The sequence below is a fragment of the Bacillus sp. JJ664 genome (assembly GCF_036962205.1).
GTDB lineage: Bacteria > Bacillota > Bacilli > Bacillales > Bacillaceae_G > Gottfriedia.
Genome location: NZ_JBALMS010000008.1, coordinates 1 through 41,122, shown reverse-complemented (window position 1 = coordinate 41,122; position 41,122 = coordinate 1). Strand labels below are relative to the sequence as shown.

The following is a 41,122-nucleotide window of genomic DNA, read 5'->3' as shown; positions in this document are numbered from 1 at the left end:
CACTGTATTAATACAGAGTGGAAAACAGAAACATCAAAATAATAAGGAGTGTTGACAATGAGTAGAGAAGAGCGTAAAAACATGGTTCGATTTTTAGAGCAAGCGAGAGGGCTTTCATCTGAGGATTTAGTATTTATGACAGATGCAGATTTAGAACATATTTATAACTCAACTTACACATATATGTTACACCACGCGGAATAATAAATATTCATACAAAAACTAGGTAGTTCCTGCATTAGGATCTACCTAGTTTTATTTAAGTTAATATAATAGCCTCTTATTTAACAATAAACTTCTTTGTTAATGCCGTAAGTGAAAGTGCAACTGTATTTAACTGCTGACTATTATTAAAGGTTAATTGCATTCGTTTCATTTGCTCATCTGAAGTATTCAACATCTCTTCAGCACTTGCTAATGTTTGTTGTGAAATTGAACCGAAATGTAATGTTGTTTCTTCCATTAAGGGAATTGTGTCTTTTAATTTTGATAGTTCCATATGCATTTTTTCAATTTTATAGTTAATATCAGTAATTGTCGTTAATAAAGAATTAAATGCTAATCGAGATGTTTCAACTGTTTCTGTACTATTTTCCGTATCAATTGCAAGCAGATTAAATTCCTTTGTTGCATTTGACATCATATTGTTCATATTTGTTACTGATTCGGCAATATCCTCAGTAGCAGTTGAACATTGGCTAGCGAGATTTTGAACCTCACGTGCTACAACAGCAAAACCTTTACCAGCATCCCCTGCTCTCGCTGCTTCAATCGATGCATTTAAAGCTAATAACTTCGTTTGATCTGCAATGGAACGAATCCAAGTTACCACTTTTGTAATTTGCGAACTATACCCAGAAACCTCATGAATCGTGCTGGCTACTTGCTTACACTTTTGTTGAATTTGTTGGAATGATTTTAATAATTCAGCTACATTTTCTTCGCCTTTTATTGCTGAATGGTTCATATTCTTAGATGCATCCATTACTTTTTCCATTGTTTGTAGCACACTAGAAGATTCGTCTTTCATATGAAGAAACATATTGCTATTATTAGTCGAACTAGCTGCAGTTTCTTCCGCTCCCATTTTTACAATATTCATTGTCTCTAAAGAAGCCTTCGTATATTGAAATGAATGCTTTGCTGTATGTTGTAGCTCTTTACTAGTAGTTACTAAAGAAACTGTTGTAGCATCTATATTCGAAAGCATTTGACGCATTTGTTCAATCATACTTTTAAAGCTTTTTGTTAATGAAACGATTTCGGGAATATTTGAATGAGTATCAACTTCAATGGTTAAATCTCCTGTTCGAACGACCCTCATTACATCCCTTAATTTTTCTAATGGCTTTATAATACTTCTTACTGCAAAGTATGTCATAACGATTGTAGCAAAAATACTAATCAAAATTGACAACATAAAGATTTTTTTCATATCATCTAACATCCACATAAACGAACGATCATCAATTACAACTGCATAATATCCCTTTAGCTCACTAATTTTTTCGAACGCATAAGTATAAGAAACATCATGAAAATTTGTTTGGCCTACACCATGTTGACTTTTTTGAATCTCTTTCTTTGCTTCATCAAGTATTTTCACGTCGCTATGTAAATTAGCTTTGTATGGCTTCACTTCTTTCGTTTCTTCTGATACAAAAAACGCTGATGCTTTTAATCCATCTTGAGATAAATTAGCCATTTGATTCTTTACAACATTATTAATGGCCTTCTCAAATCCCTTCTCGTCCCCAATGTATCTATATTGAAGGCTTTGAGAGATTTCTTTCATAATAGAAGCTTCTCGCTCAATTCTGCTATTCATCGTTGAAATAGTTGTTTCTTTGGCTTTTTGATAAGAAATCAAAGATACGACAGACATAGATAAAGTGATTAATACAACAGTAAATAAGACTAAACGAGACTGAAGTGTAAATCGCTCTATAAGCTTCTTTTTACGACTACTTCCTTCTTCTATTTTTGTAATTGGTTCTTTTTCTTTTTTCACAATTATTTTTCTAAAATAACTAAGCATTTTTTCTTTTATTTTACGATTATCTTTTTTGTTTTGGTCTCGTTGAATGAATCTCACTATAGTGTTTTTTACTGCGTCATTTTTCACCATTTCACACCACATTTCCTAATTTTATTACATAAATTCCTAATTTTAAGTATAATTTGACAATGTTTACCTTATTTAAATACAGTGTAAAGTTAATGTGAATTTCAAAAAAAAAATGTCCCTATATATAGGAACATTTTTTACTGGTTTTACTAAAATAGTTAGCTTTATACGAACCAATTTAATTAGAATAAACAGGCTCAAAACGATATCCTTTTCCTTTTATTGTTCTTATATATTTAGGAAAATTCGGGAGTTCTTCAATTTTAGATCGTAAACCATGGATATAAATATCAATCAGCCTTTTATTTTTATATACCGAAATGACCTCCATCAATTCTTCTCTAGTCACAATACGCCCTGCTTTTTTCACTAAATAGATTAAGATCGCAAATTCTCTAGCATTTATGTCGACTCTATTTTTACTTCTATATACTTCTTCTCGATTTACATAAATAGAAATGTTTCCAACATGTATAATAGTTTCTTTCTCTTCTACTTTATCTTGATAGCTCCTACGCATAATGGCTTTAATTCTAGCTGACAAATCTCTAGGATGTATTGGATATTTAACATATTCATCTGCACCTGCCTCCATGCAAATTGCCGCTTCGAAAGTATCATATTGTTCTACTAATAATATAATTGGAACATTTGTGATCCGACGGATTCTTAAGATAATCGGTATAAATTCATCTAACACACGGCTTTTCTTTAAAATAAGACATCCCTTTAAAAACCCTAAATGTACCTCTTCTTTAAACTCTTTATATGGATAGGTACTTATTTTATACAGGTCAAATTGGTTACTTTGCAAAAGCGCACTTTCAATTTCATTTTTTTCCTGAACGATGACAACCTGCTCCACGCTTTTTCAACCCCTATTATTTTTTTGGAATAAACTATAATTTCATTTTTAAAGTCATTGTAATGAATTCTTTTATAAAAAGGGGGACATTCATTATACATTTACAAATTCTTTACGTTCAGTTAAAAGCTAGTTAACTTTTGTGGAATATAGTAGGAAATGTAAGAAATAACAAACAACCACTTTTAGGGGGAAAACTTAAAATGAAATTGATCAAAAAACCTTTACTAGTATTATCAGCAGCAGCTCTTCTTTCATTAGCAGCTTGTGGAAATACAGATAAAACTGAAAGCACTTCAGGCAAAAAATTATCTGGAGATATCTTAATCGATGGTTCGTCAACAGTTGCTCCGATCATGGAAGCAGTATCTGAAGAATATACAGCAGCTCAACCAGATGTACATGCTTCAGTTGGTATCAGTGGTACTGGTGGAGGATTTGAGAAATTTACAAAAGGTGAAACTGACTTAAGTAATGCATCTCGTCCAATTAAAGATGAAGAAGCTGCAATTGCAAAGGGAAATAATATTGAATATATCCAATTAGAATTAGCTTACGATGGTTTATCAGTAGTAGTAAGTAAGGATAATGATTTCGTAGATAAATTAACTGTAGAAGAGTTAGCTAAGATGTGGGCAGTAGATTCAAAAGTAAAAACATGGAACGATGTAAACCCTGCTTGGCCAAAAGAAGAAATTAAATTCTTTAGCCCAGGTACTGAATCAGGAACGTTTGACTACTTTAAAGAAGCAATCTTAGACAAAGGTGATGTTCGTAAAGATACTCAAATGTCAGAAGATGATAACGTTCTTGTTACTGGCGTTGCTGGTGAGAAAAATGCAATTGGATTCTTCGGTCATGCTTACTATGAAGAAAACAAAGATAAATTAAAAGTTGTACCAGTTGTAAATCCTGAAACTGGTGAAGCTGTTGAACCAACTGAAGAAACAATTAAAGACGGTTCTTATGCACCACTTTCTCGTGAGATCTTCACATATGTAAATAAAAAATCTTTAGAGCGTGCAGAAGTAATTGATTACCTAAAATTCGCTAACGAAAACGTACCAACATTAGCTGAAGAAGTTGGTTATGTACCTTTAGAAGATGAAAAATATGAAGATAACCTTAAAAAGTTAGACGAAGTTGCAAAAAAATAATTAAATTTTAACTGAATTTAAGAGAGGTAAGGACCCGGATGAAGCCTTACCTCTTTCAATCTTGAAATTAGGGGGTTTTAAAAATGTTAGAAACAAAAAAGATTTCGCCTGTTCAACAAGCGATTGCTGCAAATAAAAAGAAAAAAGTTTCAATGGATACAATTTTAGAAAAATTAATGCCAAAGCTATTCTTAGTTTGTGCACTTGTCGCGATCTTTACTACATTTGGTATTGTTTTTACCTTACTTGCAGAAACAATTCACTTCTTTGAAAAAGTATCGATCGTTGAATTTTTAACAAGTACAGAATGGCATCCAACATTATCTGATCCAGATTATGGAATTTTACCACTTATATCAGGTACTTTATTAACGTCACTTATTGCAACGATTGTCGCTGTACCAATTGGTTTAACGTCAGCTATTTATTTAAGTGAATATGCTTCAGATAAAACACGCCGTACAATTAAACCAATTCTTGAGGTATTAGCAGGCGTACCAACTATTGTTTATGGTTTCTTTGCATTAACTTTTGTTACACCAATCTTAAAAGAAATCATTCCAACGTTAGGTATTTACAATGCTTTAAGTCCAGGTCTAGTAATCGGTATTATGATTATCCCTATGATTACCTCTTTATCTGAGGATGCAATGAGTGCTGTTCCAAATTCACTACGTGAAGGCGCATATGGCTTAGGTTCAACAAAGCTTGAAGTTTCTTTAAAAGTTGTCTTACCTGCAGCCATGTCAGGTGTAATCGCATCTTTTGTACTTGGTATTTCTCGTGCAATTGGTGAAACAATGATCGTATCAGTAGCTGGTGGTGCAAATCCAATCCTTTCATTCGACCCTACACAAGCTGTACAAACTATGACAGCTTTTATCGCTCAAGTGAGTCAAGGTGATGTAGGTTACGGTTCGATTGGTTACTACAGTATTTACGCAGTAGGTACAACATTATTCGTCTTTACACTAGTGATGAACGTAATTGCTCATTTTATCTCGAAACGTTTTAAAGAGGAGGTATAATCATGAATTTCATAGATCACAATAAAGTTTCTGCTAAAATTGGTAACCGATTAGTAAAAAATAAAATAAGCTCACAATTATTCTTTTTATCTACTATGTTTGGCTTATTCGTATTAGCAGTTTTACTATACAGAATTGGTAGCCAAGGATTTTCATTTATAACACCGGATTTCTTCACAAACTTTGCTTCTCGTATACCTGAAAGAGCAGGTATTAAAGCTGCACTTTATGGAACGATGTGGTTAATGGCAGTCGTCATTCCAGTTTCATTAATTTTAGGTGTGGGAACGGCGATTTATTTAGAAGAATATGCAAAGAAAAACTTTTTAACTCGTTTTATCCAATTAAATATTTCAAATTTAGCTGGTGTGCCATCTATCGTATTCGGTTTATTAGGATTAACAGTTTTTGTTCGTTTATTTGGATTTGAACGCAGTATCTTAGCTGGTGGATTAACAATGTCACTTGTCATTCTTCCTGTTATTGTTGTTTCTTCACAAGAAGCGATTCGTTCGGTACCTAACCAATTACGTGAAGCTTCGTTTGCATTAGGTAGTACAAAATGGAAAACGATATATCGCATTGTCTTCCCAACTGCATTACCTGGTATTTTAACTGGAAGTATATTAGCATTCTCACGTGCAATTGGTGAAACTGCACCGCTATTAGTTATTGGAGCCCTTTCTTATGTTGCATTCGTACCAACTGATATCTTCTCAGGATTCACAGTTATGCCAATTCAAATTTACAACTGGACTTCACGTCCACAAGAAGCATTCCAACTAGTTGCGGCTGCAGGAATCATCGTCCTACTTGTTATGCTAATTGTTATGAATGGTGTCGCTGTATGGATTCGTAATAAATTCCAAAATAGATTCTAAATTTGCTTCCCCAGCAATTTATAAATAAATAAAAACTCGGAGTCCATTAACTGATTCCGAGTTTTTTTATTAACCTAAGTCTACAATCGTTTTTCCATTAACGATTCGTTCACGAATTTGTTCACAAAGTTCACTAACTCTCTGTGAATGTTCTTCTTTGCCTTCATATTTCATTTTTAATACATAATATAAAACATGATCTCTGCACTTTAAAAATGCAGGAATTCGATTATACCACTCTTCTTCTAAAACAAATTCAGTTTCATAGCCCTGTCTAAGAATCGCTAATTGTTTTTTAGCGTAAGCAGAATTTTCTTCATAAGACTTTTTGCTTCCCCAAGCAGTATAGTAAAGGACAATCGCGATATCTGAAATAAAATAATTATATTGTAAATCATCAAAGTCGAAAGCAGTAATTTCTCCTTCATCATTTACAAAGAAATTATGAAAGTGTAAATCACTATGGATTAATCCATACGAATTTGAATGTCTTGGATATTGACTCATTTCTTCTAATAGCGCTTTTGTATGTGGACCTAATTCTTCATGATTTAGCATCACTTGAAGATACGCTTCTTCATCCCATGATTCTCTTGCATTTGTAACTGGATAATTTACAGTTAAGGCATGTAATTTACCAAGAGTTTTCCCTAATTTAAACATTAAATCGTCATTCCAAACGTTAGGGTTTGTTCGATCAACTAATTTACCATCAGCCCATTCAAACAATGATGCATAAAAGCTAGTTCCATCACTAGCAACATGCTCTTCTACTAATTTCCCACTTAAAGATAATAAAGAACCCGCTGCATTTGCACCATTTTCTCTTACATATTTTAAAAAGGTAAGTTCAGCTTCAATTTCATCTTTTTGGCGATGTGAGGAGTGAGTTAATCGCAATACCCTAGCTACTCCATCTTTTGTATGACCTTTAAAAATATAGTTTTCAAAATCACCAACTGGCTTCTCATCTACTTCGATTCCGAAGCCTGATGCAGCATTATGTAATATTTCTTTCGTAAAAACTCTTTCTACAGTATGTTCCATTGTTCAAACCTCCAAAAAACCTACTTTATGACTACTATAATTAGTTCTAAATAATTAGCCATTTTCCCTTCATTTTTTCTCTATTAAAAAGAACGTTGATTTACGCTTCAGGATGCTCACTTTTCGTGGGGCTAAGCTTGAGCCTCGGGTCCACAGGATGTAGGTCTTGCAAGCGTTATGACAGGACGTCGTGCTTTTAGCATGCCTACCTTGTTTGCCCTGCGGGGTCTCAACCTTCCCGTTACTCCCACAGGATTCGAGCACCTTACGCTTCAATCAACTTCTCTTTTAGTCCTTTTTTCTTCAAAAAACAGACAATAGGCTTTTACTTTTTTAAAATATCTCTCTTTCTTTTCCTTCAAATTCTTTTCGATATTCATTAGGCGTCATGCCTACCATTTTTTTGAATATTTTCCGAAAGTATTTATCGTCCTGGTATCCAATTTCTCCTGCTATTTCATATATTTTTAAGCGAGGAAATTTGAGTAATTCTTTTGCTTTATTCATTCTAATTCGTACGATATAATCTGATAAATTTTCACCGTAAATTTGTTTAAACTTACGCGAAATATATTCTCTACTTAAGTAAAATTTCTCAGAAAACTCTTGTAGAGAGACTTCTTCTGAGTAATGATTTTGTATATAGTAAGCAATTTCTTCTATTGTGTTTTGTTCTTTGGCTGGTTGTCTTGATTGATATAAAAGAGAACTAACCCTTTCTCTTTGAGCTAGTAGGAAATCTTTTAGTTCGAAATGTCCTCGAATATTCCAATAAGCATCAATACTAATTTTATGTAATGTTTGGATTGAATTTTTTGTTACCCATCTATTTATAAATAACTCGAATTCCTGATGCCAATTTTCTAATTGAGCATATGAGAAATAATTGAATTCCTTCAAATGATCCACGATCCGATTTATGATTTCATCAAAAAATGAAATATCGCTTTTCTCCATCATTTTATCTAGTAATTTTAATAATTCAATTGCATTTAATCCTTTTTGTTCCTGAATGTTACCTTTTAAATATACAGGACATTCAATCATTTCAAGTAAATTGTACTCATGAATAATCTGCTTTGCTTCTAAATAAGCATCCTGCAATGTTTCTACTTCATACTGTCCACTGCTTGAAATATGAAATGGAAAAGGAACAACAGTCACTAAAATGTCTGATAGCTGTTTATTGAATTGTTCAACGCGTTCCCCCCAATAAATAATACAGATTTCTTGATTAGCGTGAATATTTCTAAATGCAATACCAACATTCTTATTTTGAAGAATTTCATTTACAACATTTAAAATAGCAAAATAGCACAGTTCTTCAGACCATATACCGATAAATGCTTTTAAGTTTCTTAATTTAATGACGGACACATGTACAGACGTAATTGCTGATTTCTCAGCACCCGTTAGTAACTTTCCATCGTACTCATTTCCAAAAATAGCATTACTTAACTGTTGGTCTCGATAAAAAGGTAATATTTCATCCAATTTCCTTGTATGTTTGATTGATTCTCTACGTTGCTGGTCTTCTTTTTTCCATTCTTCAACGACTTTACTAATCGTCTCATTTAATGTGTCTGGATCGATTGGCTTTAATAAATAATCCGAAGCTCCATTTTGAATTGCTTCCCTCATAAATTGATAGTCTTCATATCCAGTTACGACAATGATTTTACTCGTAAATTTTTCTGACTTAATCCACTTTAACAATTCTCTTCCATCTAACTCAGGCATCATCATATCTGTAAAGATGATTTGCGGACGCTCACTTATGATAATGTCTTTAGCAATTCTTCCATTTTCAGCTTCGAATATTTCAGTTATGTTTATTTCATCCCAATTCGCTAATAATTTGATCCCTTCTCTTACATGGGTTTCATCATCAATAATTAACACTTTCATTTTCTATTGCTCCTCTATCTACATGTAGTGGCAAATAAATTGTGACAATGAAGTGCTCATGCTGTTTACTCTCAATAAAAAACTTGCCTTTTTCGCCGTAATATAATTGGATGCGGTCATTAATATTCTTTAATCCGATACTTTCCTTTTGAGATTTCTCCTGATTCATTAGTGAAAATTGAATCTTTTCTAATTTTTTTTGATCTACACCAACACCGTTATCAATTAACTTTATGCACATCATGTCATGATCTAATTGACGAATCGAAATTTCTAGCTTTCCAAACTTTTGTTTCCGTTCAAAACCGTGCTTAAAATAATTTTCTACAAGTGGTTGTAACGTCATTTTCGGCATGCTCGTAAAATATAAATGTTCATCAATAGTCAAATTATATTCAAACTTCCCGTCATACCTTTCATTTTGTAGAGCTAGATAATCTTTAATATGATTAATTTCATCTACTACACTGACAAAATCCTCATTATTTCTCATACTATATCGCATAATTTTTGAAAGAGATGTTAAAAGCTTATATACTTTTTTTCCATCATTTTTCAAAGATAAAGTACCAATTGACTGCAATGAGTTGTATAAAAAATGTGGATTTATTTGTGACTGTAGTACTTTAAGCTGATTCGTTTTATTTTCTATTTGAAGTTTATATTCCTTTATGTATAAATCATTTATCTTCTCAATCATTGAAGTAAAGTGTTGACCTAGCTTTCCAAATTCATCATCACCAAGTGAATCAAAAGAAACAGCTAACTCTCCTTCTTCAATACGTTTTATGTTCCGAATAAGTGTATGTATTGGATTTGTAAATTTGACTGAAACGAGAATCGTAAGTACCGTTACAAAAAGGACGGAAATAGCGCCAATTGTTATATTTATGATTAAAATTTTATTGGCATCTTGGTAAAGATTCGTATATGGGATACTCTTGATGATTGTCCATGTTTTTCCGCTTGCTTTAACTTGATCTGATACATAGACTCCTTTGAAATGCTTGTTCTTACCTTCAAAGTCATATTGACCTTTCTCAACTTTCGTATTATTTATTTCCTTATACCAAGAATTGGTTAACTTTTCCCCAATTCGTTTTTCATTTGAGGAATAGAATACATTTCCTTCTTCGTCTAGTACATACAAATGCTCGCGATTTTTATCATATATACGATCAAAGATTTCTTTAATACGATCTAACCTAACATCAATTGATAGAAAACCTAATAACTGATCCGTCGTTACATTCATTAATCGATAATGAAATGATATGACTTCTTTAGCAGGTTTCACTCGAAAATCAGAAAGATCATTATAACTTTTAATGTCATGTGTTGATTCAATTTCAACAAATTGCTCTTCTTTCATTAATGTCTTATAAATAGGGAAATCATTAAAGTTCAAGAGCTTACCTCGTCCACTCACTTTTGCATTGTAGACAGAAAAATCATCTTTCCCCCGTTCGATATAAAGGTGCATTTGTTCGATTTCTCTTCGGTTAAAATACAAGTTTAGTAGATTTCGGTTGATCTCAAATTGATTTTTGTCTATAAACTCTGTAGCTCCATTTTCTAATACTTCTAAATAAGGACGGTTCGTGTAAATTGATAAAGGGATATTATTAATTTCCTCAAAATAGTTTTTTAAATCACTTCCACTTTTGTTGATTAAAACATGATTATTTTTTACAAAACGATTCACAACAGAATTTTTTGTATAAATGTAAATAGATATGATTGAAATTCCAAAAGGAATGATCGTAGCTGCTAAAAGAAAAATAATTAATTTAAAGCGAATTCCGCGTTTCAATATGTCACCACCTTATCTTCTATATTAAATTAAAAACTAAAAATTTTAAATAATTAGAAAAAAAAGAAAGCTAATGATTCTACTCATCAGCTTTCTTTTTAATATTACTTCTTATATTTACTTTTCCAAGTAGCATCAAATTCTTTTAGCATTTGCGTCGCACTAGATTGTTTAGCAATATACTTTTGAATTGAAGCTCCAAAATCATTCGTTGCACCATCTGGGAACTTAAACCAGTTCCAAGTTAATGTTTTACCAGCTGCAGAGTACTTTTGGATATCGTCTGCAATAGGTCCTAAGTTTGTACCTTTAATTGTTTTTAAAGCAGGGATAAACTTAAATTTTTCAACGATGTACTTTTGTCCTGTTTTAGAAGTTACCATCCAGTTTAAGAACTTTTTAGCTTCAGTCTTATTAGCAGAGTTTTTATTTACAACCCAGTTATTTGGAACACCTACAGGTAATTTATCCATCGCTGCTTTGTCGTTGTTAATTGGCATTGGTAAAACACCAATCTTCAAGTTTTTCTTGATTCCATCAATAGTAGTTTGAGTCCAGTTACCTTGTTGCATCATAGCTGTTTGACCTTTTGCAAACTGTGTAACTTGTTTATTGTAGTCTGTAGTTAATGGATTTTTATTACCATATTTAACAGTTAAATCTAGTAATTTAACCCACTCTTTAAACTTCTTATTATCTGAAATTTTTACTTTACCTGAATTAACATCTTTAATGAATTGATCAGGATTTGATTGTTGTGCAAACGGGATATTTAATAAATGAATACCTAGAATCCACCACTCTGCATACCCAACAGAAAATGCTGTGATTCCTTTTGCTTTAAGCTTTTTACTAGCGGCTTCTAATTCTGAAATTGTTTTTGGTAAAGTTGTAATGCCAGCCTTTTTGAATAAATCTTTATTATAGATAAAACCATAACCTTCAGTATTCATTGGCATACCGTAAAGTTTACCATTCATCGTCATAGGTTTTTCAGTACCTTTATAAAGGTTTTTCACCCATGGTTCTTTTGATAAATCTTCTAATTTATCTTTCCATGTAACTGCTTCTTGGAATCCACCATTATTAAAGATATCTGGTCCTTTTCCTTTTGCAAATTCTGCTTTAAGAGCTGCTCCATAATCTGCTCCTCCACCAACAGTCGTTACTTTTACTGTTACGTTTGGATAAGCCTTATGGTAATCCTTTGCCATCGCTTCAAAATCTTTTGCAATTTCAGCTTTAAATTGGAAAACGTTTAATGTAACTTTTTTACTACTTGTTGCTTGTGTTGTACTTTTTGCAAATGCGCCATTTGCTCCGACTGAAGTTAATAGTACAAATGATGCTGATAGTGCAGCTACAGCTTTAATCGCTTTAATCTTCACCTTAAAACCCCCATTTTTTAAAAAATTATTATGAATACGTTTACATTATACTTGTAAAAGTTTTCTTACATAGATAGTTAAAATTGACCTATTGGGTGGAAAAAATTGATGATATTTTCCTAATCCAATTTCACTTAATAGAACCACTCGTAATTCCTTTAATAATATGTTTTTGCACAGCAAAGAAAAAGATTAATAGAGGAGTAACCCCTAAAATTAAGCCAGCCAATGCTAAATGCCATTGCTTCATATAGGCACTAAAGAAATAGAATGTAGATAACGGAATGGTTCGTTGTTCCTCACCTAAAACTAGTGATGGCAATAAAAAGTCATTCCAGATCCACAATGTATTTAAAATAACAATTGTGACTGTAATCGGTTTTAATAATGGGAAAACTACCTTCCAGAAAACCATAAATGGTGAGCAACCATCGATAATTGCAGCTTCTTCTAATTCAATCGGAATTGTTTTAATAAAACCGTGGTATAAAAAGATAGATAAGGCAGAGCCAAATCCCAAATACATCACTACCAATCCCCAATGACTTTCTATTAAATGTAATTTATCTCCCACTTTCATCAATGGAATCATGATTGATTGAAAAGGAATGACCATTGCTGATACTAATATAAAAAACAATACTGCTGAAATTTTATTTTTCGTTCTAACAAGTTTGTATGCCGCCATTGAACAAAACACCACAATCACCAAGTTACTAGCAATTGTAATAATCAGTGAATTGAGAAGAGCTTTTCCAAAATGCATAATTTTCCATGCTTCTTTGTAATTCGAAAGATCCAAGGACTTAGGTAAAGCAGATGTATTTGAAAGAATGTCCGCAAACGATTTGAACGAATTAACAATTACATAATAAAAAGGGACTAAGAATAAAAATGCGATTATGATAGCCAGAATTTCTAACGAAAATAGATTAAATGTATACTTTTCCTTTTTCATCACATCTCTACCTCCCTTTTCTTAGATAGATACACTTGAATGATCGTAATCACAGATACTACTACGAAAAACACAATTGCTTTCGCTTCTCCAATTCCGAAATTATTATTCGTAAATGCTTCTTTATAAATATTATAAGCTAGCATTTCTGTCGATCCGAATGGGCCACCACCCGTCAATGATAAATTCGTATCAAAAATTTTAAAAGACCAAGAAATTGTTAAAAATAAGCAAACAGTAACCGCTGGAGCAACCATCGGTATTGTAATTTTCTTTAAAACTTGAAATCTATTCGCTCCATCAATTTTAGCCGCCTCGATTAAATCATTTGGCACACCTTGCAATGCTGCGACGTAAATAACCATAATATATCCTGCACCTTGCCACACAGCGACAATGACAATGGCCCAAAATGCTCCATTAGCAGTCCCAAGCATCGCAGTCTCTAAAAACTTTAATTTCAACGTACTTCCAAGTGAGATTAATCCCTGATTAAATATGAATTGCCAAATAAAGCCTAGTAATAAACCACCAATGAGATTAGGCATAAAAAAGATCGTTCGTAAAATATTGCGTGACTTTAAAGCCTGCGTAACTAATAGAGCCAACCCAAAGCCAACTATATTCGTTAAAATGACGGCAATTACAGTATATTTTGCTGTCAATTTAAAGGACGCAATAAAAGCTAAATCATCCTTAAAAATATACTTATAATTCTCTAAACCTACCATTTTTATATGTCCAGTAATTCCATTCCAATCAGTAAATGAATAATAAATACCCATAATAAAAGGAACCAATACAATTGCTATAAATACTAGATAAACAGGTCCTACAAAACTAAAGAAATTGAACGCCTTTTTTAATTTTTTTAGACCCGTTCTTTTCGCCCTTTGTTTTCCCTCAAGAACGGAATCACTTGAAACCTTGTTTGTTTCGAGCATATAACCACCTCCAACTTCATCTTAATTTACCAACGAAATAGTGAAAACAGAGTGGTTTGAACAATAGGGTGGAATATATTGACTAATATTTAATTTTCTATGAATCTATAAAAAAAGACGATTACTAGATTATTATTGATTAACGAATCTTCTTAGCTAACCGCTAGCCCCACGGAAAGCAACAAACCTCTCTACTCAAAATTAAAATTAGACAAACAAAAAAACCGCCTATTTTCATAGACGGTTTTTTCCTATTTATATATGAGTACAGATTCATTACATATTAAGATGCACTCTTACTAATCTCAGCATTCTTCTGATCCCTTTGGTAATTTACAATAATAATCCCTGCTGTTACCATCATCAAACCAATAAATACTAGATAAGACAAAGCTTCATGAAGCATAAAAGATGATAACATAACACCAAAAACAGGTACTAAAAATAAATACATTGAAACTTTACCAACCTGATTATATTTCATCACATTATTCCATAAAATGAAGCCCACTGAAGATAAAAGAGATAAATAAAGTAACATACCAAAAGTTACTAAATTAAAATGAAACGGTAAAAACCCTGCAGCTATACCACCTATTAATAATAAGCCAAACGATCCCATCATCATTTGATAAGCAGTCAAATAGGCTACATCCACTTTTTTTGCTGCTTCCTTTGCAAAAACATTTCCGTAACCACCAAATGCCATCGCAATTAATAATAATATCTCACCTATACCTAAGTGCAACGAAAGTGTTCCCTTCGTTATATTCACAATAATCACACCGGCAAATCCAACTGTAACACCAAGTATTTTTTTGAATGATAATCGATCATTCTTATACATAAAATGTGCGGCTAACAGTTGAAAGAACGAAGTCGTTCCTGCGATAATTGATCCTTGAACACCTGTTGAGTAACTTAGACCAATGTAAAATAGTACATATTGTAAAAAAGTCTGAAACAGCCCTACTTTTCCAACAACTAGCACTGTATCTCGTTTAAAAGTTAATTTTCGACCTAGCAGTGTGAAAAATATTAATATTAAGATCGAAGCCAAGAAAAATCGATAACCTGCAAATAGCATTTGCTCCCAAATGTCAGTTTTCCCAATTTCTAAATGTTCGTAACTAAGCTTAATAAATGGAAAAGCACTTCCCCATAAAAATGTTGTAATAATAGCTGAAGATATAACGCCAAAAGGATGTGTAAAAAATTTTTTAGCTGTCACAGATCCCCCTCCCTTTCTCTTTTACTTTTCTAACTTGTTAATAGTACGTGTATAGTTTCTAATTCAATGTCAATCTTACTACATTTCTAATTCTTTTTGATTAAATTTGCTTAATTTTTGACTTTTAAGCAAATAATTTCATCACACTTGTTGGAATATGGTAATATATATTTAATAAGAATTATTTTAATCTAGCCAAATGATTCTTTTTCAACTTAGAAACTATATATTATGGAAAAACCAACTTATAAAAGTATGCTGCTGTCCTAAGGACGGCAGCTTTCGTCGTTTTATAAGGGTAGTGAATTTGATTATTTTTCTCAATTGCATAAAAAGAAAGGGGTATTATTATGGAAGCAAGTACAAAAGTATCAAATATACAAAATACATATGAAGCCGATCACGAGGCTTCATCTAATTTTCTTGCAAAGCACGGTGAATTAATTGCCGCTTTAATGTCAGGAGTTTTAATATTAATTGCTTCATTCGTAAACGACAAACATTCAACCTTCTCTATCTCGTTATATGTGTTGGCTTTTTGTATAGGAGGCTTTGCTAAAGCGAAAGAAGGTATTGAAGATACGATCGCTGAGAAAGAACTAAATGTTGAAATGCTAATGATTTTTGCAGCAATCGGTTCAGCTATTATCGGATATTGGACTGAAGGTGCCGTATTAATTTTTATCTTTGCTTTGAGTGGAGCACTTGAAACTTATACATTAAACAAAACGAATCAAGAAATATCTTCTCTATTATCTTTACAACCTCAAACTGCCATTCGAATAAATGGAGAATTAGAAGAAGTTGTAAGCATAAAAAATCTAAATCTTGGTGATTTGATTCTGATTAAAGCTGGTGAACGAATTCCTGCTGACGGCCAAATTATGAAAGGTGAAACATTAGTAGATGAATCAGCACTTACTGGAGAATCCATTCCGGTTGTTAAGGCTTTAAAAGATGAGGTTTTCGCAGGTACGATTAATATTAAAGGAACTCTAGTTGTAGAAATTACAAAGCATAGTGATGAAACACTTTTCCAAAAAATTATCAATCTTGTTCAAACAGCACAAAGTGAAAAAACACCTTCTCAACAGTTTATTGATCAATTTGAGGGTGTCTACGTAAAAGGTGTTTTAATCGCAGTATTCATTATGATGTTCTTACCTCATTTCCTTTTAGATTGGTCATGGACAACAACTTTTTATCGCGCAATGATTTTATTAGTAGTTGCATCACCTTGTGCATTAGTAGCATCGATTACACCTGCAGTACTATCAGCAATTTCAAATGGTGCTAAGTCCGGTATCCTTGTTAAAGGTGGTGTTCATTTAGAACGATTGGCCGTTTTAAAAGCAATTGCCTTCGATAAAACTGGAACTTTAACATTGGGAAAACCAGAAGTTACTGGATTTGAAATGATAAATGAAATGGACCGTGTTGAATTATTATCAATTATTGCTTCAATTGAACGTTATTCTACTCATCCACTTGCAGCAGCAATTGTTGATTATGCTACTAAACAAGGGGCTACAGTATCTACTTCTTTTGAACAGATTGATGATCACGCTGGTTTTGGTGTATCTGCAGTCGTAAATGGTTCAACATACCGAGTTGGAAAAAAAGAATTTGTCACTGTAAAACATAATCCTTTTATCCATTTTGAAGAAAATGCAGAAAATGAAGGAAATACAATTGTTTATGTAGGAACTGAAGATACTTTAATCGCTATCTTCTCATTAAAAGATTTAGTACGAAGTGAAACAAAAAATGCATTAAAAACATTAAATAAATTAGGCGTCCAAACAGTTATGATTACAGGGGATTCTGAACAAACTGCAAAAGCTATTGCTGAAGAAAGTAAAATAAATGAATTCTTCGCTTCATGCTTACCTGATGAAAAAGTATCAATCGTTAAAAAACTAAAAGAACGTTATGGTCAGGTCGCAATGGTCGGTGATGGAATTAATGACGCTCCAGCTCTAGCTACTGCAAATGTAGGTATTGCAATGGGTGGCGGTACTGGTGTCGCATTAGAGACGGCCGATGTTGTTTTAATGAAAAATGACTTAACAAAAATCTCTAAAGCCATTACTTTATCGAAGCGTATGAATAAAATAGTTAAGCAAAATATCATTTTCTCATTAACAGTGATTACATTTTTGATTTGTTCAAACTTTTTACAAATCATTGATTTACCTTACGGGGTTATTGGACATGAAGGTAGTACAATTTTAGTTATATTAAACTCATTAAGATTATTAAGAAATTAATAAAAAAGCGCAAAGTACGATGATCTATTCATTGTACTTTGCGCTTTTTTTACTTAATGGTAATCGTTATGTCCGTTTGCTGAACCACTCGTTTTATGTTTTGGATGAGAACTACTTTTTTGTTTTTTGTTAGACTTATCATTATGGTTTTGTTTGTTATTACTCATGAACATTCCCTCCCTTATTTGAAGTCTTTTATAGTTTATCTAACTCGTAAAAGACTACTCATGGAAGTTACCTCCAAAAATGTTAAACGTGCATTTTTCTTTGCTTTAAATAGGCATTAATCTCTCCACCAATCACAACGACCATGGCTGAAATATAAAACCAAATCATTAAAACAATTATGCCGCCCAAACTTCCGTAATGTCCGGTGAAATCGCCGAAATTATCTACATAATATGCAAAACCAAATGACGAGATAATCCATCCTAGCGTTGCAAATAGTGAGCCAAAGAACACCTTTTTCACATGTACCACCTTACTTGGCCCTATAGAATATAGGACAGTAAACACCAAAAATAATATGATAAAACTCAAGGACCAACGGATAATACTCCATGTATATAAAAAGTCATCAGAAATACCAAAAAACTCAAATAAGAATTCGGCAATAACTTTCCCAAATACTGGGATTAAAAGAGCAAATACAATTACAAACACCATAATTAAAGTTAGTAGAATAGAAACTCCTCTTGTAACAAAGTAATTTCTTTTATCTTCTACGTCATATGCATCGTTAAATGCTCTAATTATTGCATTTATCGCATTAGAAGATGCCCAAATTGTTGCAACTAACCCGAATGATAATACCCCACCATGTGACTGTCCAATTATTAATTGCAAATTACTCTTAATAATTGCCATGGCATCTGGAGGAGCATATTGACTTAAAAATGCAAGAACTTCATCGTTTGATATCGGTAAATAGATAATGACCTGAGTTAAAACTAAAAGAAATGGAAAAAGAGATAGCATGAAGTAATATGCTAGCTCCGCTGAACGAGACACAATATCGTCTGCCATACACTTTTTCACTAAATCCCATACAAATGCTACAAACAAATTCTTTTTGCTAATCAAGTTTACACCTTCAATGTGTTTATTCTTTTGATGGAGTTGATGTAGATATACTCGATAATAAAACTGATTCAACTTTCTCTTCTACTTCTTCTGCATTCTCTTCATTAATGTCTTCAACACCTTCAAGAGTTGCAGCTAATTGCGCTTCTACTTGATCTTCTACTTTATCTTCAAATGGATCTACCTTTTTTTCTACAGGCTCATTCACTGCTTTAATAGCGTTTTCTACTTTCTCTTCAACTTCCTCAGCAGCATCCCCAGATACAACTTTAGAAGCTCCTTTAACCGTTTCAAACTTGTTGATCGTAGAATCTTTAATTTCAATCCACTTATCTTTTACAAGTTGAACGTTATCTTCTAATTTTTCAACAGAATTCTGAACAACCTTCAGTTGAGAGCGCACCGCTCCTTTTACTAATTCTGGATCTTCTTTAATTTGATTTAACTTCTTTGTTACACTTTTACCTTTTCGTGAAATTTTTTCACGATTTTCTTTGTTCAGTAAAGTAACTCCTGCACCAATTGCGACTCCGACAAGAATATTGCGTAAAGCTTTGTTACGTTTTGACATTCTACATCCTCCTCTAAACAGTTAGTTGGTGTTGCTTTAAAATGTGTTGAAGTAAATGTGAGCAGCCTTCCTCAACGATGTTATATACTTCATCAAAATTTCCCGTATAATACGGATCAGGTACTTCCTTCCATAATGACGTTGGTACGTAATCTGAAAGGAGTGATATTTCTCCTATAGAATTATTTCTTGCTAAATTCATTAAATCCTCTTTATTCTGTGCATCCATAGCAACAATATAACTAAAATATTTAAAGTCATTATCTGTCACTTTTCGAGCTTTCATACCTTCGCAATTTATGCCTTTTTGACCTAGTAATTCCTTTGTTCCCTTGTGTGGTGAGTGACCAATATGCCAATCTCCAGTGCCTGCAGAATCAATCACAAATTGTTTTTCTAACCCTTTTTCTGTCACTATCTGACGAAAAACAGCCTCTGCCATTGGCGAGCGACAAATGTTACCTAAACAGACAAATAATACATGAATCATTTCGATGTCTCCTTCAAATTTTTTACACTTTTTGCCAAAATTTAGCTGTTAGTTTCGATTCCATTCTACACTTTCTAATTTAAAAAGAAAAGGAAAGCTAAAGTGAATAATTTAACTTAAAATCAACAAGATTATACTCATAATGAACATTTTCAAGTAAGAACACATATAGATTATCGATTTAACCATTTCAATAGGGTTTACTATCTTTTTATGATTAAATTTTTTAATTTTAATCGTATAAAATGATTGTATTTTTAAAACATATTGACTATATTTAGTAATGACAACTAAATGTACGATGAACCACAAGGGGAGCCATGAGGCTGAGAGTGAATAGTATAACTATTCTTACCCTTCGAACCTGTTAGTTAATACTAACGTAGGGATGTGGCACGATGAAAAAGTAACCCTGGGATCATCATGCTACCAGTGTTACTTTTTTTATTTTTACCATTCCTCTCCCTAATTTACACTTCTATTGAAAGAGTTATCCAAACTCTATTCCAAAGTGCTTCATTTACAATGAGTGTTGTCAAAGAGAGATAAGGGGGAATCTTTTATGAGAAATTCAAAAATACAAATGATGGTTGAAATTGCTATGTGTGCCGCCTTAGCAATGGTTTTTGATTTACTTCCATTATTTAAAGCTCCACAAGGTGGATCTGTGTCATTATCAATGCTTCCTGTTTTTTTAATCGCATTTCGTTGGGGAATCAAACAAGGTTTAATAACTGGCTTATTACTTGCTGCACTACAATTAGTAACCAACTTTTATTTTGTTCATCCAATCCAAATATTATTAGACTACATTATCGCTTTCACAGGGCTAGGTTTAGCTGGCATTGTTTATAAACAAGTTAAAACTAATTTAACAAGTGGCAATAAAGCAGCTGCGACTACCTTTATAATAGTAGGTACTTTTATTGGTTCACTAGTCCGTTTTATCTGTCATTATATTTCAGGAATCGTGTTTTTTGGTTCATATGCTCCAAAAGGAACACCAGTGTCATTATATTCTTTAGTTTATAATGCTTGGTATATGGTTCCATCGTTTATCATTTGTGCAATCATTTTAGTATTTTTACTTTCAACAGCTCCAGTTCTTGCTAACGTTAAAAAGAATCAAGCTGCTTAATATTCATCATTCATATTCTCATTACCCTACTCTTTCTTGAGTAGGGTTTTTTCTATCCTGAGCTGTTTTCAAAGCGATATAAAGTTTGTTGACAAAGAGATTCAGATTGACTGAAAACACTTGCTTTTCGAGGCGCAAAGCCGGATGAGGAGCAGAATTACCTTTTTGCGGTAATGATCACCGCATGCAGACGGAGCAAAGAAGAAAGCGAGCGTTTATTAGTAGTCTGAGGAAAATATTCATAAAATTATTGAACACTTTGTGAATTATAGTTATTTGCTCCAATCCTCACTCATATAAATAAATACAGTAAAAAATATCAAAGGAGGTTTATGTTTTGATTTATGACATCCTCATTTTCTTCATTTTTACGATTATACTTTTAGGTGGTATTGGAGCATTTTTCATGCTATTAAAAAATTCATTACAAGTGGACGATGAGCATATTATTGATGCAAAACCTCCCGATGTTGAAAAAGGGGATCATTCTAATTGAAAAAATTGTAAAATCATTCATATAATGGATGGTTTTATTTTTTTGGGGGGCATTATTTTCTATAAATCGTTAATTTTACTAATTGTTCACTTAGTTATCAAATATTACCATGACTATTTCTACTCAATATCATATATGATGGTTGTACATGATTATCGTAGACACCATGAACTCTTGAATTATTAGAGGAGGAAATTTAAATGGATACGTCCATCACAAAAACGACTGTAGATGTATTAAACAAACAATTAGCTGACTGGAATGTGTTATATGTAAAATTACATAACTATCACTGGTATGTTAAAGGAGGAGACTTCTTTACCTTACATGCTAAATTCGAGGAACTTTACAACGAAGCTAGTATACATATTGATGAGCTAGCAGAGCGTGTATTAACAATTGGTGGAAAACCACTTGCTACTATGAGAGAGTATCTAGATACTTCTGGGATTAACGAAGCCAACAAATTAGTAAAGGCAGAAGGTATGGTTCAAGACCTAATTCATGACTACCAATACTTAATAGAAGATTTAAAGGATGGCATGGAAATCACAGAATTTGAAAACGATTCTGTCACAAATGATATGTTATTAGCAATTCGCGAACAACTTTCAAAACATATTTGGATGTTAAAAGCATTTTTAGGTTAATAAAAAACAGTGTATAACTGCATTGAATGATTCATCATTCTTTGTTGTTTACACTGTTTTTTCTATTATTAATTGTTTTTGTATGTAAAAAAGATGCTTCTTTTCGTTAAAACAAACATTTGTTTTAATTATCTAACCTCTTTCATATCCACTGTTTATGAATGCGTTAGTTGATTACAACTCCAGGATGCTCCCTTTCCGTGGGGTATGAGCTTGAGCTTCGGGTCCACATGATGTGGATCATATATGCGTTACGACAGGACGTCGTGGTTTTAGCATACCTACCTTACTTGCCCTCCGGGGACTTTAGCCTTCCCACATCTCCCTCAGGAGTCTCGCACCTTCCGTTGTAAATTTCTGAAGTCATATACTCGAACCCCAAAAAACAAAAACGCCATTTGTTACGATTTATTAATAGAATGTAAAGCATATTGTTCTAATCCATGAGTTCCATGAGCAGTTCAACTCAGTTTAGTCCCAATTACCTACAAAAACTAGGCTAAAGTAACTAGGGATTTCAACCTATCTAACCCATATATCCTATTATATTTTCTACAAAATTACATCATTAATCGACACGATTCTTCTTAATTCTCTATCACCTCTTTATCACTTTATTTCTAATTGCAACAAATATTTTCTAATTAATTGAAGCTCCATTACTTCCTCTTTTTCCAGTATGTATCGCATATTTTCAATGATTTTAATTGTTACCCTCATCTTTCCGACCCATTTTATACCAAAGTCGAAATACAGAAAATAATAAAACTAAGTCTAAATACCTATAAGTTGTGTCAATTGTTTTAATATTGAAACATTTGCATAATATATATTATACTTATGAAAATTCTAAATAAACTAACAATTTCCTTACAATTACGCGAAAGGAGACTAATAATGTCAAAACCTCTTTTGGAAATTGAGCATTTAACAACATCATTTCGTATAAGTAATCAGTATTACCCAGCTGTAGATGATGTTTCGTTAACTGTTCACGAAAATGAAATTTTAGCAATTGTTGGTGAATCTGGCTGCGGTAAAAGTGCTTTAGCTCTTTCTATTTTAGGCCTTCATCAAAATAAACGTACAAAGATGGAAGGTTCCATCAATTACAAGGGAAGAAACTTATTATCATTATCTGATAGTAATATGAATAAAATTCGAGGTAGAGAAATCGGAATGATTTTCCAAGAACCTCTTACTGCACTTAATCCATTAATGACAGTCGGTAAACAAATTGAAGAAAATTTAGATTACCATACAAGCTTATCATCCTCACAAAAAAAAGAACGTGCTTTACAATTACTTACTCAAGTTGGAATTCCAAAGCCTTCAATTACATATAAGCAATATCCACACGAACTCTCTGGTGGTATGAGGCAGAGGGTTATGATTTCTATTGCGATTGCCTGCAATCCATCGTTTATTATCGCGGACGAGCCTACGACTGCGCTGGATGTAACGATTCAAGCACAAATATTGGATTTGCTGAAAGAAATTCAAAAAGAAACAAAACTTGGTATTATCCTGATCACACATGATTTAAGTGTTGTTGCTGAGGTCGCTGATCGAGTAGCCGTAATGTATGCGGGTCAGATTATTGAAACGGGGACAGTTGAAGAAATTTTCAATCAACCTTTACACCCATATACTCGTTCTCTATTAAACTCTATACCTACTACTCATTCAAAAAATCAAAGACTTCATATTATCGAGGGTACTGTCCCACCTTTAGATAAATTACCAAGAACGGGCTGCCGATTTAGTCACCGCATTCCGTGGATTCAATCTTATGCTCACGAAGAGCAGCCAGGTTTACATGAAGTAACACCAAACCATTATGTCCGTTGTTCTTGTTATAAGCATTTTCATTTCAAGAATGAGAAAGGAGCACCGATTGTAAATGTCTCTATTAAAGGTTGAAGACTTAAAAGTACATTTTCCAATACGTGGTGGAGTTTTCAGAACAGTCGTTGATTATGTTCGAGCTGTTGATGGAATTTCATTTGAATTACGAGAAGGTGAAACATATGGTTTAATCGGTGAATCTGGTAGTGGTAAATCAACTGCTGGTAAGGCCATTTTACAGTTAACAAAAGCAACTGGTGGAAGTATCGAATTTGAGGAAAATGATCTAATTTCTTTAAGTAAGAAGCAAATGAGAGCATTTCGAAAAGAAATTCAAATGATTTTCCAGGATCCGTACTCTTCATTAAATCCTAAGAAAAGAATCATAGATTTAGTTGCTGAGCCATTAAGAAACTTTGAAAAACTATCTCCGGATGAAGAGCGAGAAAAAGTACTTTACTATTTACAAAAGGTTGGATTACCACCAGAAGCGCTTTTCAAATATCCACATGAGTTTTCCGGTGGACAACGTCAACGAATTGGTATAGCTAGAGCTTTAACTTTACAACCAAAGTTGATTGTTGCTGATGAGCCAGTTTCAGCCCTTGATGTATCTGTACAAGCACAAGTACTAAACTTTTTACAGGACCTACAAGAGGAATTCAAATTAACTTACTTATTTATTGGTCATGACCTTGGCGTTATTCGTCATTTATGTGATCGAATTGGTGTTATGTATCGTGGAAGACTTGTTGAAGAAGGAACGACAGAAGATATTTTATCTAACCCACAACATATTTATACAAGACGTCTAATTGCAGCTATTCCTGATATTCGCCCGGAAGTACGAGCTGAAAAAATTAATGCTAGACAGGAAGTACGAAATGAATATGAAAAGAACTCTTCTTCTTACTTTGATGCAAATGGTCGTCCTTACGATTTAAAACAAATATCTGATACTCATCGAGTAGCACTTCCATAGAAAGGAGAAAGCTATATGTGGAAATTTTTACTTCGCAGAGTGCTCATTATGATTCCTCAAATGATTATTTTGAGTATATTAATTTTTGCGCTCGCTAAAGCGATGCCAGGTGATGCTCTTACTGGTAAACAATTGGATCCAAAAGCATCTCCAGAACGTATCGCTGAAATTCGAAAGCAGATGGGATTAGATGATCCCGTACAAGTTCAATATGTTAATTGGATAAAAAATGTAGTAAAAGGTGATTTTGGCATCTCTTACACACATAAACTAGCTGTAACAGATGTTATCGGAGAACGAATTGGAAACACTGTATTACTTGCACTATGTGTATTTATCCTTACATATATTTTAGCGATTCCACTCGGCATAATAAGTGGTCGTTGGAATGATACTTGGGCTGACAAACTCGTCACCGGGTATAACTATATTGGTTTTGCAACACCATTATTTATCTTTGGACTTATCGTATTATTTATCTTTGGTTTTTACTTAGATCTATTCCCTACTGGCGGTAGTGTTGATCCGCAAATTGATAATGGAACGTTTGCTTATTATATGAGTAAACTTCAACATCTTGTCCTGCCTTCAATGGCCGGTGCCCTAATCTCTACTGTTGGTATTTCACAGTATTTGCGTAGTGAAATTATAGATACAAAGGTCAAAGACTTTGTTAGAACAGCTAAGTCAAAAGGTGTTCCTGAATCTAAAATTTATTCAAGACATATTCTACGAAATTCATTTTTACCAATTGCTGCTTTTTTAGGTTACGAGATTACTGGTTTAATAGCTGGGTCTATCTTCTTAGAATCAATTTTTGGTTACCCAGGAATTGGACAGCTCTTCATTAAATCCGTGATGCTTCGCGATTTTACAGTTGTAAATGCACTTGTACTTATGACAAGCTTAGCAACATTATTTGGAACATTGATTTCTGACATCATATTAAGCATAGTTGATCCTCGTATTCGGATCGATTAAGGTAGGTGAAAATAATGGAATTGAAACTTGAAAATCAAAAACAACTAATAGAAAAATCAAAAAGTCCCTCTGGCTTTAGTGTAATTTGGTCAGAGTTCAAACGTGACCGAATGGCATTAGCTTCACTGATTATTTTGAGTCTAATCCTAATTACTGTTTATGGTGCATCGCTTATTTTAGATCAAGACCAGATTACGAAGGTAGACTTCCTATCAATCTATCAGCCCCCTTCTTCACTACATTGGCTTGGTACTGATTATGGTGGACGTGATGTATTTGGACAATTAATTATTGGAACGAAAAACTCTTTTACAATCGGTTTATTTATCACAATCATTACGAATATTCTAGGCTTATCATTAGGATTAATTGCTGGCTACTTTGGTGGTTTGGTAGATGGTATTGTCATGCGGATCATCGACTTTATTCTATCTCTGCCAACATTAATGTTAATCATAGTATTTGTAACTGTCGTACCAAAATTTACGATTCCTAATTTTGTGTTGATTATGAGTATTTTCTTATGGACAGGTAAAGCAAGGCTAATTCGCTCTAAAGTATTGTCTGAAAGTGAATTGGATTATATTGCAGCAGCGAAGGCTCTTGGAACACCTAACTGGAAAATCATATTAACTCATTTATTACCAAATGTAAGCTCACTTATTATTGTAGCATTTACGTTAAACTTAGCTGGAAATATCGGGATTGAATCTGGTCTTACCTTCTTAGGATTCGGTTTACCTGAAAGCACTCCAAGCTTAGGAACACTTGTAGCATATGCAACAAACCCAGATGTTCTACAGAATAAATGGTGGATTTGGTTACCTGCATCGGGCATGATTTTAGTGCTCATGCTAAGTATAAATTTTATCGGTGAAGCGCTAAAGCGTGCAGCTGATGCAAGGCAAAGAAGAGGTTAAACAACTTTAAGGAGAGTGAAATTATGAAAAATGTAAAAAGCTTTTCAAAAGTATTAAGTGCAATGGCGGTTTCTATGCTAATCCTTTCAGCTTGTAAAGGCGGAGACGACAAGCCAACATCAGCTAAACCTACAGAAAAAGTAGAAACATCTGCATTTCCTGTAAAAGTAAAAAATGATAAAGAAGCAATTGCTGGTGGTGTGTTAAAGTATGGTCTAATTTCTGATACACCATTTGAAGGTATTTTAAATACTGTATTTTATGAAGGTCAACCAGACTCTGAAGTATTACAGTTCTTTGATGAAGCACTACTTTCAACAGATGAGAACTATGTATATGATCAAGATGGTGCTGCTACATACGAATTAAGTGAAGATAAAAAAGTAATCACTTTAAAAATTAAAGATAATGTAAAATGGCATGATGGTAACCCAGTAACTGCAGAAGATTTAGAATATGCTTACCTTGTAATTGGTAGCCCTAAATACACTGGTGTACGTTATGATACACAAATGTCAATGATTGAAGGTATGGAAGAATATCACACAGGAAAAGCAAAAAACATTTCTGGTGTGAAAGTAATCGATCCACAAACGATCTCAATTACTTTTAAAGAAGCAAATCCATCAGTTCTTACTGGTTTATGGACTTACCCTCTTCCTAAAAAATATTTAGGCGATGTGGCAATCGATAAATTAGTAGAATCTAAACAAATTCGTAAAGAACCAATCGGATTTGGTCCTTTCAAAATTAAGAAAATCACTCCAGGTGAAGCTGTTGAGTTCGAAGCATTTAAAGACTATTGGAATGGTGCTCCAAAATTAGATGGCGTACTATTAAAAGTAGTTAACCCTACGATTGCAACTGCGTCATTAGAAAATGGTGATATTGATATTGCTTCAGTTTCTGCTGACCAATATGATAAAGCAAAATCATTAAAAAATATTCAGTTACTTGGTAGAACTGAGTTATCTTACTCATATATTGGATTTAAATTAGGTCATTATGACGCGAAAAATGGAGTCAACGTAATGGATAATCCAAAGTTCGCTGATAAACGTTTACGTCAAGCAATGGCTTATGCACTTGATAACAAATCTGTAGGTGAAAAACTATATAAAGGGCTAAGATTCCCTGCAACATCTGTTATTCCACCTTCATTCCCAAAATACTTTGATAAAAACCTTAAAGGTTATGATTATGATCCTAAGAAAGCAAAATCTTTACTTGATGAAGCTGGCTACAAAGATGTAACTGGTGACGGTTTACGTGAAGATCCAAATGGTAAAGAGTTCAAAATCAACTTTGCATCTATGAGTGGTGGCGATATCGCAGAACCATTAGCACAATTCTACTTACAAGCTTGGAAAGATGTTGGTTTAGATGTTCAATTATTAGACGGACGTTTACATGAATTCAACTCATTCTATGAAATGGTTGAAAAAGATGATCCAAAAATCGAAGTATTCGCAGCAGCTTGGGGAACTGGTTCTGACCCAGATCCATCTGGAATTTGGTCTAAAAATGCACCATTTAACTATGTTCGTTGGGTAAATGATGAAAATGATCAACTATTAAAAGATGGTATCTCTCCTGATTCTTTTGATGAAAACCACCGTCAAGAGGTCTATAACAATTGGCAAGAGCTTGTAAGTGAAGAAGTACCATTAATCCCTACTCTATTCCGCTTTGGATTAGACGGAGTAAACAACCGAGTAAAAGGTTATGATATTACTCCTGGTCAAGGGTTCCAAGGGCATTTACAAGAAATCACTGTAACAAGTGAAGAATCAGAAAAAAATAAATAAGCATAAAAAAAGGAAGAGTAGCTTTACGCTACTCTTCCTTTTCATTTTGAACAAAATACAAAAGCTAAGAGATCTGACTGATTAAAAACGCTTGTCTTTCGAGGCTCATGAGCCGGATGAGGAGCGGAGTTACCTTTAACAGTAATGAGCACCGCAAGCAGGCGAAGCAACGAAGAAAGCGAGCGATTGTCAACAGTCTGAAAATTAACTAATCTTTTTATTTTCTTCCAGTTCAAACTTCTCAATTTTGTTCTTTGCCGATAAATGGTAATAGATTAAACAAATAATCATAAACGGTATACCACAGTATAAAGCAATACGTTGTTCAGGAATAAATGCCAAGCTGATCATTACAGCAACATTAAGTACTAAAGCAACAATTGGTACGAATGGATATAGTGGAGTTTTATATTTTAAATCCTCTACTTTTCCACCTTCTTGAATATATTTTTTTCTACCTAAAAGATTTGATAAAGCAATGCTAGCCCAGATGAAAACTGCTCCGAATCCAGCAATTGATAATAACCATAAATAAACTGTATCCTCTGCAAAAATACCACATAATAGAGATAAACATCCAAAGATCATACTGAAAATTAAGGCGTTTAAAGGTACACCTTTTTTGTTTAATTTCCCTAAAGCCGGACTAACCATGCCTTTTTGAGACATAGAATACATCATACGTGAAGTTGCATATAATCCTGAGTTTGCAACAGATAATACCGCTGTAATAATAACAAAGTTCATAATATCTGCAGCATATGGAATACCAATATTATCAAATACAACAACAAACGGGCTGTCTACTAAGCCAGCTTTTTCCCATGGGAATAAACCAGCTAAAACGAACATTGATAAAATATAGAATACTAGAATTCGCCAAACAGTATTATTAATAGCCTTAGGTACTGCTTTTGCTGGGTCTTCACTTTCACCAGCTGCAATTCCTACTAGTTCACTACCTTGGAACGAAAAGTTAACTGCAACCATCGTAACAATAATTGCTAAGATACCATTAGGGAATAAACCACCATGGTCTGTAAAGTTTGTAAGCATTGGTGCCTTTGTACCTTCTACAGATACAATACCAAACATTACAGCTGCGCCTAAAATAATAAATACAACGATTGTAACTACCTTAATACTAGCAAACCAAAACTCTACTTCAGCGAAACTTTTAGTAGATAGTGCATTAACTGCGAATAATAGTACGCCAAATACTACACACCAGATCCAAGTAGATACATCTGGGAACCATCTCTTCATTAACATACTGACTGTAATTAATTCTAGGCCAATCGTTACTGACCAGTTTAACCATGACATCCACCCTACAACATAACCAGTTGATGGCGATACATATTTAGTAGCATATGTTTGATAAGAACCTGCATCAGGTAATCTTACAGCAAGCTCTCCAAGACAAAGCATTGTTAAATACATTACTATTCCACCTACTAAATAGGCAACGATTGCACCACCTGGCCCTGCTTCACTAATTGTTAAGCCAGATCCCATAAATAAACCTGTACCAATAATTCCCCCAAGCGCAATCATAAACAAATGTCTACTTTTTAGCTCTTTTTTTAACCCCTGTTCTTGTTGAAACATGAAAAATACCTCCCTTGACCGATAAATTGTCTCTATTTATTGAAATATTCTGATAGAAGTGGATATATTTTTCCCTCTCATATTAGATAGAAGCAAGTTGACTCTATTCTATGAAGTACTCTATCGAATTTTTTCACACAATATCTGAAAGCGTATACATTATTATTTTCTCTAAATAATATTACAATTTAAAAAACTATTTTTTCATATTTTTTAAATTGTGTCAAACTTTGATAGATTAAGATAATAAGTGCCCCAGATGAAACATTTCCATCTGGAGCATAAATTAAGATTAAACCCAGCCACGGAAACGAGAAGCTTCCGCCATTTTACGAATACCAACCATATAAGCCGCTAATCGCATATTCACTTGACGATTTACTGAAGTTTGGTAAACACTATCAAATGAACGAACCATTTTATCACGTAACTTTTCTGCTACTTCTTCATCTGACCAATAATAACCTTGGTTGTTTTGAACCCACTCGAAATAAGAAACAGAAACTCCACCAGCGCTTGCTAGCACGTCTGGAACTAATAAAATTCCACGCTCTGTTAATATTTTAGTAGCTTCTAACGTAGTCGGACCGTTTGCAGCTTCAACTACAATTGATGCTTGAATATTATGAGCATTATCAATTGTAATTTGATTCGAAATTGCAGCAGGAACTAAAATATCACAAGGCTTCTCAAGTAATTCCTTGTTTGAAATAACATTTGTGAACAAGTTTGTAACTGTTCCAAAGCTATCTCTTCGATCTAATAAATACTCAATATCTAAACCATTTGAATCATATAATGCGCCAAGTGCATCTGAAATTCCCACTACCTTTGCACCAGCTTCAATCATAAATTTCGCTAAAAAGCTTCCCGCGTTTCCGAATCCTTGAATAATGACACTAGCACCCTTTAATTCAATACCTTTACGTTTAGCAGCTTCTTCAATACAGATTGTTACACCTTGAGCAGTAGCAGCTTCACGTCCTGCTGAACCACCTAACACAAGTGGCTTACCAGTAATAAATCCAGGTGAATCAAACTCTTGGATTCTGCTATACTCATCCATCATCCAAGCCATAATTTGAGGATTTGTGTAAACATCTGGAGCAGGAATATCTTTCGTTGGACCAACGATTTGACTTACTGCACGAACATATCCTCGACTTAATCTCTCAAGCTCATATGCTGACATTTTTCGTGGATCACAAATTATGCCACCTTTTCCTCCGCCGTAAGGTAAATCAACAATTCCACATTTTAAGCTCATCCACATTGATAATGCTTTAACTTCATCCTCATTTACCTCTGGATGGAAACGAATTCCACCTTTTGTAGGACCTACAGCATCATTATGTTGTGAACGATAGCCAGTGAAAATTTTCACTGAGCCATCATCCATTCGCACTGGAATTTGAACTGTTAAAAATCGTAAAGGTTCTTTTAATAATTCATAAAGTTCCTTTGAATAACCAAGTTTATGAAGTGCTTCAGAAATTACTTCTTGAGTAGACTCAATTAACTCTCTGCCTTCTTCTTTGATTTTCTTTTGAATTTCTAATTCTTTTTCATTTCCTGGGATAATAGTTGTCATTGTTCTCGCTCCATTTATACAGTGGCTTTATATTGGCTAAATACTTCGTTAATTTGCTGAATTGACCAGTCTAAATCTTCTTTTGAAATAATTAATGGTGGTGCAAAACGAATAACTGTATCATGTGTTTCTTTACATAATAAGCCTTGTTTTTTTAATGCTTCACAATAAACACGTGCTGGTACATGAAGTTCAACACCAATAAATAATCCGCGTCCTCTTACTTCTTTAATATGAGGATGATCGATTTCTTTTAGTTTTTCCATAAAGTAATTACCAAGCTCATTTGAACGCTCAGCTAATTTTTCTTCTTCTAGAACGTTTAAAGCTGCTACAGAAACTGCACAAGCTAATGGATTTCCACCAAACGTAGAACCGTGAGAACCTGGTTCAAAAACACCTAAGATTGAGCGATCTGCAGCCACACATGAAATTGGGAATACGCCGCCACCAAGTGCTTTACCTAAAATGTACATATCTGGAATTACTTCTTCCCAATCACATGCAAAAGTTTTACCAGTACGGCATAAACCTGTTTGGATTTCATCAGCAATGAATAATACATTTTCTTTTTTACAAACTTCAGAAACTTCACGTAAGAATCCATCTCTAGGGATGTTAATACCAGCTTCACCTTGAATTGGTTCAATTAATAGTGCAGCAGTATTTGGTGTAATTGCTGATTTCAATGCTTCAATATCACCGTAAGGAATTAATTTAACTCCTGGTATGAATGGTCCAAACCCGCGTTTGTAATCTTCTTCTGATGATAATGATACTGCAGCTAATGTACGACCATGGAAGTTTCCAATACAAGCAATAATTTCTGCTTGGTTTTCTTCAACACCCTTAACATCATAAGCCCATCTTCTAGCAGCTTTTAATGCTGTTTCTACTGCTTCAGCACCAGTATTCATAGGTAAGATCATTTCTTTGTTTGTTACCTTTGCTACCTTTTCATACCACTCACCCATGTTTTCACTATAGAAAGCACGAGAAGTTAATGTAACTTTATCAGCTTGGTCTTTTAAAGCTTGGATAATTTTAGGGTGACGATGCCCTTGGTTTACTGAAGAGTAAGCACTTAACATATCTAAATATTTATTGCCCTCTGGATCTGTAACCCAAATACCTTCTGCTTTAGAGATAACGACTGGGAGTGGATGATAGTTGTTTGCGCCAAATTGATTTGTTTGATCAATTATTTTTTGTGAGTAAGTTGTCATATGAGTTCCTCCATTATTTCTTATTAAATTTAGTTTCTTACTTAATTATTTAGCAATTTCCATGCCAATTATGTCTAAAACTTCAAAATTCACAAAATGTACTCATTTAGATGTTTTTTCCATCATAAAACTGTTAACGTTTTCATAAAACGCAAATTTTTTTTGCCTTAAAGTGCAAATTACATTAGAATATGCATATAATCTTTGCAGTGCAAAAAGAATAAACAGCAAATTTTTGCAACAATTTTAAATCCGTTTTTAATCATATCAAAAACGCAGGCCTTTTTCTAAGAAATCGTTATTCATTAATAGCAAATGCACAGCTAGAATATATCGTGCTTTATGCTTGAGTGAAAATCGAATTCTTAATTAATTTAACAACCATGCCTGCGAATGAAAAGAATGCCAGTTTTTCGATTAACTTCAAGAAAAGAGAGATTTCAATGAAAAAGGATAAAGATCCAAATTTAGTCGTCGATGAATTACTTCAACTAATATTAGAAGAAATTGACATCGGTATTCATGTAGTAAATCAAGAAGGAAAAACGATTGTCTATAATCGAAAAATGATGGAAATTGAAATGATGAATGAAGAAGATGTACTTCATAAGAACCTATTAGATGTATTCACATTTCAAAATAATCAATCAAGCACTTTATTAGAAGCTCTTCAAAAAGGAAAAATACGTAAAAATATTAAACAATCATACTTTAATAATAGAGGAAAAGAAGTAACGACAATCAACGATACATATCCCATCACGAAAGAAAATAAAATTGTTGGCGCAATTGAAATGGTTAGAGATGTAACCGAATTAAAACAATCAGTTCAAGATGGCATTATGCAAAATCGTAATACTCGATATACTTTTGAACAATTAATTGGTGAATCACCTTCTTTTAAACTAACCATTGATGATGCGAAAAGATCAGCAAGAACTTCTTCATCCGTTTTATTAATTGGAGAAACAGGAACAGGTAAAGAATTATTTGCACAAAGTATTCACAATGCTAGTCATCGATCCACCAAGCCGTTTATTTCTCAAAACTGTGCTGCACTTCCTGAAACTTTAATTGAGAGTATTCTATTCGGTACCAAAAAAGGAGCATTTACAGGAGCAATCGATAAACCTGGCTTATTTGAAGAAGCAAATGGTGGAACATTGCTTTTGGATGAAATCAATTCACTTAGCCCTAATTTACAAGCTAAGTTACTTAGAGTACTTCAGGATCGGAAAGTCAGACGAATCGGTGATATGACTGAAAAAGAGCTTGATGTTCGAATTATTGCAACAATTAACGAAGACCCCATAGAAGCAATTGCTAATAATCACTTGCGAAAAGATTTATATTATCGTTTAAGTGTTGTATCACTTTTCCTCCCTCCTCTAAGAGAACGAAAAGAAGATATTCTACTATTAGCAAATTTCTTTATCCAAAAATACAATCGACTTTTTGGACATTCAGTCGCGAAGCTAGATGATCATGTAGCTCAATTCTTTTTACAACATAACTGGCCTGGTAATATTCGTGAGTTAGAGCATATGATTGAGGGTGCAATGAATTTAGTTGAAAACGAAACAACTATTACCTCTTTTCATTTACCTACAAGATTTTTTAATGAAGTAAGTAGTATGAATAACAATCTAACTACGCCCCTAGATACATTACAAGTAAATAAACCAAATAACGTGAACGAAGAAAACCATTTTAATTTAAAAAACACTTTATTAGATAAGGAAAAGCAACATATCTTAACGGTGCTTAGTGAGCAAAATGGAAATATTACAAAGGCTGCAAAAATATTAGGCATCTCTAGACAAAACTTACAATACCGAATACGTAAGTTTAATATTTTAAATGAAAAATAATTTTTTCTATTCCTTTAAACATGACAATTCGTAAAAATTCTATCGCCCAAACTTCCCGCGTCTGTCCTGCATAGTGTAACTATGTAAGAGTTAAGCTTATGAAAAAGGGGGGTTGAATAGATGTATAATGATTATCAATACCGCAGACCTTTCGGAGGAGGATTTGGTCGACCAGGTTTTGGCCGTCCTGGCTTCGGAATTGGACGTCCTTTTTACCCAGGGTTCGTTGGAGGTTTAGCAACAGGTGCTTTATTAGGAACTTTAGCTGGAGGTTATGGATATGGCTACGGTTATGGATATCCATCATACTCATATTATCCTTATTGTCCTCCAGGCTATTATTGCTAGTACACTGTTATCAAAAGAAACATAAAAAATATAAAAGAGAAGGAAAACATCCTTCTCTTTTTCATTTTATAATTGAATCGTTGAATAGCTCCCTACAATTTCTACAGAAAATCCAAGTGATTCTAATTCCTGTTTTACGCCAGGTAATAATACATCATCATACCCCATCACGACATCTATAATAAAAAAATAATTACCTAATCCTGTTTTCATCGGACGAGACTCTATTTTGGAAAGGTCTATTTGTCTCCATGCAAATGCCGATAATACTTGGTGAAGCGCACCCGCTCGATTTTCCGGCATCATGATGACAAATGTAGCTTTTGTATGGTTTTTTTGAAAATAATTCGTTTCAACACTAGATCCCTCTTTTTGTAATACGATAAATCTAGTATGATTATACGAATTTGAATGAATATCACTAGCTACAATTTCTAGTCCATATTTCTTTGCTGCAAATTCGTTCGCAATGGCTGCGATACATTCCTGAGGTTGCTCGCTAACCAATTTTGCTGCAGCACTTGTAGAAGAAACTGGTTCTAATTTTGTATACTTATATTGATTATGTAAAAACGCGTGGCACTGGGCTAGCGCATGAGAATGTGAATAGATCACCTCGATATCTTTTGTTCGATGAATCTGTCCTTTTGACATTAGTAAATGCTGTCTGATTGGTATGATAATTTCACCAACCATTTTTAATGGTTGTTCATGTACAAGATAATCTATTGTAGTCGTTACCGAACCTTCCACTGAATTCTCTATTGGGACAACCGCCAAATCTACTTCCCCTTCTGCTACGCTATCCATGCAGACAGGTATACTCGAATATGCTATATGTTCATCTAATGTAAAAACTGATTGAACAGCAACATGCGTGAAAGTTGCTTCCGGACCTAAATACGCTATCTTCATGCACTACACTCCTTTTAATTTTTAATTATACTAAAAAGATAATTTATTAAAAGTAAAATATTTTATATTTTCAATTAATATAAAAAAAAGCCATACAATTTAAATTGTTCGGCTTTTAGTATATTATAAACTACTTTTTCTAATCATTAATTTAGTTGAAACAACTACCTTTTTAGGAATCTTTCTATTCATCAATCTTTCAAGTAAAAGATCAATTGCAGTTTCCCCCATAAGTTCTGAATATACTTTTACTGTACTTAAACTAGGAAAAAGATATTTTGAAAAAGTTAGATCATTCATTCCAATAATATTCACTCGATCAGGAACTGCAATATTTGCTTCGTGAAGCGCCCTTAAACATCCAATTGCCATCGTATCACATCCAACAAAAAATGCAGTTGGCAATTTGTCCCCATGATCTTGAATTGCTTTATTCATCAAATTAAATCCTTCTTCAGCTGTAAAATCACCTGTATACACATAATCTTTCTGAAACAAGCTTTTCTCTGCCAAGTAAGTTTTAAATATTTTCTCGCGCGTAAACAAATCCTTTACGAAAGGGCGTTTATTACGTTCACGCCCACCAATATACCCAACATTATGGTGTCCATGCGAAATAAAATGGTCTAATACCTTCTTTGTAGCACTTTCATAATCAGATATGACTGAATCATACATTTCTTCATTAGGAGATGAATCTACGAATACTATTTTTTTGGATATTTTTTTCAAAATTTTTATTTGTTGTTCATCAAAATATCCTAATGCAACAATCCCTTGAAACTGTTCTTCAGCTAATCCTTTTTCAGTTCCTTGAAAGAACTTTGTAACATGAATTCCATGTTCTTCACATTTATTTTCAATCCCGAATCGTATTGACATATAATGTAAATCATCTAATTCCTCATCCTCTGTATACCAATGAACGAGTGCGATCTTCGCGATATTCTTTTTTACTTTCGGTTTTTTTCTATATGATAGCTTTTCTGCAGTTTCAAAAACGCGCTGCTTCGTGTCATCACTTACAGATAATTCAGGATCATAGTTTAACACCCTTGAAACCGTAGCAATGGATACACCTGCTTTTTCTGCAATTTCTTTAATGGTCGTCATTTATACTTTTCTCCTTGTACACTTCCGCTGTCGCATTGTTATGTTCAAACTTTAGCTAGACATTTAAACACTTTTCAAAGTTGTCATTCGTATCATTCATAATGATCAACAAATGTTTGTCTTCACATAAAGCCTTAAAGTTTGATACTGGTTTATGATTATATATAGAAGTGTACCAGTCTTTCGCAAGAATTTTCAGGTGAAATATGGATATTTTTTTACACATTGCAACTTTGTGTGTTTTTTCACATTTTATATCCTGCTAAATCAATCTATTATTTTTATTTAGGTAGTTTTTAGTAAGGGAAAAGTCGTTTAGAGGGGTATATCAAGAAAAAGTAATTTAACTGTCAACTGTCATATATTAAATCGATCTTGCACTTTTTTTCATCAATATAAAGATTTTATGATGGCAGCTGTTAAGGCTTCAATTGATGTAGATGACGATAATCCAACTTCATTAGGAATATTGCCACAAATTAATATATCCATACCGTGATGTATTCGATAGCCAGCTTCTTTTAAATAACGAATTGTGCTCTTGAGATAGTTCGTCCAATCATGTCGCTTCTCACCATTAAGCTCTGTTAATGAGAATTCGATGATCCCTAATTCCTCATAATTTAATGAAACTAGTCGAATTTTATTCTTATTATTGTTTGCGATTAAAACATAAGTACCAAAATTCCGATCTCCGTTATATTCTTTCTCATCTAAGATCTCAATCAGTTCATCATTGTGGCCAGATACAAAAAATATACGATAATCGGCATCGTAATAACGCTTAAAAACTAATGCCAACTCATTAACATCCATTTACTTATCACTCCTTTAATCTACAAATATATTTTTATGACTGAGAAATTACTTCCTTCAGTTCTTTATTGGTCAAAGAAAATAGGTTTCTCAAACATTGGAAAAGGATAATAGAAAACAATCTTAGGATTATCCTACCCCCCATTAAACTATTTTTCAATTAAAACTCACCCATTTTTTACTTAATTTAACCATTATTTTACTTTGTTTATAGATCTGTCACATTTCGTTCTGTTTTGCTTGTTATATTCATTTCATCTTTACGTGTAATAGGCGTTACCTTTATCCGTCTAAATACAATTGCGGATCAGTTATAAAAAAAGAATTGTTATAAGTACGAATTACCAAACTGTGAAACTTCTAAATAATTAGTTGATTTAATTTCTGAGTGTCTAATAAACTGATAAAAAGGCATTAATTTTAGGAGGAAAACTAAATGTTTGGATTTGATACTGATTTAGATGCATTTAAGATCATTGCATTTGTCTTTCCAATTCTATTTATATTTGTTTTCGCCAGCATCTTTCTTACTCTTCTAAAAGTATTAAAACAGTGGAATGATAATAATAAACAACCTAAGATAACTGTTCCGGCTACGCTAATTACAAAATCAACTAAGGTTATTCAGCATAAAAGAAATCATTACATCATGCCAAATCCTACTTCTTACTTGCTAACATTTGAAGCTGAGAGTGGAGAAAGTATTGAGTTAAGTGTTGATGGGTTAACCTACGGAAAATTTTCCGAAAACGAAATAGGAATTTTAACATTCCAAGGAAACAGATTGATATATTTTGAACGGTAATACAATCCATTATGAGGTGAAGCAATGAAAGTATTTGTTAGTGGGGCAACTGGTTTTTTAGGAAAGCATACAGTTAAGAGATTAAGTGAAATAGGATATGATGTAATCGCCTTTGGAAGGAACGAGGAGGCAGCAATTTTTTTTAAAACTATGGACAATGTCGTTTTTGTAAAAGGTGATTTAGAGAATAAGGAGTTATTAGTAAAATTAATTAAAGATGTAGATTTTGTTATTCACAGTGCTGCGCTTGCAGCTCCATATGGACAATATGAACTTTTTTATCAAACAAATGTTGATGGAACACAAAATATTGTTAACGCCTCATTAACCTCAAACATAAAAAAATTTATTTATCTTTCTACCCCAAGTGTTTACTTTACAAACGAAAGTCGAAAAAATGTACGAGAAAATGATGAACTACCTCAAAGTCATACCAATTATTATGCACGTACAAAGCATATTGCCGATCTAATTGTTAAAGAAGCCGTGCTAAAAGGGTTACCTGCAATATCACTTAGACCTAGGCAAGTATTTGGTCCATATGATCATACGATATTTGGGAGACTAATAGATACTAATAAGAAACGTGGAATCCCTCTAGTTAATAATGGCAAGATTTTAATGGATTTTACATATGTCGATAATGTAGTAGATGTCATTATGTTAAGTTTAATGGCCGAGGATCAATTTATAGGCGAAGTTTACAATATTACGAACGATCAACCAATCTACCTAATCGATGCACTAACAATGTTATATTCGTGTTTAAACAAGGAGCTCAATACAAAGAAAATCTCTCCAAAACTCCTTTCTTTTATCTCATCGAGTTCAGAAATTATTGCGAATATAACAGGTAAACCACCTATTTTATCAAAACATGTTGCAAGCTTTTTAAGTTATGATTATACGCTCAATATAGATAAAATAAAAAATGATTTACAGTATACACCTAGGATTTCTTTAGCAGAAGGAATGGATCGATATACGAAATGGTACTTACAAGAAAATCAGTAAGAAATACATAAATTAGAATATGAGTTTTTAATTCAAAAGATTATCACACTAGTAAAAGTCATATATATTTACAATTTCTGTTCTAACAATTACATTTCAACTAGAGGCTATTAAAAATCTAAGGAGATAAAAAAATGACTTCTTTATTTTCTACATTTACGTTAAAAGGGTTAGAATTAAAAAATAGAATCATGATGTCACCAATGGTTACAATCCGTGCTGAAGAAAAAACTGGAGAAGTAAATAATTGGCATCATGTACATTATCTTTCTCGAATCGTTGGCGGCGTTGGTCTTGTTATGCTGGAATCTACTGCTATTGCATCAAATGGTATGACTAATCCTCGAGATTTAGGATTATATAATGATATTCAAGAAGAAAAGCTTTCTAAACTCGTTCAAGAAGCTCATGCGCTTGGTGGAAAAATTGCCATCCAGTTAAATCATTCTGGGCGAAAAGCACCTGCAGATGTTGATTTCGTTGCACCATCAGCAATTCCTTTTTATGAAGGTAACATTCCTCCTAAAGAGCTAACATATGATGAAATACAAGAAATGATTAATCACTTTAAAAATTCTACTGAACGTGCAGTTCGTGCAGGATTTGATGCCATTGAGCTTCATGCTGCACATGGTTATTTGGTTGAGCAGTTTTTATCTCCACTAAGTAATCATCGTAATGATAAATATGGTGGCAGTTTTGAAAAGAGATTACGTTTTGCAACCGATGTAATTCATGCTATGAAAAGTGTAATGCCAGAAAATATGCCTTTATTCATGAGGGTTTCTGCCACTGAATATGATCATAATGGCTATGGAATAGAAGATATGGTTCAAATGTGTAAAGTGTTCAAAAAGCATGGTGTTGATATGATAGACGTATCTAGTGGTGGTGCTGTACCGAGTTTTCAACAAAAAATATATCCAGGCTATCAATTACCACTATCAAATGAAATAAAACAAAACGCGTTTATTCCAACAATTGCCGTTGGGAAGCTAGAGGAACCGCACTTAGCTGAGCATGCACTCCAAACAAATCAAGCAGACTTAATTGCAATTGCGAGAGGATTATTACGTAACCCCTACTGGACAATTGATGCTGCGTTGAAACTAGGCGCTAACCCGCCGATTGATCAATCATATACTAGCGCATATCCAGAATAATATTATTTAATAGACTTAGAACTATATTAAAATAGATAAATTATAAAAAGAAGCTTACATAATA

General features: G+C 33.3%; 36 protein-coding genes and 1 riboswitch. Of the genes, 18 read left to right on the top strand and 18 right to left on the bottom strand.

All coding sequences use genetic code 11. The annotated features are described in order from the left end of the window. Positions 1 to 57: 57 nt before the first annotated feature. Positions 58 to 204 (top strand): BH0509 family protein, encoded by a 147-nt coding sequence (locus tag V7056_RS01540; protein WP_088002071.1) that lies wholly within the window; start codon positions 58 to 60, stop codon positions 202 to 204. 76 nt (positions 205 to 280) lie between these two features. On the opposite strand, the gene V7056_RS01535 is transcribed toward V7056_RS01540, so the two are convergent. After that, positions 281 to 1,381 (bottom strand): methyl-accepting chemotaxis protein, encoded by a 1,101-nt coding sequence (locus tag V7056_RS01535; protein WP_499698655.1) that lies wholly within the window; start codon positions 1,379 to 1,381, stop codon positions 281 to 283. Positions 1,382 to 2,306: 925 nt separating this feature from the next. After that, positions 2,307 to 2,993 (bottom strand): winged helix-turn-helix domain-containing protein, encoded by a 687-nt coding sequence (locus V7056_RS01530; RefSeq protein ID WP_499698650.1) that lies wholly within the window; start codon positions 2,991 to 2,993, stop codon positions 2,307 to 2,309. A 203-nt stretch (positions 2,994 to 3,196) separates the two neighbouring features. Between V7056_RS01530 and V7056_RS01525 the strand changes: the two genes are divergently transcribed. From V7056_RS01525 to pstA, 3 genes are all read left to right on the top strand, one after another. Next, entirely contained in the window at positions 3,197 to 4,150 is a 954-nt protein-coding gene (locus tag V7056_RS01525) for a PstS family phosphate ABC transporter substrate-binding protein (RefSeq protein ID WP_499698649.1), read from the top strand. 83 nt (positions 4,151 to 4,233) lie between these two features. Then, the gene (gene pstC / locus V7056_RS01520) at positions 4,234 to 5,178 is read left to right on the top strand and encodes a phosphate ABC transporter permease subunit PstC (RefSeq protein ID WP_499698647.1); all 945 of its coding nucleotides are present in this window, start codon (positions 4,234 to 4,236) and stop codon (positions 5,176 to 5,178) included. A gap of 2 nt (positions 5,179 to 5,180) precedes the next feature. Further along, a complete protein-coding gene (gene pstA, locus V7056_RS01515; protein ID WP_499698645.1) occupies positions 5,181 to 6,059 on the top strand; it encodes a phosphate ABC transporter permease PstA in 879 nt (292 codons plus the stop codon). A 69-nt stretch (positions 6,060 to 6,128) separates the two neighbouring features. On the opposite strand, the gene V7056_RS01510 is transcribed toward pstA, so the two are convergent. From V7056_RS01510 to V7056_RS01480, 7 genes are all read right to left on the bottom strand, one after another. Next, positions 6,129 to 7,106, bottom strand: coding sequence for a phosphotransferase enzyme family protein (locus V7056_RS01510; RefSeq protein WP_499698643.1), 978 nt, complete (start codon positions 7,104 to 7,106; stop codon positions 6,129 to 6,131). 333 nt (positions 7,107 to 7,439) lie between these two features. Beyond that, positions 7,440 to 9,014 (bottom strand): response regulator transcription factor, encoded by a 1,575-nt coding sequence (locus V7056_RS01505; protein WP_499698641.1) that lies wholly within the window; start codon positions 9,012 to 9,014, stop codon positions 7,440 to 7,442. Continuing rightward, entirely contained in the window at positions 8,995 to 10,827 is a 1,833-nt protein-coding gene (locus V7056_RS01500; protein ID WP_499698639.1) for a sensor histidine kinase, read from the bottom strand. Before V7056_RS01500 ends, V7056_RS01505 begins: the two co-directional genes overlap by 20 nt. A 104-nt stretch (positions 10,828 to 10,931) precedes the next feature. Next, positions 10,932 to 12,215 (bottom strand): ABC transporter substrate-binding protein, encoded by a 1,284-nt coding sequence (locus tag V7056_RS01495; RefSeq protein ID WP_499698637.1) that lies wholly within the window; start codon positions 12,213 to 12,215, stop codon positions 10,932 to 10,934. 130 nt (positions 12,216 to 12,345) lie between these two features. Continuing rightward, on the bottom strand, positions 12,346 to 13,173 hold the full coding sequence (locus V7056_RS01490) for a carbohydrate ABC transporter permease (RefSeq protein ID WP_499698635.1): 828 nt from the start codon (positions 13,171 to 13,173) through the stop codon (positions 12,346 to 12,348). Beyond that, a complete protein-coding gene (locus V7056_RS01485) occupies positions 13,173 to 14,117 on the bottom strand; it encodes a carbohydrate ABC transporter permease (protein ID WP_499698633.1) in 945 nt (314 codons plus the stop codon). Before V7056_RS01485 ends, V7056_RS01490 begins: the two co-directional genes overlap by 1 nt. Positions 14,118 to 14,400: 283 nt before the next feature. Continuing rightward, complete coding sequence (locus tag V7056_RS01480) at positions 14,401 to 15,348, bottom strand: DMT family transporter (RefSeq protein ID WP_499698631.1); 948 nt, start codon at positions 15,346 to 15,348, stop codon at positions 14,401 to 14,403. Positions 15,349 to 15,698: 350 nt separating this feature from the next. On the opposite strand from V7056_RS01480, the gene V7056_RS01475 reads away from it, so the two are divergent. After that, entirely contained in the window at positions 15,699 to 17,618 is a 1,920-nt protein-coding gene (locus V7056_RS01475) for a heavy metal translocating P-type ATPase (RefSeq protein ID WP_499698629.1), read from the top strand. Between the two features lie 249 nt (positions 17,619 to 17,867). On the opposite strand, the gene V7056_RS01470 is transcribed toward V7056_RS01475, so the two are convergent. From V7056_RS01470 to V7056_RS01460, 3 genes are read right to left on the bottom strand one after another with little or no spacing between them, the layout of a single operon-like run. After that, positions 17,868 to 18,683: a YihY/virulence factor BrkB family protein gene (locus V7056_RS01470; RefSeq protein WP_499698653.1), complete on the bottom strand. Its 816-nt coding sequence runs from the start codon at positions 18,681 to 18,683 to the stop codon at positions 17,868 to 17,870. Positions 18,684 to 18,720: 37 nt separating this feature from the next. After that, positions 18,721 to 19,272, bottom strand: coding sequence for a hypothetical protein (locus tag V7056_RS01465; protein WP_499698628.1), 552 nt, complete (start codon positions 19,270 to 19,272; stop codon positions 18,721 to 18,723). A gap of 13 nt (positions 19,273 to 19,285) precedes the next feature. Continuing rightward, on the bottom strand, positions 19,286 to 19,762 hold the full coding sequence (locus V7056_RS01460) for a low molecular weight protein-tyrosine-phosphatase (RefSeq protein WP_499698627.1): 477 nt from the start codon (positions 19,760 to 19,762) through the stop codon (positions 19,286 to 19,288). Between the two features lie 301 nt (positions 19,763 to 20,063). Next, positions 20,064 to 20,168: riboswitch (TPP riboswitch) on the top strand. Between the two features lie 156 nt (positions 20,169 to 20,324). On the opposite strand from V7056_RS01460, the gene thiT reads away from it, so the two are divergent. The 8 genes from thiT (at position 20,325) to opp4A (ending at position 28,585) form a co-directional block, all read left to right on the top strand. Beyond that, the gene (thiT, locus tag V7056_RS01455; RefSeq protein ID WP_499698625.1) at positions 20,325 to 20,900 is read left to right on the top strand and encodes an energy-coupled thiamine transporter ThiT; all 576 of its coding nucleotides are present in this window, start codon (positions 20,325 to 20,327) and stop codon (positions 20,898 to 20,900) included. A 337-nt stretch (positions 20,901 to 21,237) separates the two neighbouring features. Beyond that, complete coding sequence (locus V7056_RS01450; protein WP_499698624.1) at positions 21,238 to 21,396, top strand: hypothetical protein; 159 nt, start codon at positions 21,238 to 21,240, stop codon at positions 21,394 to 21,396. Between the two features lie 200 nt (positions 21,397 to 21,596). Continuing rightward, positions 21,597 to 22,046 (top strand): Dps family protein, encoded by a 450-nt coding sequence (locus V7056_RS01445; protein ID WP_499698622.1) that lies wholly within the window; start codon positions 21,597 to 21,599, stop codon positions 22,044 to 22,046. Positions 22,047 to 22,943: 897 nt separating this feature from the next. After that, positions 22,944 to 23,969 (top strand): ABC transporter ATP-binding protein, encoded by a 1,026-nt coding sequence (locus tag V7056_RS01440; protein ID WP_499698620.1) that lies wholly within the window; start codon positions 22,944 to 22,946, stop codon positions 23,967 to 23,969. Continuing rightward, positions 23,950 to 24,876 (top strand): ABC transporter ATP-binding protein, encoded by a 927-nt coding sequence (locus V7056_RS01435; RefSeq protein WP_499698618.1) that lies wholly within the window; start codon positions 23,950 to 23,952, stop codon positions 24,874 to 24,876. The genes V7056_RS01440 and V7056_RS01435 overlap by 20 nt, the downstream gene beginning before the upstream one ends. Before the next feature lie 15 nt (positions 24,877 to 24,891). Continuing rightward, a complete protein-coding gene (opp4B, locus tag V7056_RS01430; protein ID WP_192603827.1) occupies positions 24,892 to 25,857 on the top strand; it encodes an oligopeptide ABC transporter permease in 966 nt (321 codons plus the stop codon). A gap of 14 nt (positions 25,858 to 25,871) precedes the next feature. Next, the gene (locus V7056_RS01425) at positions 25,872 to 26,777 is read left to right on the top strand and encodes an ABC transporter permease (RefSeq protein WP_192603826.1); all 906 of its coding nucleotides are present in this window, start codon (positions 25,872 to 25,874) and stop codon (positions 26,775 to 26,777) included. A 23-nt stretch (positions 26,778 to 26,800) separates the two neighbouring features. Then, the gene (opp4A, locus tag V7056_RS01420; protein ID WP_499698615.1) at positions 26,801 to 28,585 is read left to right on the top strand and encodes an oligopeptide ABC transporter substrate-binding protein; all 1,785 of its coding nucleotides are present in this window, start codon (positions 26,801 to 26,803) and stop codon (positions 28,583 to 28,585) included. Positions 28,586 to 28,789: 204 nt separating this feature from the next. Here opp4A and V7056_RS01415 read toward each other — a convergent pair whose 3' ends face one another. The 3 genes from V7056_RS01415 to V7056_RS01405 all read right to left on the bottom strand — a co-directional run bounded on the left by V7056_RS01415 (position 28,790) and on the right by V7056_RS01405 (position 33,013). Next, positions 28,790 to 30,196: an amino acid permease gene (locus V7056_RS01415; protein WP_499698613.1), complete on the bottom strand. Its 1,407-nt coding sequence runs from the start codon at positions 30,194 to 30,196 to the stop codon at positions 28,790 to 28,792. A gap of 292 nt (positions 30,197 to 30,488) precedes the next feature. After that, the gene (locus V7056_RS01410; RefSeq protein WP_499698611.1) at positions 30,489 to 31,787 is read right to left on the bottom strand and encodes a Glu/Leu/Phe/Val family dehydrogenase; all 1,299 of its coding nucleotides are present in this window, start codon (positions 31,785 to 31,787) and stop codon (positions 30,489 to 30,491) included. Positions 31,788 to 31,801: 14 nt separating this feature from the next. Beyond that, a complete protein-coding gene (locus V7056_RS01405; protein ID WP_499698609.1) occupies positions 31,802 to 33,013 on the bottom strand; it encodes an ornithine--oxo-acid transaminase in 1,212 nt (403 codons plus the stop codon). Positions 33,014 to 33,456: 443 nt separating this feature from the next. Between V7056_RS01405 and V7056_RS01400 the strand changes: the two genes are divergently transcribed. Together V7056_RS01400 and ymaG are read left to right on the top strand one after the other, a co-directional pair. Beyond that, positions 33,457 to 34,884 carry a sigma-54 interaction domain-containing protein gene (locus V7056_RS01400; protein ID WP_499698607.1) on the top strand — a complete coding sequence of 476 codons (1,428 nt, stop codon included), beginning with the start codon at positions 33,457 to 33,459 and terminating at the stop codon, positions 34,882 to 34,884. A gap of 120 nt (positions 34,885 to 35,004) precedes the next feature. After that, the gene (ymaG, locus tag V7056_RS01395) at positions 35,005 to 35,232 is read left to right on the top strand and encodes an inner spore coat protein YmaG (protein WP_499698605.1); all 228 of its coding nucleotides are present in this window, start codon (positions 35,005 to 35,007) and stop codon (positions 35,230 to 35,232) included. Positions 35,233 to 35,298: 66 nt separating this feature from the next. On the opposite strand, the gene pheA is transcribed toward ymaG, so the two are convergent. The 3 genes from pheA to V7056_RS01380 form a co-directional block, all read right to left on the bottom strand. Continuing rightward, positions 35,299 to 36,147, bottom strand: a complete 849-nt coding sequence (gene pheA, locus V7056_RS01390; protein WP_499698603.1) for a prephenate dehydratase — start codon at positions 36,145 to 36,147, stop codon at positions 35,299 to 35,301. Between the two features lie 123 nt (positions 36,148 to 36,270). Beyond that, positions 36,271 to 37,260 (bottom strand): LacI family DNA-binding transcriptional regulator, encoded by a 990-nt coding sequence (locus V7056_RS01385; protein WP_499698601.1) that lies wholly within the window; start codon positions 37,258 to 37,260, stop codon positions 36,271 to 36,273. A gap of 390 nt (positions 37,261 to 37,650) precedes the next feature. Continuing rightward, on the bottom strand, positions 37,651 to 38,076 hold the full coding sequence (locus V7056_RS01380; RefSeq protein WP_499698599.1) for a GHMP family kinase ATP-binding protein: 426 nt from the start codon (positions 38,074 to 38,076) through the stop codon (positions 37,651 to 37,653). 436 nt (positions 38,077 to 38,512) lie between these two features. Between V7056_RS01380 and V7056_RS01375 the strand changes: the two genes are divergently transcribed. The 3 genes from V7056_RS01375 (at position 38,513) to V7056_RS01365 (ending at position 41,058) form a co-directional block, all read left to right on the top strand. After that, positions 38,513 to 38,881, top strand: coding sequence for a DUF2500 domain-containing protein (locus tag V7056_RS01375; RefSeq protein WP_499698597.1), 369 nt, complete (start codon positions 38,513 to 38,515; stop codon positions 38,879 to 38,881). A gap of 24 nt (positions 38,882 to 38,905) precedes the next feature. Beyond that, entirely contained in the window at positions 38,906 to 39,895 is a 990-nt protein-coding gene (locus tag V7056_RS01370) for an NAD-dependent epimerase/dehydratase family protein (RefSeq protein ID WP_499698595.1), read from the top strand. 134 nt (positions 39,896 to 40,029) lie between these two features. Next, a complete protein-coding gene (locus V7056_RS01365; RefSeq protein WP_499698594.1) occupies positions 40,030 to 41,058 on the top strand; it encodes an NADH:flavin oxidoreductase/NADH oxidase in 1,029 nt (342 codons plus the stop codon). Positions 41,059 to 41,122: the final 64 nt, after the last annotated feature.

Coding starts and splice junctions, on each gene's coding strand:
- V7056_RS01405 (WP_499698609.1), bottom strand. CDS start 33,013: ATGACAACTTACTCACAAAAAATAATTGATCAAACAAATCAATTTGGC.
- ymaG (WP_499698605.1), top strand. CDS start 35,005: ATGTATAATGATTATCAATACCGCAGACCTTTCGGAGGAGGATTTGGT.
- opp4B (WP_192603827.1), top strand. CDS start 24,892: ATGTGGAAATTTTTACTTCGCAGAGTGCTCATTATGATTCCTCAAATG.
- V7056_RS01465 (WP_499698628.1), bottom strand. CDS start 19,272: ATGTCAAAACGTAACAAAGCTTTACGCAATATTCTTGTCGGAGTCGCA.
- V7056_RS01385 (WP_499698601.1), bottom strand. CDS start 37,260: ATGACGACCATTAAAGAAATTGCAGAAAAAGCAGGTGTATCCATTGCT.
- V7056_RS01445 (WP_499698622.1), top strand. CDS start 21,597: ATGGATACGTCCATCACAAAAACGACTGTAGATGTATTAAACAAACAA.
- V7056_RS01435 (WP_499698618.1), top strand. CDS start 23,950: ATGTCTCTATTAAAGGTTGAAGACTTAAAAGTACATTTTCCAATACGT.
- opp4A (WP_499698615.1), top strand. CDS start 26,801: ATGAAAAATGTAAAAAGCTTTTCAAAAGTATTAAGTGCAATGGCGGTT.
- V7056_RS01370 (WP_499698595.1), top strand. CDS start 38,906: ATGAAAGTATTTGTTAGTGGGGCAACTGGTTTTTTAGGAAAGCATACA.
- pstA (WP_499698645.1), top strand. CDS start 5,181: ATGAATTTCATAGATCACAATAAAGTTTCTGCTAAAATTGGTAACCGA.
- V7056_RS01415 (WP_499698613.1), bottom strand. CDS start 30,196: ATGTTTCAACAAGAACAGGGGTTAAAAAAAGAGCTAAAAAGTAGACAT.
- pheA (WP_499698603.1), bottom strand. CDS start 36,147: ATGAAGATAGCGTATTTAGGTCCGGAAGCAACTTTCACGCATGTTGCT.
- V7056_RS01505 (WP_499698641.1), bottom strand. CDS start 9,014: ATGAAAGTGTTAATTATTGATGATGAAACCCATGTAAGAGAAGGGATC.
- V7056_RS01400 (WP_499698607.1), top strand. CDS start 33,457: ATGAAAAAGGATAAAGATCCAAATTTAGTCGTCGATGAATTACTTCAA.
- V7056_RS01475 (WP_499698629.1), top strand. CDS start 15,699: ATGGAAGCAAGTACAAAAGTATCAAATATACAAAATACATATGAAGCC.
- V7056_RS01380 (WP_499698599.1), bottom strand. CDS start 38,076: ATGGATGTTAATGAGTTGGCATTAGTTTTTAAGCGTTATTACGATGCC.
- V7056_RS01440 (WP_499698620.1), top strand. CDS start 22,944: ATGTCAAAACCTCTTTTGGAAATTGAGCATTTAACAACATCATTTCGT.
- thiT (WP_499698625.1), top strand. CDS start 20,325: ATGAGAAATTCAAAAATACAAATGATGGTTGAAATTGCTATGTGTGCC.
- pstC (WP_499698647.1), top strand. CDS start 4,234: ATGTTAGAAACAAAAAAGATTTCGCCTGTTCAACAAGCGATTGCTGCA.
- V7056_RS01510 (WP_499698643.1), bottom strand. CDS start 7,106: ATGGAACATACTGTAGAAAGAGTTTTTACGAAAGAAATATTACATAAT.
- V7056_RS01535 (WP_499698655.1), bottom strand. CDS start 1,381: ATGACATACTTTGCAGTAAGAAGTATTATAAAGCCATTAGAAAAATTA.
- V7056_RS01375 (WP_499698597.1), top strand. CDS start 38,513: ATGTTTGGATTTGATACTGATTTAGATGCATTTAAGATCATTGCATTT.
- V7056_RS01460 (WP_499698627.1), bottom strand. CDS start 19,762: ATGATTCATGTATTATTTGTCTGTTTAGGTAACATTTGTCGCTCGCCA.
- V7056_RS01410 (WP_499698611.1), bottom strand. CDS start 31,787: ATGACAACTATTATCCCAGGAAATGAAAAAGAATTAGAAATTCAAAAG.
- V7056_RS01540 (WP_088002071.1), top strand. CDS start 58: ATGAGTAGAGAAGAGCGTAAAAACATGGTTCGATTTTTAGAGCAAGCG.
- V7056_RS01525 (WP_499698649.1), top strand. CDS start 3,197: ATGAAATTGATCAAAAAACCTTTACTAGTATTATCAGCAGCAGCTCTT.
- V7056_RS01485 (WP_499698633.1), bottom strand. CDS start 14,117: ATGCTCGAAACAAACAAGGTTTCAAGTGATTCCGTTCTTGAGGGAAAA.
- V7056_RS01425 (WP_192603826.1), top strand. CDS start 25,872: ATGGAATTGAAACTTGAAAATCAAAAACAACTAATAGAAAAATCAAAA.
- V7056_RS01365 (WP_499698594.1), top strand. CDS start 40,030: ATGACTTCTTTATTTTCTACATTTACGTTAAAAGGGTTAGAATTAAAA.
- V7056_RS01490 (WP_499698635.1), bottom strand. CDS start 13,173: ATGAAAAAGGAAAAGTATACATTTAATCTATTTTCGTTAGAAATTCTG.